The organism is Aquimarina sp. 2-A2 (genome assembly GCF_045505135.1).
In the GTDB taxonomy this organism is placed as follows: Bacteria; Bacteroidota; Bacteroidia; order Flavobacteriales; family Flavobacteriaceae; genus Aquimarina; species Aquimarina intermedia.
Map to the genome: position 1 here is coordinate 171794 of NZ_JBJKFI010000006.1, position 57671 is coordinate 229464.

Genomic DNA, 57671 nt, shown 5'->3' on the forward strand with positions numbered 1-57671 from the left:
TACGATTTAGATAATTTCCGTTTTTCTCTAGGATGGTTTTGGCATTCTGGAAAAGCTTATACGCAAGTTAAAGAGGTTGAGGATGAAAATGGCATGGTAACGTTGCAATATGGAACTATTAACAGTACTTCTTTACCAACCTATCATCGAATGGATTTTTCAGTGATTTATAATTTTCAATTAAAACAACAATCTAAATTAAAATACAGACTCGGTCTTTCGATTCTTAATATTTACGACAATAAAACCTTAATTAACAAAGAGGTACGATCCACCAATACCCTCGAAAATGAGTATATCTTTTCAGACAAGTATGGCATACGTTTTACCCCTAACGTTAGTTTAAGAGTTTTATGGTAAACTAAAAAAGTCCATTTTGAAGCTTCAAAATGGACTTTTCTTATAACTCCTTACTATATTAGAATTGCTCTCTACCAGAAAAATGAAAAGCACCTTCGATAGCAGCGTTCTCATCGCTATCACTACCGTGTACTGCATTCTCACTGATTGAAGTTGCAAACTTTTTACGGATTGTTCCCTCTGCAGCGTCTTCAGGATTTGTAGCTCCTATTAACGTTCTGAAATCCTCAACTGCATTCTCCTTTTCAAGAATTGCTGCCACGATAGGTCCACTTGTCATATACTCAACAAGCTCTCCATAAAAAGGACGTTCGCTATGAACAGCATAAAACGCTTTAGCGTCATCTGTAGTAAGTTGAGTTAATTTCATCGCTACGATTCTAAAACCTGAAGCTGCAATTTGCTCAAGGATTGCTCCGATATATCCTTTTCTTACCGCATCCGGCTTAAGCATTGTAAATGTTCTGTTTGTTGCCATTATTATTGTATTGATTATTTTCCTCAACGAGGCTTTAAATTAATTTGGACATACCTAGCATATCCTTTTTTTTTGCAAAAGTATATATAAAAGCTTCAAATACAATATAAAATCTTAGAAACAATCAGTACCGTATATAATTCTGCCTTCCAATTTAATAATCTCGTTGCACTCCTAGCCCATCGGTTGTTTCCTAGACCCATCTCTACAACAATTTAATAACATTTATTGTATATTCGCTGCTCTATGAAAACACAAGAAATTGAAGCTTTAAAAGCACTCTTACAAGAATCAAAAAAAATTGTTATCGTGCCTCATAAGAATCCTGATGGAGATGCAATTGGCTCTACATTAGCGCTTACCCATTATTTAACCTCATTACATCATCAGGTAAACATTATTTCACCTAATGATTATCCTGATTTTTTAAAATGGATCCCAGGTCAAGAAAATATCATAAATTATGATACTGATAAGGAGCTAGGAGAACAGTTAATAGCCGCAGCAGATCTTATTTTTACCTTAGATTTTAATCATCTTGGACGCTGTGGTGCCTTGGAGACTCCATTACGCAATGCAGAGGCTACCTTTGTAATGATTGATCATCATCAACAACCGGATGATTATGCTTTTTTTACGTATAGTGATGTCACCATGAGTTCTACTTGCCAAATGGTGTATCATTTTATAGAAATGATGGGAGATGAAAATAACATTACGCCAGAAATTGCTACATGCATTTACGTAGGTATAATGACAGATACGGGATCATTCAGATTTAGATCCACAACAAGCACCACACATAGGGTAATCGCTTCATTAATAGATCATGGTGCAGACAATACCGCAATTCATGAAAAAATTTATGACACAAACACCTACTCTCGACTTCAATTACAAGGTGTTGCGTTGAAAAACTTGAAAGTACTACCCGAATATCGTACTGCATACATTACCATTACGCAAGAAGAATTGGATAAGCATAATTTTCGCAAAGGAGATACCGAAGGGTTTGTAAATCTCGGTTTATCGCTGCATAATATCGTATTTGCTTTAATATTTATTGAGAATAAAAGTGAAGGGATTATTAAGATATCGCTTAGATCCAAAGGTGACTTTTCTGTCAATGAATTTTCCAGAGCTCATTTTGAAGGTGGCGGGCACCATAACGCAGCCGGAGGAAAAAGTAATCTTTCGATTGAAGAAACAGTTGCTAAATTAATTAGTATCTTACCCGACTATAAAAATGCCTTGAATTCATGAGAACGATATGTCTAATTTTTGGCTTACTAACCCTGATGGTTACAAGTTGCAAGACACCCGAAGCTAGAAAACCGGTAAATATAAAGACGGGTTCATTTTTGGATGAATCTATTACCAGAAATAAAAAATTATCTGCTAAGGAAGAATCCCGCATTCTCAAAATTATTGAACAAGATACAATCCACGACTATAAAGCATCCGATGGTGGTTTCTGGTATTACTATCATATAAGAGACACAACCTCAACGGTCGAATTTCCTAAATTTGGAGATCATGTTAGCTTCAGTTACCAACTTAATGACCTTAATGATAATGTTATCTATACTAAAAAGGAATTAGATACCGTTTCCTATACTATTGACAAAGAAGAATTATTTCTAGGTTTGAGAGAAGGACTTAAACTCATGAAACCGGGAGAAATTGTCACATTTTTGTTTCCATCATATCAGGCATATGGATATTATGGAGATGATAATAAAATAGGGACTAACATTCCGCTTAAAGCGAAAGTTACCTTACATACAATTGAACGAGAATCAACACTTAAAAATTAATATTTACTTAAAAAATGAAAAAACTCAATCTTTTATTCCTAGCCGTATTAACGCTAATTATAAGTAGCTGTGAAGAGAAATATCCAGATCTAAAGGATGGTATGTACGCAGAAATAATTACTAATAAAGGTACTGCGGTTGCCGAATTATTTTATAAAGAAACACCAATGACGGTTGCCAACTTTGTATCATTAGCCGAAGGTAACAACACTAAAGTTGACAGTGCTTACCAAGGTAAAAAATTCTATAACGGTATTATATTTCATCGTGTGATTAAGGATTTTATGATTCAAACGGGAGATCCGTTAGGAACAGGCTCGGGAGATCCGGGATATAAGTTTCCAGACGAAATCGTTGATAGCCTGACACATGATAATAAAGGAATTTTATCTATGGCCAACTCTGGACCAAATACCAACGGTAGCCAATTCTTTATCACCTTGAAGGCAACTCCATGGTTAGATGGTAAGCATACTGTTTTTGGTGAAATCGTAGAAGGTCAGGAAGTAGTGGACAGTATCGGATCAGTAACCACTAAAGTTGCTGATAAGCCTGAAACAGATGTAAAAATGCTTGAGGTTAATATTATCCGAAAAGGTAAGGATGCTAAATCTTTTGATAGTGAAGCTGTTTTTTCTGATAGAATTAAACAAATAGAAGAAGAAACTGCCGAAAAAGAGCGTATTCAAAAAGAAAAAGGTGAAAAAATCGCAGCACGTTACAGTGAATTAAAAACAAAGGCTGAAAAGTTAGAAAGCGGATTAGAAATTGTTTTTATTAACAAAGGTGAAGGTAAACAACCTAAAATTGGCGATGTTGTTTTAGTAAATTACGAAGGATATTTTGCTGATGGTACTGCTTTTGATACAAACATTGCTGATAAAGCCAAGGAGCTAGGTGTATTTAATGAGCGCAGAGCAGCCGATCCAAGAGGATACGCTCCAATGCCCGTACCCTACTCTCCAGATGCACAAATGATTGCCGGTTTTAAAGAAGGGATCCAACAAATGAAAGTTGGGGATAAAGCTGTGTTGTTTTTACCAGCCCATTTAGCCTATGGTGAGCGTGGTCAAGGTCCTATCCCTCCAAACACTGATTTGATCTTTGAATTAGAGATTACGGATATTCAAAATGACAAAAAATAAGAACGAATTTTCTTAGTATATAAAAATCCCGCTAACATCAGTTAGCGGGATTTTTTTTTATCTTTCTGAAACCTTCTATTTATTCGGAATACGCTTCAAGGTTTCCAATGTAAAATTCCAATATTTTTGTACCGAAGAAATGCTCGCACGCTCGTCCGGTGAATGAGCTCCTTTGATCGTCGGACCAAAAGAAATCATTTCCATCTTAGGATAATTTTGTCCTAAAATTCCACATTCCAAACCTGCATGACAGGCTGCTACATTTGCTTTTTCTCCATGCAGTTCAGTATACAAAGCGTCCATCACTTTTAAAATAGAAGAACTCATATCAGGAGCCCAGCCTGGATAATCGCCTCCCGTTGTCACATCGCATCCAATTAAATTAAAAGTTGCTGTTAATTTATTGACCAAGTCTTGTTTTGATGACTCAACACTACTTCGCGTAAGACATTTTATAATTATGGTAGTTGCGCCTACTTCGACTTTGGCTATATTATTTGAAGTCTCAACCAAATCAGGAATCGCTGCACTCATAGTATACACTCCATTATGAGCCGCATACAGTGATTGTATCAATTGGGTACTTAATTCGACGGACATTGCCATTTTTGGTGTTTCAATTGTTTGAGCCTTGATCGCTAAATTTTCTTCTACCAACTTAAGTTCCTCCTTAATTAACTGTAAAATTTCATTCACTTTGTTTTCAAAAGTTGCCTGATCCTTTTCAGCAATTACAACTGTAGCAAAACTCTCTCTTGGGATAGCATTGCGTAAACTACCTCCTTTAATTGATGCTATTTGGAGCGCTGTTACCTTAGAAGCTTCATATAATACGCGATTCATTATTTTGTTAGCGTTTCCTAATCCTTTATCTATATCCATCCCAGAATGCCCTCCATTGAGACCGTTAACGGTAAGTGAATAGGCCACACTATTAGAAGGAATGGTTTCTTCGGTATAAGAACAACTGGCGGTAACATCTACGCCTCCTGCGCAGCCTACACCAATTTCATCATCCTCTTCGGTATCGAGATTTAATAAAATATCTCCTGTCAGCCAGCCTCCTTGCAATCCCTTAGCACCCGTCATACCGGTTTCCTCATCAATAGTGAACAACGCTTCAATAGCAGGATGTTCAATCGTATCGGATTCTAAAATCGCCATAATAGTTGCAACTCCTAGTCCATTATCAGCACCTAAGGTCGTGCCCTTTGCTTTGACCCAGTCTCCATCAACAACCATCTCTATGCCCTGAGCATCAAAATCAAACTGCGTATCTGCATTTTTTTGATGCACCATATCCAAATGAGACTGCATCACTACTGTTTTTTTATTTTCAAATCCGGGGGTTGCCTTTTTCCGAATAAGCACATTTCCAACAGTATCAACTTCGGTTTGTAACCCCAGGGATGTTCCAAACTGCTTCATAAACTCTATAACACGTTCTTCCTTTTTTGAAGGTCTTGGTACTTCGTTTAAATCTGCAAATTTATTCCACAATGCCTTAGGTTCTAGATTTCGTATCTCTGAATTCATAGTAAACTTTTGTAACAATTTTTAAAATTAATCCTAGCACGCAATGTAAGGATTTTTTGATTTTACCTCCTATCTTTACCACATGCAATCGAGAACAAAAATACTACTTACCATTTTACTTCCCATACAAATCATAGGCATTCAATTGCTTTCTTTGTTTCCTGAGTTCATTGAAGAATATTACAGTACTGGTATCTATGTATATATCTCTCGTGGATTGCGGTATACTTTTGGATGGTTGCCTTTTTCTTTTGGGGATATTGCTTACATAATTTTGATCATATTTTTGCTGCGCTATAGCTATCTCAATATCATTAAAAGAAAACCAGCTTGGAAAACGATAGCTTGGGATACAGGTGCTACCTGCTCAATACTATATGCTTGTTTTCATCTTCTTTGGGGGATGAATTATTACAGAGTGCCCTTGTATAAAACCTTACATCTTGACGATCAGTATACGCAACAAGAATTAATCTCAGTGACTGAAGTACTTATTAAAAAAGCCAATGCTATTCATGAACAATTAGAACCGAACGATTCATTGCCAATTAATTCTCCTTATACGAAAGAGGATATCTTTGATATTACTAAAAAAACCTACGAACAGGCAAGTATAGATTTCCCCAGTCTGAAATTATATCCTCAAAGTATCAAAAATTCATTAATCAGTTTACCCTTAACGTATATGGGATTTAGCGGATATCTCAATCCGGTTACCAACGAGGCTCAAGTCAATAGCTACATTTTAAACTATAGAGCACCTACTACAAGTTGCCACGAACAAGCACATCAAGCAGGCTACGCCAAAGAGAATGAAGCCAATTTTATTGCAGCAATTATTACCATACACGATAAAAACCCGTATTTCAAGTATAGCGGACTTACCTTTGCACTTAAATTTTGCTTAAATGATCTCTATAAACGTGATGAACAAATAGCGATGTGCCTGGCAGATGAATTAAGACCTGGAATACGAGAAAATTATCGTGAAATCAACGCTTTTTGGGAATCGTATCAAAATCCTATTGAACCTTATTTTAAGAGCACCTATGACCAGTATCTAAAAATTAATAACCAACCTAACGGAATGGAATCTTATAATTATATGGTTGCCCTCCTGGTTAATTATTTGAAATAAGTATTTGTCAACTTTTCCATCAGCACACTTTTTGTAGTCTTTGTTAAAATTTTCTTAATAAAGCAACCCTTCTTTGATCAACTTTTATCTTTAGATCATCTTATTTCTTTAATAAAATTTCATGAAAAATTTAACAACTACACTACTCCTGTTTCTATGGGTTGTTTCTAGTTATAGCCAGGATTATTTTCCGGTTAATGACGGGGTAAAAACTAAAAATACGACCGTCACCGTATTCACTAATGCTACAATTCATACAGATGCCAAAAATATTGTAAAGAATGGGATGATTGCCATTCAAAACAATAAAATTCTTCAAGTGGGATCAAAATTTGCACTTCCGGAAAATAGCGTTATTATAGACTTGAAAGGAAAACACATCTATCCATCCTTTATCGACCTATATACTCATTTTGGTGTGACCCTGCCAAAATCGAAAGATAATGGAAATAGAAATCAAGAACCTCAATACGATGCATCTCGAGAAGGATATTACTGGAACGATCATATACGACCAGAAACTAATGTTTTAACTTCGTTTAATTATGATGCTACCAAAGCCAAGACCTACCTTGACCAAGGTTTTGGGGTCTTGCAAACCCATTTTGCAGACGGTATTGCAAGAGGTACGGGGATGCTCATTGCATTAAGTGCTACCAAGAAAAATAATGAACGTCTTTTAGATGATACCTCAGCTCAATTTTTTTCTTTCGAAAAAAGCAAGCTAAGCAAACAAGCGTATCCTACCTCCTTAATGGGAGCCATGGCGCTCCTTAGACAAATGTATCTGGATGCTGACTGGTATGCTAAAGGAATGGCTGATTCAAAAGATTTATCGCTAGAAGCGCTTCAAAAAAACAACAGCTTACCACAAATCTTTGAGGCCGGTAGCAGAATCAATAGTTTGAGAGCTGATAAAATCGGAGATCAGTTCAATATTCAATACACACTGCTAGGTGGAGGAGACGAATATGAACGAATTAATGAGGTGAAAAACACAAATGCTACTTACATAATACCGATCAATTTTCCAGAACCCTATGATGCCACAGATCCCTATCTAACTTCTTTGTTAAGTTTAGGAGATATGCGCTATTGGAACCAAGCTCCCTCCAACCCCGGTATTCTGGCAAAAAATAAGGTGCCATTTTCGATCACTACGTACAAATTGAAGAAAATTGCTTCGTTTAAAGATCAAATTCAAAAGGCTATCAGCAATGGTTTACAACCAACCGATGCGCTTGCTGCATTAACCACTGTGCCAGCCAAACTTCTAGGAAAAGAAAATGAATTAGGTATTCTTAAAAAAGATGCTTATGCCAATTTTTTGATAACTGATGGTGAACTGTTTTCTGACAAGACAGTTATCTATGAGAATTGGGTATTGGGAAAAAAACATGTGGTCAATCCTATGAATATTGTTGATCTTACAGGGAACTATACCTTAACAGTCGGAACTACGAAATACAATGTAGCACTCACAGGCAAGCCAAATGCACCAAAAGCTGCTGTCAAATTGGATACACTGAGTATAAAAAATACTGTATCTTATAAAGACAATTGGTTGACTCTTGTGTTGGCTGATACCGATACTACTTCGACTAACTTTACCAGACTTACAGCAAGAGTGTCCTCTGATGGTGTATTTGAAAACACAAAGGCCATTCAACCTACTGGTTCTATTTCTAAATTCAGTATGGTTAAAAATCAAGAAACTGCTAAAGAGTCTAAGAAAAAGGAAGAAGCATCAAAATCAATTGAGCGTTCTTTTACCTCACCGATTACCTATCCTAATATTGCGTTTGGAAATACTAGGCTTCCTCAACAGCAAACACTTCTTATCAAAAATGCAACGGTATGGACAAATGAAACCGATCGAATCCTGGAGGCTACAGATGTCTTGGTGAAAGATGGAAAAATTGCTGCCATAGGCAAAAACCTTAAAGCGAATAATGCTGTTTCTATCGACGGAACAGGAAAACATTTGACCGCAGGCATTATAGACGAACACAGCCATATTGCAGCGGCCGCAATCAATGAAGCCGGGCACAACTCATCTGCAGAAGTAACCATAGAAGATGTTGTTCAACCAGATGATATAGACATCTATCGCAATCTAGCCGGGGGTGTAACCTCTATTCAAATTTTACACGGATCTGCTAATCCTATTGGAGGGCGTTCTGCAATTATTAAATTAAAATGGGGAGAAACTGCCGAAAATATGATCTATGATGCCACTCCAAAGTTTATAAAATTTGCACTAGGAGAAAATGTAAAGCAAAGTAATTGGGGAAGTCGTAGTCGTTTTCCGCAATCACGAATGGGGGTTGAGCAATTATATATGGATTATTTTTCAAGAGCTAAAAACTATGACGCTAAGAAAAAAGCCGGCCTGCCCTATCGTAAAGATTTAGAAATGGAAACATTAGCAGAAATCCTTAATGGAGAACGTTTCATTAGTTGCCATTCCTACGTGCAAAGCGAGATTAATATGCTAATGAAGGTAGCTGAAAAATTTGATTTCAGAATTAACACTTTTACGCATATTCTTGAGGGCTATAAAGTTGCAGACAAGATGGCTAAACATGGTGTAGGTGGTTCAACGTTCTCTGACTGGTGGGCATATAAATTTGAAGTAAATGATGCAATTCCTTACAACGCAGCGATTATGCACAATGAAGGAGTTACCGTCGCTATCAATAGTGATGATGCAGAAATGTCAAGAAGATTAAATCAGGAAGCTGCAAAATCTGTTAAGTACGGAGGTATTAGCGAAGAAGATGCATGGAAATTTGTGACCCTAAATCCTGCCAAGTTACTGCACATAGATAATCGCGTGGGCAGTATAAAAGTAGGTAAAGATGCAGATCTTGTCCTTTGGACCGAACACCCCCTATCTGTGTATGCTAAAGCTGAAAAAACTATCATCGAAGGCGCAGTTTATTTCGACCTGGAACAAGATAAGAAGCAACGTGCCGCAATTGCCACTGAAAAAAACAGATTAGCCGCACTCATGATCGCAGAAAAAAACAAAGGATTAAAAACCCAGGTTGCTAAGAAAAAGGAAAAACAGCGACTGGAATGTGAAACGATTGAAACAATTCACTAGAACTAATTCTTATATATTAATTACCCTTTTTAGACATTGCGGGTAAGAATTTGCAAAGTGGGTTATTATAAGCGGTTCTAATATGTAGGTATAATTAGAATCGAGCGTAACTGACAAGTAAAAAACTACAACTAGTAACAAATGAAAAATATTAAAATTTACATAGTATGCTTCTTGCTGAGTTGTGCTGTCAAGGCGCAACAAACTCCGGCAAATAAGCAATCAGAATCAATATCTATTCAAGGAGCCACCGCGCACCTCGGTAATGGAAAAATTATAGAAAACAGTCTGATCGTCTTTGAAAATGGAAAAATCACCTATGTTGGTGAGAATGTTTCTGATAATATCAAAGGAACAACTATTGACGCTTCCAATAAGCATGTATATCCCGGCTTTATTGCTCCCAATACAACTTTGGGGTTAGTAGAGATTGGAGCGGTAAGAGCGACTAACGATATCAGTGAAATTGGTGAGTACAACCCCCATATTCGTAGTCTTATCGCCTATAATGCCGAAAGTAAAATAGTAGAAAGTATGCGACCAAATGGTGTACTGGTAGCTCAGGTAACCCCTCGCGGTGGACGCATATCCGGTACTTCATCCATCGTTCAACTTGACGCCTGGAATTGGGAGGATGCTGTCATAAAAGCAGATGATGGGATGCATATTAACTGGCCGGATTTATATTCAAGAGGACGATGGTGGCTTGGAGAGGAGCCTGGGTACAAACCCAACAAGAAATACGATGAACAAATGACCGAATTACAAGCATTTTTTGATCAGTCAAAAGCACTTGCAACTTCTGAAACTCCTTCAAAGCACCTGCCGTATCAATCCATGCAAGGTGTTCTCGAAGGATCTCAAAGAGTGTTTATTCACGTACACCATGAAAAGGCTATTCTTGAAGCAATCGCTTTTGCTAAAAAAAATAATATCAAATCGATGGTAATTGTAGGGGGTGATGAAGCCTACAAAGTTGGAACAACATTGAAAGACAACAATATCCCCGTATTGCTTACCAGAACCCATTCTATTCCCAAAAATGAGGATGATGATTATGATCTACCTTATAAAAATGCAAAAAACCTAGTGGAGATGGGCGTATTAGTCGGTTTACAGAACAGCGGACAAATGGAGCGTGCTAATGCCAGAAACTTACCTTTCCAGGCGGGAACTGTAGTAGCTCATGGATTGGATAAAGAAAAAGCACTGCAATTAATTACTGAAAATAATGCCAAAATACTTGGAATTGAAGATACCATGGGAACGATCGCTGTTGGAAAAGATGCTACGCTGTTCATCAGTAAAGGGGATGCTCTGGATATGAGGACCAATCAACTGGAAAAAGCTTACATTCAAGGAAGAGATATTAGTTTGGAAACTCATCAAACAACCCTTTATAAGCGTTATAGTAACAAATATGGACACTAGTTGTAAACTATAGAATAACTGAAAAATGCTCTTACGTTGTTGTAAGAGCATTTTTTTTATGTATTTATATGATAATTTTAATGTTTAAACTCTTTCATATCTTCTAATGCACCAACCAAAATATTAACATGATTAAGCGTGCAACTTTCACCCATAATACCGATTCGCCATATTTTTCCGGCAAAAGCGCCTAACCCTCCACCAACTTCAATGTTGTAAGTATCCAACAGCTTTTTACGTATAACACCTTCTTCATTTCCTTCCGGTAAAAAAACAGAATTCAAATTTGGCAATCGATACGATGGATCAACTAAAAATCTGAATCCCAGTCCTTCCAGTTTTGAGACTAATACTTTATGAACAATTTGATGCCTTTTATAGCGCTTTTCTAACCCTTCTTCCAAAACAAGCCTTAGTGCTTGGTGTAATGCAAATATTGAAGAAACGGGAGCTGTATGGTGATATGCTCGTTTAGATCCGCTCCAATAATCCTTTACAAGATTAAGATCCATAAACCAACTTTGCACCGGCGTTTTTCTGTTTTCTAATACGTTTACCGCTGCTTTAGAAAAACTAATTGGAGATAAACCGGGGGGTGCACTTAAACATTTTTGGGTACCTGTATACACAGCATCAATATTCCATTCATCTACTTTAAGCGGCATTCCGCAATACGAAGTTACAGCATCTACCACCAACAAAGCTCCTGCATTATGAACCAGCTTACTAATCTCTTGAAGCGGTTGTAAGACTCCGGTAGAGGTTTCAGCATGTACGAGCGCTAACAATTTAGGTTTCTTACATTTTTCTAAGGCATTTTTTACCTGATCCTCGGTAATTATAGATCCCCATGGAGATTCAACTTTATGGACTATTGCACCACACCGTTCAGCAATAGCAACCATTCTACCCCCAAAAACCCCATTAACACAAATAATTACCTCGTCTCCTGGTTCCAATAAGTTGACAAAACACGTTTCCATTCCCGCTGAGCCGGGAGCAGATACCACAAAAGACAACTCATTTTTAGTCATGAACGTCTGTTGCACCATCTGTTTCACCTCATCCATCAATTGCACAAATTGAGGATCGAGATGACCAATAAGTGGTGTAGCCATAGCTTGTAGTACTTTGGGATGTACATCTGACGGGCCGGGTCCCATTAAAATTCTCTTATTTGTCTTTAGTTCGGACATCATTTCACACTTATTTTTATAGCTACAGTAGACCTGTTTGTTAAGCCATTAAAATTATGAAATAATTATTTGGAAGCATACAGACAAATGTCTGTCTCAACAAAATTCTTCGTAATCTTCTGAGAATTTGATAAAAATAGAGTGAAGGAATTTATCAAATTTGTCAATTCACTAAAATACCCTATCATTTTTATGAAAAAAATAATAGGCACAGCGCGCACTCGTGGTTAAATAATTAAGTTTTTTGTTTTTTCTTCTTTGCAGCAGGGAATAATACATTATTGAGTATCAGTCGATACCCGGGAGAATTAGGATGTAATTCTAGCTCCGTCTTTGGATCGCCTACTCTATGCTGATAATCTTCCGGATCGTGTCCTCCATAAAACGTAAAAAAACCTTTTCCTTTAATTCCGTGGATATACCTAGCCTCTCCATTTGCTTTGTTCTCACCTAAAATCAAAACATTTGATTTAATCTCCTGTGGATCATACGCTGTGGTTTGTCCCATAAACCCTTTGACCAAAGCTGTATGATTTTGACATAACATCGTAGGAATAGGATCCCATTTTGCAGAAAAATCCATGAGTGTAAAATAATCAGTGGTCTTAGAAACTTGCCTCTTTCTTGTCATATCAATGGAGGAAAATTCATAAATATTGGGACTCCGCTCTAATGTAAAATTCTTAAAAGCAAACGTTTTAGAATAGTCTATTTTTGATTGATATCCGGGATCACTTGGATCACCGTCAAACATAGGTTCACAAATATCTACATGCTCTGCAGATAAGGCTATCTCAAAACTATCGGTTGCACTGCACATGGCAAACATAAATCCACCACCAACAACATAATCTCTTATTTTCAGCGCTACAGCGAGTTTTTCATCCGAAACTTTATCATAACCCAAGGATTTTGCCAAAGCTTCTGCTTGTTTCTTCTCTTTTATATACCAAGGTGTAGCCCGATATGTAGCATAAAACTTTCCGTACTGTCCTGTAAAATCTTCATGGTGCAAATGCAACCAATCATACAGAATCAAGTTATCCTCTAAAACTTCCTTATCATAAATCGTTTCATAAGGTATCTCTGCATATGTCAACACCATTGTTACAGCATCATCCCAAGGCTGATTTCCTTTTGGAGAATAAACCGCAATTTTTGGTGCTTTCTCTAATATAACGGCTTCCATGTTTTGCGAGGGGCTGCTAATGCTAGCCAAAATTGACGCTGTTTCTCCCTCATCCAGTATTTCAAAAGATATTCCTCGAATAACACATTCTTTTTTGATAAGTTCAGTGTTGGGCAATAAAAAAGATCCCCCTCTGTAATTAAGTAACCACTTCACCTTCAAATCCTTGCTCAATGTCCAATAGGTAATACCATAAGCTTTTAGATGATTTTGCTGACCTTCAGCATCCATCGGAATTAAAATATAGGAGGCATTAGAGAGTTGAAAACAAAAAAATAGTATAAAAAACAAAAAGCCATACTTTCCTTTAGAAAGAAAGGAAAGCACAGGCTCTTTATTACTTCTATTTATTTTAGAATGGAATATCGTCATCTTCATTAGCTTCATTTATGCTACTCCCGAAAGCTTCCTCTGCACTAGGTAAATGTCCTGTGCTAAAAGGATCTTCCTCTTCTTTACCATCATTCATTTTAGAATGAAATTCAAAAGGAGTGCCAAAGTCATCTAAGTTATCAAATTTACCCAGATGCCCGATAAATTTTAACCTTATGTTTTCCAGACCACCGTTACGGTGCTTAGCTACGATAAATTCACCCTGCCCTTGTGTCGGAGAACGTTCTTCATCATCCCATTCATCAATTTTATAATATTCGGGACGATAAATAAACGATACGATATCTGCATCCTGCTCAATTGCTCCGGACTCCCTCAAGTCACTTAAAAGAGGTCGTTTACTTCCTCCACGAGTTTCTACAGCACGCGATAACTGTGATAAAGCAATTACCGGTACATTTAATTCTTTTGCCAGCGCTTTTAAGTTTCTTGATATTGTAGAGATTTCCTGTTCACGGTTTCCGTTTTTACCAGTTCCTCCTGCAGTCATCAGTTGCAAATAATCGATAACGATCATACGAATACCATGCTGCGAGCTTAGACGTCTTGCTTTAGCACGTAGATCAAAAATTGAAAGCGAAGGTGTATCATCAATAAATAAAGGTGCTTTTTCTAAATCCTTTACTTTAACATTGAGCTGTTCCCATTCATGTTTCTCTAATTTACCAGTTCTGAGCTTTTCTGAAGAAAGTCCTGTTTCAGAAGAGATCAATCGCGTAATCAATTGTACTGATGACATCTCTAAAGAAAAGAAGGCCACAGGAATCCCTTGACCCACCGCCATATTACGCGCCATAGAGAGGGTCAACGCTGTTTTACCCATACCTGGACGCGCTGCTACAATAATTAAATCACTGGGCTGCCACCCTGAAGTTAACCGGTCGAGTTTATCAAACCCTGAGGGCACCCCACTAAGTCCTTCTTTATTTGAAATTTCCTGAATTTTTTTCTTGGCCTGAATAACAAGATTTTGCGCAGTTTCTGTAGAACGTTTAATATTACCTTGAGTAACTTCATATAAACGTGATTCGGCCATATCTAACAGATCAAAGACATCGGTTGATTCGTCATACGATTCCTCAATAATCTCATTAGAAATTTTAATTAAACTACGCTGAATATATTTTTGTAAAATAATTCGCGCATGAAACTCGATATGGGCAGAAGAAGATACTTTTTGGGTTAACTGAACTAAATAGTAGTCTCCACCGGCTATTTCTAATTTTCCATCTTTCTTTAATTGGCTCGAAACCGTTAATAAGTCAATAGGTTCGGAGTTTTCGAAGAGTTTAAATATAGCTTCAAAAATATATTGATGTGATTCCCGATAGAAAACATCCGGATTGAGAATATCGATAATTTCATCAACACCTTTTTTATCAATCATCATCGCCCCCAAAACAACTTCCTCTAAATCAATTGCTTGCGGAGGTATTTTTCCTTTTTCAAGCGAAATTACGTTTCCCCTTCCGTAATTTTTTTGTTGAGATTGTTGTACTTTTTCCATAGCTACGAATGTAAACAAATTGTAAAGAGACAAGCAAAATCCCTGGTTGGGATTGTTAACTGTTCATAAACAATTGAACTGTTGATAACTTGTTTTTATTGTTAATAAGCATAAAAAAATCTGAAGTTACAAACTTCAGATTTAGTTAGTAAGTGGTTTTTTAGTACTTACCCTTTGAAGACTCCCATATCAGCATATTTATCCATACGCTTTTTTACCAAATCTTCTGGTGATAAGTTTTTAAGCTCCATATAAGAGCTATATATTTTTTCTTGAACCGTTTCAAACATTTTTTCTCGATTACTATGCGCACCTCCAAGAGGCTCTTTGATAATCTCGTCGATCAGTTTTTGCTTTTTCATATCAGTAGCGGTAAGCTTAAGAGCTTCGGCTGCCTGTTCTTTGTATTCCCAACTACGCCAAAGAATAGATGAGCAAGATTCTGGTGAAATTACCGAATACCATGTATTCTCCAACATCATTACTTTATCACCTACCCCAATACCTAATGCTCCACCACTGGCACCTTCTCCTATTATGATAACAGAAATCGGTACTTTCAGACGTGTCATTTCAAGAATATTACGTGCAATCGCTTCTCCTTGACCACGCTCTTCTGCTTCTAATCCAGGGTATGCGCCGGGAGTATCGACAAAACAAACTACAGGGATATTAAATTTTTCTGCGCTTTTCATTAAACGAAGCGCTTTACGATACCCTTCTGGATTAGCCATTCCAAAATTACGGTACTGTCTGGTTTTTGTGTTATAGCCCTTTTGCTGACCGACAAACATGAAGGTTTGATCGCCTACCTTACCAAGTCCCCCGATCATAGCTTTATCATCTTTTACATTACGATCGCCGTGAAGTTCTAAAAAAGAATCCCCACATATCGCTTTAATATAATCTAACGTATAGGGTCTGGATGGGTGTCTTGACAGCTGAACTCGTTGCCAAGCTGTAAGATTTTTATATATCTCCTTTTTAGTTTCGTTGAGTTTTTTTTCAATCTGTTTACAGGTATCTGTAACATCAACCTCACTCTCCTGACCTATCGCGCAAGCTCTGTTAAACTGTTCTTCTAGCTCTTTAATAGGAAGCTCAAAATCTAAATATTCCATAATAAGAATATATTTTTATTTACTAGGGTTAGCCGACAAATATAAAACTTTACTTGAGAAAGTTATACGATGACCTTTGTCTTTTTATTTTTTTTGAAATTTTTGAAAATACCGTTCAAAATTACAGTACTTATTATAATTAATGCTCCATAATAAAACGATGGACTCATTTGTTCTGACTCTCCAAAAATCAAGAATGCCAAAAAAATTCCGTACACAGGTTCCATATTTATAGTTAACATCACCGTATAAGGACTTAGATATTGCATTACTTTAACCGAACCTATGAATGCATATGCAGTACACACAGATGCTAATAACAACATATACATCCAGTCTGAAAGGGATAAATTGAAAAACTGAATTGTAAAACCGTTCATACCGCCAGTATATAGTGTTACACCTAATAAATATACAGTAATAATTCCTACTCCGCTCAACAATTCATAGAAAGAAATCATAGAAGGATCGTATTTTTGAGCAATCTTTCCATTAATTAAAGAAAAAACGGATGATAAAAATGCCGAACATAATGCATAGACTATTCCTAAAAAATAATCTCCTTCTACATTAAAAATAATGTATAATCCAACAATCACCAACATCCCAAACAGTAGCTCATACCAGATTACCTTTCTTTTATAAAAAATCGGTTCTAATACAGAAGTAAAAAAAGCACCGGTAGATAATAGTGCGAGTGTTATAGAAACATTAGACACCTTGATAGCTGCAAAAAACGTGATCCAATGCAGTGCTATCACGCCACCGGCCGCTATCAAAAGTAAGAGTAATTTATTGGAAACTTTTAATTTGATTTTTCTGAAATAAATAAACACCAGAATAAATCCGGAAGCCAAAAGCATTCTATACCAAACTAATGGCAGTGCCTCAATTGAAATCAACTCTCCTAAAATAGCAGTAAACCCCCATACAAATACAATAAGATGTAAGTGTAAATAATTTTGAAGCTTAACGTTTGGCATTATATAAAAGATAAATTGCTAACAATCCAAAAGAAACATTGGGGAACCAGACTGCAACTAAGGGAGGGAAATCGGACTGATTTGCCATAGTTCCCAATACTTTATCAATAAAAATAAATAGGAAGGCTAAGGAAATTCCCACTGCTAGATTAACTCCCATCCCGCCTCTTCGTTTCATTGAAGAAACCGCTACCCCTATAATTGTGAGAATAAATGCGGAGATAGGTATACTCCACCTTTTATAAGCCACCACTTTATAGCGATTAATATCAGAAGAGCCTCGCTTGCTCTCTTTTTCTATAAATTTTCTTAGTTCTAAATAATCCAGTGTTTCTGCGACATAGGTTACGGGAGTAAACTCGTCAATATTAAAAGGTAAGATGGTGTCTTTGATAGGTAATTTTTCAATAATATCCTGGTTCTCTTTCACTTCTCTTTTTACATAATCACGAAGCTCATAAATACTATCAGTTACATTATATGTAATCTTACGTGCAGAAATTTTAGTTTTCAACTTATTACCATCAAAATATTCCAACGTAAAATTAGTTGCGGATTTATCCAAGGGTCTAAAATCATTAGCATATAAAAACACGCTATCATTTATTTGTCGATAGACATTACTGGTTTCCTGAACCTTTTTATTCTTTTTTAAATAGGAGTATTTAAATTCATTGAAACCTTGACTTGCATTAGGCGCCAGAAATAATCCCATCGCCAATGCTCCAATACAAATGATTATCGCACCAATCATATAAGGACGTAAAAATCGCCAAAAAGAAACACCTGAACTTAAAAATGCAATAATTTCGGTTTTATTAGCAAGTTTGGAGGTAAACCAAATTACTGATAGAAAAACGAACAATGGAAATAACAGATTCGCAAAATACACAGTAAAATCTAGGTAATAGGCTATTACAGCATCTAGCGGGACACTGTGTTCAAGCATATTATCAATCTTTTCGGATAAATCTACAATAATACCTATTGGAATAAACAATAGGATCATTGTGAAGAAGGTCCCCAAATAGCGTTTTAATATATACCAATCCAGTATTTTCACTTACAGTCTTTTATCCATTTGTTTAACCATTTGCTCTTTCCATGTTCTAAAGTCTCCGGCTAAGATATGTTTTCTTGCCTCACGAACCAACCACATATAAAAACCTAAATTATGAATTGTAGCAATCTGTTTCCCTAGCAATTCGTTAACAGTAAATAAATGCTTTAAATATGCTTTAGAATATTCTGTATCCACAAAGGTGATTCCCATCTCATCAATAGGAGAGAAATCATCTTCCCATTTTTTGTTTTTAATATTGATTGTTCCATGAGCAGTAAACAGCATTCCGTTACGTGCATTTCTTGTAGGCATAACACAATCAAACATATCCACTCCCAAGGCAATATTTTCTAAAATATTAATAGGTGTTCCCACTCCCATCAAATAACGAGGCTTATCCTCAGGTAAAATATCAGTAACCACTTCGGTCATAGCATACATTTCCTCTGCAGGTTCCCCTACGGACAGTCCGCCAATAGCATTCCCTTGTGCGCCGGCGTTTGCAATATATTCTGCAGATTGCATACGTAAATCTTTATACGTGCTTCCTTGCACTATTGGAAATAGTGTTTGATCATACCCATACTTAGTTGGCACTTTCTCTAAATGATTAATACAACGATCCAACCATCGATGTGTCATATGCATGCTACGCTTTGCATATCGATAATCGCAAGGATATGGTGTACACTCATCAAATGCCATGATAATATCAGCACCTATTGTACGCTGTATTTCCATAACGCTTTCCGGGCTAAAAAAATGAAAAGAGCCATCGATATGGGATTTAAACTTAACCCCTTCTTCTTTAATTTTTCTGTTTGCAGAAAGCGAATATACCTGATACCCTCCGCTATCTGTTAAGATACTTCGATCCCAATTCATAAACTTATGCAACCCTCCCGCCTGTTCCAGGATCTTGGTTTGAGGTCTCAAATATAGATGATAGGTATTACCTAAGATTATGTCCGGATTTATATCATTTTTTAATTCTCTTTGATGTACACCTTTCACTGTTCCTACAGTTCCTACAGGCATAAATATAGGAGTTTCAATTACTCCGTGATCTGTGGTTACTTTTCCTGCTCTGGCGCTACTTTGAGCGTCCTTTGATAAAAGTTCAAATTGCATAATTTCTTTTTCGTCGTCGGCAAAGATAAGTATTACCATTAAATAGCTGTACAATATATCAAGTTTAAGACTAAAGCAAAACTTAGTACATATTGGATAGCATCATTACACCCAGATTGTTATTAACAAGAATATCTTAATTAAAAGCTGCTTAGACATTTTGCCACCCTCTACAAATCAACTATTTTTGACCTTTCATTATTAAGATAATAAGCAGCATAATGCCAAAAACACAACAATTAGAAGATTTTGTAACTCAAGTACGCAGGGATATCTTGCGTCAAGTTCACAAGGTAAACTCAGGACATCCGGGAGGATCCTTGGGTTGCGCTGAATTTTTTGTAGCACTCTATCAGGAAATTCTTGATCGTAAAGACGGTTTTGATATGGACGGTATTGGAGAAGATTTATTTTTTCTTTCAAACGGTCATATTTCACCGGTATTTTATAGCGTGCTCGCACGCAGCGGTTATTTTCCTGTAGACGAACTTAACACCTTTAGATTAATCAATAGCAGACTACAGGGACACCCTACTACTCATGAAGGATTACCCGGCATTAGAATTGCTTCGGGATCCTTAGGTCAGGGAATGTCTGTTGCCATTGGTGCAGCGCTAGCTAAAAAACTTAATGATGACGATAAACTTGTGTATAGTCTTCACGGAGATGGTGAACTACAAGAAGGTCAAATTTGGGAAGCTGCAATGTATGCTGCAGGTAACAAAGTAGATAATCTAATTTCGACAGTTGATTTGAACGGGCAGCAAATTGATGGTGCTACTGACAACGTTTTACCCATGGGTGATTTAAAAGCTAAATTTGAAGCTTTTGGATGGGACGTGATGGAAATCAAAAAGGGAAATTCTATTGCTGATGTGCTCGAGGGCCTTAAAGAAGCTAAAAGTCTTACCGGTAAAGGGAAACCCGTTTGTATTTTACTACATACTGTAATGGGTAATGGAGTAGACTTTATGATGCACACCCATGCTTGGCACGGTAAAGCACCTAATGACGAGCAGTTAGCTTTAGGTCTCGCACAAAACCCTGAAACTTTAGGAGATTATTAAAACAAATTTTATATACCAACAGTAACTGTTGGTATTTTGAATAGACACAACATGAAAAAATATATAGATACCGGCAAAAAAGACACACGTTCTGGTTTTGGTGCTGGTTTAGAAGCACTTGGAAAAACTAATGAAAATGTAGTCGCACTATGTGCAGATTTGATTGGATCTCTCAAAATGGATGCTTTTATAGCAGACAATCCTGATCGTTTTTTTCAGATAGGAATAGCAGAAGCTAATATGATGGGAATAGCTGCAGGTCTGACCATAGGGGGCAAAATCCCATTTACCGGAACTTTTGCGAACTTCTCTACAGGTAGAGTGTATGATCAGATTCGTCAATCGATTGCTTACAGCAACAAGAATGTAAAAATTTGTGCATCACATGCCGGACTTACCTTAGGTGAAGATGGAGCAACCCATCAAATATTAGAGGATATCGGTTTGATGAAAATGCTCCCGGGCATGACAGTAATTAATACTTGTGACTATAATCAAACCAAGGCTGCTACCTTGGCTATTGCAGACCATGATGGTCCTGTTTATTTAAGATTTGGAAGACCAAAGGTTGCTAACTTCACGCCAGAGGATCAAACCTTTGAAATAGGAAAAGCAATACACCTTCAGGAAGGAAGTGATGTGACCATAGTTGCTACAGGACATTTGGTGTGGGAAGCTTTATTAGCGGCTGAAACCCTTGCTCAAGAAGGAGTAAGTGCAGAGGTTATAAACATTCATACAATCAAACCTTTGGATGCCGAAGCAATTATCAATTCTGTTGCAAAAACCGGTTGTGTGGTAACTGCAGAAGAACATAATTTTTTAGGCGGACTCGGAGAAAGTATTGCTCGTGTCTTGGCAGAAAAACATCCTACTCCGCAGGAATTTGTAGCAACCAAAGATACATTTGGTGAAAGCGGTACCCCGGAACAATTAATGGAAAAGTATGGACTAAATGCTGCCGCTATTGTTTCAGCTGTCAAAAAAGTAGTTAAGCGTAAATAAATTTTAGCTTTTACTTATAAATTCAGAGCCTTCGGAAAGTTTTTCCGAAGGCTTTTTTAATATTTTCTTTAGAATAAAATTCTTAGCTGGACGTTTATAATTTTGAACACATTTTCATTTTACTTATTTATTCTAAAACGTTTTATCTTATGAAAAAAGCAATCATTTTAGCAATGCTATCGCTCACAACGATAGGATTTGCGCAGGACAAGAAAATTAATTTAGGTATTAAAGCCGGGTTAAACTATGGGGATAATGGCGAGATTGAATTCTCAGATGTTACAAATGCTGGAGAAAACATAGCCACAGAAGATGCCGATGATCGAGTTGGGTATCATATAGGTGCCTACATCAGAGCAAATATTACCGATAACATCTATTTAAAACCAGAATTCTTATATACTCAAAACAACAGTTCTTACGAAACATCGTTTGGCAGATCGAACTATAAAGTAAAGAGAATTGATGCACCAATTCTAGCTGGAATTACGGTTCTTGGCCCCCTGCACGTATTCGCAGGACCTTCGTTACAATATATTGTTGATACAGATCTGGAAGACATTGATCTTGAAGATGTAGAAAACGAATTTACAGTAGGCCTTCAATTTGGCGCTGGAATTCAGTTAGGGCGCTTAAATGCAGATATTCGTTATGAGCGCGGTTTAAGTGAAAATCAAGCAGAAGGAATTCAAGAAAATACAGGAGCTACCATACGTGTTGACTCAAGACCCAATCAATTCATTTTAAGTCTTGGTTTGGACTTTTAACATCCTTGGTAAACAGCAGAATCAAACAAAAAACCTGATATAATTGAAAATATCGGGTTTTTTGTTTGCATTTAATTCTTTATGCTTCGATCATCCTTATCTAGATGATTTTGGATTCCGTCACCATCATCATCATAATAGGTAATTTCGTCGCTACTGATAAAACCATCATTATTGGCATCGATACTTGTAATTTCATCCTTAGTTAATGTCCCGTCTCCATCATCATCTCTATCCGCGTAATTAGCAAGAGTATCACCGTCTGTATTATCATCGTTATCTATAACTATCTGATCATTATCTAAATCCTCCATATACGATGGAATGCCATCTGCATCGTGATCAGATTCATTAATCTTGTATAATTGCATAGTGAAGATTAAAGGAGAATATGCTGGTATACTGGTCGTTCCCGAACTATAATATCCAAGTCCGGAAGGCATGATCGCCGTTAAATTACCATAATCGTCAGAAAAACTAACGGTTCCATCCGGATTCTCAGAAGCACTTGAAGCGCCAGAAAATTCTGTAAGTGCCTGTCTAAAGCCAGGTACAACTCTAACCAAATCCATCCAGATTGGAGTTACGGTACTATCGAATATCTTACCATCATTCTTATTATCATCATCCGGACTTAAATCGTACAATAATTCTCCACTGTATGTAACTAATGTAGAGTCCGCAAACGTAGGTTTTCTAGTACTTTCGGCTCCTTTATTAAAATTTATAAGATAAAGTGTATAATCCACCTCTTCGAATTTTACGATTTTACTTTGCAAAAGAGTTGATTCACTGATTGGTTGTCGGTCCTTATTGTCTCCGGCAATGGTATCAAAAATTACAATATTGTAATCCGGGTTTGCAGGATTAGGGATGGTATCAAAGAAGTGTGTTTCCAAATACGATTTCAATATAGCTGCTTCTGCAATTTGCTGCTCCGCTCGGTCTCTTGGCGGAGCAATTTCTTGTCCTCCATCATCATCATTATTACACGCCTGAAGAGCGATCAATAAAGTACCTACTAATATCGTATATTTTGTAATCCTCATATGTTCTTTGTTTTGATGGCGCAAGATACAATTTTCTCGTACTTTTGCTTAAAGATTTTTTATATTAAAAACGCATTATAATACACTTTTATGCGAGTTGACAAATATTTATGGTGTATTCGATATTTCAAAACCAGAAGTATTGCTACCAAGGCTTGTAAAGACGGAAAGGTTAAGGTTAATGGAGATTCCATAAAACCCTCTCGCGATGTCTATCCTAACGACAAAATTACTGTTAGAAAAAATCAAATTACCTACGAACTTCAAGTTTTGGATACACCAAAAAGTCGACTTGGCGCTAAGCTTGTTGATATGTATCGTAAAGACATAACTCCGGCAGAAACGTTGCAAAAAATGGATCTTTTAAAATACACAAAAGATTATTATCGTAAAAAAGGAAGTGGTAGACCCACTAAAAAAGATAGAAGAGATATTGATGACTGGTTCGATGAGCCTGATAAGGATATAGACGCTAATAAGGAAGAAGAATGAAGTTAACGCCTGCATATTGGAATGAACGTTACAAAAAGAGCCAAACAGGATGGGACATCGGGTATCCATCAACCCCTCTGGTTTCTTACATTGATCAACTTGATGATAAGAAAATAAAAATCTTAATTCCGGGATGTGGCAATTCCTATGAAGCAGAATATTTGGTAGAAAATGGTTTTACTAATGTGTTTGTTTTGGATTATTCAACCGCAGCCATCGCCCAGTTTAAAAAAAGAGTTCCGAAGTTTCCCGAGGATCAACTTCTCACCTTGGACTTTTTTAAACTTATCGATCAGTTTGATTTAATTTTGGAACAAACATTTTTTTGTGCCTTAGACCCAGCCCTTCGTAATTTGTATGTTTCAAAAATGAAGGAACTGATTGTTCCCGGAGGTAAAATTGCCGGAGTTCTATTCAATAAAATTTTTGATAAACCCGGCCCTCCCTTTGGTGGCACCCTAGAGGAATACAAAAATATATTCGCAAAGACAATGAGAATAAAAACGCTAGAGCCCTGCTATAATTCGATTCCAGAAAGAGCAGGTAACGAACTGTTCTTTATCTTTACTATCTAGTAGCAGCTTACTTATAATTTTAAATTAAATCTCAACATTGATGAGCACAGTCAACAACACTATTTTAAGTCATACTCAAATTCAGCATAAAGTTAAACGCATTGCGTATCAAATTTATGAATCGAATGTGGATGAAAAAGAGATTATAATTGCAGGGATTGCAGATAACGGATATGTACTTGCAGAACGTCTGGCAATCGTCTTAAAAACCATTTCGCCCCTACAAATAACTCTTTGTAAGGTAGTTGTGGATAAAAAAGATCCGCAACAACCAATACAAACCTCGTTAGCAGCTTCGACTTACCAAAATAAATCTTTGGTGCTTGTTGATGACGTACTCAATTCGGGAACAACCTTGATTTATGGTATAAAACATTTTCTTGAGGTGCCTCTAAAGCGTTTTAAAACTGCCGTTCTTGTGAATAGAAATCATAAAAAGTATCCGGTTAAAGCAGACTTTAAGGGTATTTCTTTATCCACCTCTCTGCATGAGCACGTAGCAGTTACTTTTGGATCACAGGACGTAGTGACTCTAGAATAGTAAACTTTCTATCTCTAACGAGATTTCATCGGCTGTTTTTTCATCGGTATGGATTTTATAATCCGCCTGATTGTAATAAAAGGAACGTTCAAATAAATGTTTTCTTATAAAATCGTGTAACAACGTTCTATCTTCTATATGAGCAATGACTGGCCTTTTTTCTCGCGCTTTAAAAAGGCGATTGGTTAACACTTCCAAAGAAGTTTGTAAGTAGAAGCTTTTACTCGTAGGATCTTCTTGAATATATTTCATGTTTTCACCAAAACATGGTGTACCTCCGCCTAAAGAAATAATAGCATTTTTTGACGTTTTCAAAAGTTGATTTAAATAGAAAGTTTCCTTTTTTCTAAAATAAATCTCCCCTTTTTCAGAAAAAATAGAAGAAATTGATTTTTTTTCGTTTTCCTCAATATAAACATCCAAATCCAATAAAGGACGCTCTGTTCGTTGCGATAATTTTTTACCTATCAGAGACTTACCGCTCCCCATATAACCGATTAATACTATGTTCATATTGTATTTTTAAGTATGCTTACTCCCTGTAAAAACAGGGAATTTTAATTATTTACAAATTTAAATGAATTTCTTCTTGAAAAATAAATTAATGATAGTATATTTGCACCCGCATTCGAGGATTAAGAGTGTATGACCGAGTAGCTCAGTTGGTAGAGCATCTCCCTTTTAAGGAGAGGGTCCTGGGTTCGAGCCCCAGCTCGGTCACTTTTTTAAACAAGGAAAAATTTGTTTAAATGTTCTTAAGAATCGAATGATAATTTTAATGACCTGGTAGCTCAGTTGGTAGAGCATCTCCCTTTTAAGGAGAGGGTCCTGGGTTCGAGCCCCAGCCCGGTCACTTTTAAAAAGTATATTGATACTTTTTAGGTTTATACAAGCCGTATAATTAAGTATCGCAATTGCGATACTTTTTTTTTACGTAGCTTTGTGAAGCATCTATTTTGCCCAGGTGCTGGAATTGGTAGACAGGCATGGTTGAGGGCCATGTGTCCATTAGGGCGTGTGGGTTCGACTCCCATCCTGGGCACTATATTATTTATTCTTCTTAGATGTATATCTTTCCTTTACAGTAGTTTCACAGTTCAAAAAGTACTTAAAACTCGAATTTTATTTTTTATTTAACAACTCTCACGTAAAACCTTCCATTCTTTTACTTAAGTTTGTTTAACGATTATTCTAAAAAAGTGAACAACATAAAACAAAATTTCAGCATTAAAGATCTCGAGAATCTTTGCGGGGTAAAAGCACACACCATTAGAATTTGGGAAAAAAGATACAATCTTCTTACCCCGGAGCGAACTGAGACTAATATACGAACTTACAGTTTAACAAATTTACAGAAACTACTAAACGTTACTTATCTTGTTAACAGTGGTTATAAAATATCCCGAATCTCAAAACTTCAAAAAAATGAGATTGATGAATATGCCAGACGTATAGTTACAGAAAACAGCACGAAGAGTCAAGCCATAAATGCTTTTAAAATTGCTATGCTCAATTTTGACGTAGCTCTTTTTCATTCCACTTTTAACGAACTGAAAGAGAAAAGAACTTTCAAATCTATTTTTAACGAAGTATTTATACCATTTCTCACCGAAATTGGATTTTTATGGCAAACCGGTACTATAACTCCTTCTCATGAACATTTTATAACGCATTTAATAAAACAGAAGCTAACTTTATCTATTGAACAATTACAGCACTCGGTTGCTACAACAAAAAAGCGCACCTTCGTTTTATTCTTACCACAAAATGAAATCCATGACTTGGGAATTCTGTATGTTAATTATGAGCTACTTTCTCATGGATACAAAACCATCTATCTAGGTGCTAGTATCCCTTTGGAGGATTTGAAGCACTTAATTACCATACATCCGGATGTTACGTTTCTATCGTATTTCACTGTTCAGCCAGAGAAAGATGCAGTACAGAGTTATATAGAGCAATTTGATACCATGATTAATTCTGAAAAACAACTAGAATTCTGGATGCTCGGAAAGCAGATACAACATATAACTAATCGTGAGTCTAAAACACATCGCTACTTTGAATCTATTGAAGCACTCGTAAAACAATTATAACAACTATTTATGTCCAAAAAAGTTCATATCATAGGTTCAGGCTTTTCTTCTTTATCTGCCGCTTGTTACCTTGCAAAAGCAGGGTACGATGTTACGATTTTTGAAAAAAATAACGGTATTGGGGGGAGGGCTAGACAATTCAAAAAAGAGGGTTTTACATTTGATATGGGGCCTTCGTGGTATTGGATGCCGGATGTTTTTGAGAGCTTTTTTAACGACTTCAATAAGCAGGTTGCTGATTTTTACCATGTATCAAAACTTGATCCCGCCTATCGTGTGTACTTCGGAAAAGAAGATAGCATCTCCATTGGTGACACCTTAGAAAAAATATACAATGCCTTTGAAAAAGAAGAACCCGGAAGTTCAAAGAAACTGGCAAAATTTATCGCATCTGCCAAAGAAAATTATAACATCGCAATAAAAAATTTAGTTTACCGCCCAGGAGTATCTCCTTTAGAACTTATTACTCCGGAAACTATCATACGCATCGGACAGTTTTTTAGCACAATCGCAAAGGATGTAAAAAAAGAATTTAAGAATGAGCGTTTAATAAAAATATTAGAATTCCCAGTGCTTTTTCTGGGTGCCAAACCTAGTGATACCCCCTCTTTTTACAATTTCATGAATTATGCGGATTTTGGTTTGGGAACCTGGCAGCCCAAAGGCGGAATGTTTTCTGTCATAAAGGGAATGTCTGTACTTGCCGAATCTCTGGGAGTAAAAATTAGAACAAATACCGATGTTGATAAAATAGTTGTGGAAAATGGAGTTTGTAAAGGCTTACTATCTCAAGGTGAATTCATCCCTTCGGATATGGTCTTATCCGGTGCAGATTATCATCACACCGAAACACTTTTGGACAAGAAATATCGTCAATATTCTGAGAATTACTGGGCGAAAAAAACTTTTGCCCCTTCCTCTTTACTATTTTATGTTGGATTCGATAAAAAGCTAAAAAATATAGATCATCATAACCTGTTTTTTGACACAGATTTTGATACCCATGCTCGTGAAATCTATGATCATCCAAAATGGCCGGACAAACCTTTGTTTTATGCCAATTTCACTTCAGTAACCGATCCCGAAACAGCACCTAAGAATTGTGAGAATGGATTTTTTTTGATTCCGATTGCTCCTGGAATTGAGGATAATGCTACTATACGAGAAGACTATTTTAACCGAATAATCGAGCGATTTGAAAAGATCACCAACCAAGTCGTAAAAAATAATATTATATTTAAAGAAAGCTTTTGTGTTAACGATTTTAAACAGCAATATAATTCTTACAAGGGTAACGCTTATGGTATGGCTAACACATTACTTCAAACTGCGTTTCTAAGACCTAAGTTGAAAAGTAAAAAAGTGGAGGGTTTATTTTTTACCGGACAGCTAACCGTTCCCGGACCAGGGGTTCCGCCAGCGCTTATATCTGGCAAGTTAGTTTCGGGGCTCATGCAAAAGTTTCTACCTATAGATACAAAAGAACCTGAAATGATTTAAGCCCACACAGCTTAAGAGTATAAGATTTTAATTAAAAATAAATGAAAACAATATTTGACAACGTATCTCATGGCTGTAGCAAATTAGTTACCAATTCCTACAGCACCTCTTTTTCACTAGCGTCAAAAATGCTTTCGGATACAATTCGTCAGGATATTTATAACATTTATGGCTTTGTAAGGTTTGCTGATGAGATTGTGGATACCTTCCATGCTTATGATAAAAATGAGCTCTTTGATGATTTCGAAAGACAGATGTATGATGCTATTGATAAAAAAATAAGTCTCAACCCTATCTTAAATGCATTTCAGGAGACAGTTCATAAATATTCGATTCCGGCCGAGCTTTACGAAGCATTTATGAAGAGCATGCGATTGGATCTGCACAAGAGTGATTATTTGACAAGAGAAGAGTTTAAGGAATATATCTATGGCTCTGCTGATGTAGTAGGTCTCATGTGTCTAAAAGTGTTTGTCAAAGGCGATATATTGATATATGATGAACTGAAGGAGAGTGCCATGCATCTAGGCTCAGCTTTTCAAAAGGTGAATTTTTTAAGAGATCTTAAAGCTGACTATGAAGGTCTCAACAGAAGTTATTTTCCTGACACTGATTTAAATCAATTAGATGAACACTCCAAACTTATGATAATAGAAGACATCGAAAACGATTTTGAGCTTGGCCTTAAAGGTATTTTGAGACTTCCTATAGAAGCTAAATTTGGAGTATACACAGCTTTTATATATTACAAAAAGTTGTTACAAAAATTAAAAACAACACCGTCCTTAGAACTTAAAAACAAAAGAATACGGGTTTCTAATTATCAAAAAATTGGTTTATTGGCCAAGTCCTATTTAGATTATAGATTAAGAATTATTTAATATTTTTTATGCAAGTTTTACTCTGGCTTCTTGTTTTCCTCGGCACCTTTTTGATCATGGAGTTTATGGCGTGGTTTACGCATAAGTACGTGATGCATGGATTCTTATGGGTATTGCATAAAGATCATCATCATAAGAAACATAAAAGTTGGTGGGAAAGAAACGACCTGTTTTTTGTCTTTTATGCAGTTGTAAGTATGTCATTCATTATGTTACACGACGATACTACCTTCTGGGTAGGACAACCAATTGGCTTCGGTATTTTAGCCTATGGCATAGCTTATTTCGCGGTTCATGACATTTTTATTCATCAACGATTTAAAATATTCAGAAATGTAAATCACTGGTACGCTAAGGGTGTGAGACGTGCACATAAAATGCATCATAAAAACATAGGAAAAAATAAAGGCGAATGCTTTGGGATGTTAGTAGTGCCTTTTAAATATTTTAAAACTAAATAAAACTATACCTTTAATTAAAGTGGCTTGTCTTGCCAGTCTCCAATCGTTTTATAGGGTTGAAATCTAGCAAATAACTCTTCTTTATACCAATCGATGGCTTTGGTCTTCTGTATAGCTTTTACATGCCCCCTGCTTTTATACGCAAATTCATGTAAAGCCTCTTCGCTTTTCCAAATACTAAAAGTTGACATTTGTAAAGCAGGTACTTCTCCTATACCTCGAGTAAATAAAAGCGACTTATTGTTCTGTATTCCCTTTTGAGATTTGGGTACAAATTTCCAAAATACAAATAGCTTACTTAATTTTATAGTTGCTCTCGTTATTACCGCTAATTCATCGATAGTTGGATCAATATTTAATGCAGGAACAAATGGAGATTTTCCTGACCACAATCCCTTAGATTTAACATTTTTTAAAAAAATAGTGTATTGATATATAGTATGTCGCTTATACGCCTTGAAACTTTTAGATTGTTGAAAATACGCTTCTGCATAATGCTCGTTGTCCCACACTTGTAGCACCGCATATTCACTCCAATCAGGCATAGGATTGAAGTTTTCTTTTCCCGTACCTAAAAGTTTATAGAAAGACTGACCGGAGGTCTTTCGTAAAGGAAGATGCATATACAACATCATACAAAACGCCCATACCTTACTGTAAACCCCTTTGTACTTGAAAAATGTGAGTGTTGTAATCTGATTTTCCATTTATTTCACTATTAATGAATCAAGTAAACGTCTTACACTCTTACTATTCCAATCTGCAGCTCCGACCTTTTGCATAATAATAGCACCTCCTTTATCGATCACGTAAGTGGTAGGCAACGAGGATCCATCTAACGGCTCAGGAAACTCTGAACGGCTTCTATATATTGGAAAATTATAACCCTTAGATTTCATGAATTTATTTAAAACTACATTCTCTTCATTCGACACAAAGAGGAAAGCTACTGTATCCTTATAATCTGTATGTAATTCCTGTAAAGATGGCATCTCTGCGATACAAGGCGGGCACCACGTAGCCCAGAAATTGATGAGGATCACCTCTCCTTTGAGTTTCTTGAGATCTACTCCACTAGTATTGATACCTTCTAGTTTCCAATCATAAGAAGCAACGTATTGCCGATCCTGCTGCTCGATCACAGAAGGACTAAAAGCAAAAAATCGTGTTATATACACTTGTATGACACCACGGGTATAAGGAATCAAAAATAAGACAAGAATGAAAACAAATACTAAATTGGATATATTTTTTTTATTAAATTTCATATAAATTTGATCTGAAAAAAACAACTACGAGCAATATACCTAATCAATCGCAATATTCTGAAAACATCAAGATTGCATGAATATGACCATATTTGATAGAACGTAAAAAAGCGCAATCAAAGATCGCGCTTTAAAATTAATGATTACAATTATCAATCCAGTTATTTCCTTGAAACAGAATTTTTCAACCAAAGAAAATGAACTAGATTATATACTATTTAACGATCAGTTCCTTATCACTTCAATCGCATTTGAAAGTGCATAGCAACCTTCCAAATCATTTGCATTGCTTCCAACTAAACATCCTTCCAAACCATTTTCAAATCTAAGGTACCAAATAAGGCAGGTTCCAGGACCCGCATCATCAAAATTGATCATTTTTACATCTGCCAAAGTAGGAGGTACTCCTAAGATTGTACCAGAAGTATCCGTAATTACCCATGTACTATTAGTTCCTGATGCAGAAGAAGTATCCAAAACTATATTGCTCACAAAATCAGCATTTCCATCCACTACAAAATTAAAAGGCCCGCCTGAAATTGTGCCGGCACTTGCTCCGCAAGTTCTAACAACTTCTAAAGCATTGGATAAGTCATATGTTCCTACCAGATCGTTGGCATTCAATCCTATTTCTGCGCCCTGTAAATCATCCTCAAATCTTATATACCAAATCAAGCAAACACCAGCTCCGGCCTCATCAAAATTCACTCCTTCGACATCGCTAAGTGTGGGCGGTAATCCAAGAATATTTCCTTGATCATCGGTAATTACCCATGAACTATTGGTTCCAAATACATTTGTATCATCCAAGACGATCCCTAAAGCATAGTCTGCTTGTCCGTCAATAGTGAAGTTAAAAGGACCTCCGGAAATTATTCCGGCATTTGTAACTTGATTACGAAGAACGGTTAACGAATTTGATAAATCAAAATCTCCCTCGAGATCATTTGCATTCATACCCACTTCGGCTCCTAGTAAACCATCTTCAAATCTAAGATACCATATCAAACATGTCCCCGGACCTGCTCCATCAAAATTTACAGCTTCTAATGCCTCTAACGTAGGTGGCAATCCTAGGATCTTCCCCTGGTCGTCGGTAACTACCCAGCTACTGTTCTTGCCGAAAGCATTACTGTCATCTAAGGTAATACCTGTGACAAAATCTGCTTCCCCATCAATATCAAATTCAAAAGGTCCTCCTGAGATAGTACCTGCATTGGTAACTTGATTGCGTAGCACACTAATAGAATTTGACAAATCAAAATTACCAATAAGGTCATTTGCATTTAAGCCAACCTCAGCACCTTGCAAACCATCCTCGAATCTTAAATACCAAATCAAACATGTCCCCGGTCCTGCTCCATCAAAGTCAACATTTTCTACCGCTTCTAACGTGGGCGGCAACCCCAAAATTTTACCGGATTCATCAGTAATTACCCACGAACTATTGGCCCCTGAGGCGTTCGTGTCATCTAGCGTAATTCCTGTTACAAAATCCGCTTCCCCGTCAATATCAAATTCAAAAGGTCCTCCTGCGATGGTACCTGCGTTTACAGTTACTGTATTGTCATCGTCATTACTACAGGAAACTGCAAAAAAACCGATTACTAAAGCCCAAAAAATTAATTTTTTCATCATGTCTGTGTGTTTTATAAGTGTATGTTATAAAGTTAAGAACAACGATGATCTTAGAATGTTAGCTAGCTAACACTATTAGTAATTTTTATCCTGATTTTTGATCTGTAAAAATCTATATATTTAGATTTTTTTAGTTCATTTAAAAGTATGTTCAAGGTGGGTCTTGAAGTTCCTATAAGATTTGCTATATCCTTTTGTGTGTAAGGATGCGAGATGACCATATCACCCGTTTTAGGGCAATAATATCCATAATCCTCTCTGAGGTCATTTAAAAACTCTAGTAATCTCGTTTTGGTATCTTTAAAAAGTAAAAGTTGTAGCCTGCGCTCCATGCGTTGAAAACGCAATCCAATAAATTTATAAATTTTGAGACTGAAAGATTTGTTTGCCCTCATCATCTCATGCATTGTATCTACTCCAATAGGACAAACTGAGGTAGTGTTATCCATTGCCTGTGCGAAGTCTGTCCTCTGCACTTCTCCTAAAATTGCTTTTTCACCAAAAATTTCTCCTTTTGAAAGAATTGCACTGATAATCTCACTACCGTCTTGGGTGTAGGCTCCTATTTTAACCTTTCCATGTGCTATCAAATAAATTTTGGTGGCTGCGTCAGACTCAAAATAAATATAATCATACTTGCGAAACGTTAGAAAGCTGTGGTTCTCTTTATGTTTTTTGAATTGATGAGGGCATAGAAGATTGAATAAATTAGTATTCTCAAAAAACCAGATAGCACCCATAATGATTACGTTTAGACCTTTGTAAATAAATCGGTCGAAAGAGGTCTACAAACCTTACTTTCAAATAATAGAAAACTGGGTGAATTCTTACTATATTTCACAATTTTATGAAATACAAAAGCAATCAGATAACCTATAAAAAAGAAAATAAGTTAGGAGCCTATATTGAAGTCAATCAAATGAATAGCTAAAGATTAACTTTGATAGTTAACTAAACGATCTTAAAAACCGGGAATCTTTCTATGAGCATTTACTTTCCATTTTCAAAAAATTGAAATAGTAGTGTTTTAGAGACTGAACACTTAAGATAAATAACAAAAAGCTCCTGACAACAGGAGCTTTTGTCATTGAAAGTAATGTACTTATTAATTTTGAACTACACGGAAAGAAGAAATAATATCATTCCACCCATATTGTTGAAGACATTCTACATCAAAAGTAGCACTCGCTGCACGACCACTAAAATCCTTATCTGAATAAATGATTATTTTATATCCTTGCGCTACTTTGAAGCTCGAAATATCATCATTACGTGTTCCTCTGGCTAACAGATCATTAATATTATAATTACCTAATCCATAGGTTTGCGCACTACCTCCGTAAGGACAATCTCTATAAACAGTTACTATGTTGTTGCTGCCACCTCCACCACTTCCAGGATAAAGCGTACGAATAGCGACAAGATCAAAATTAGTAAATCCTTGCCAAGGTAGTACAGAAGAATTCATTACTGAGTTAGGATCTGAAAGTGGTGTGCCCTGAATTAGTGAACCACTAGTTTGGTTGGTATGAAGTAAACCAAAATTATGACCCATTTCATGCACCATAGTAAATAGTTTTCTTCCTGATTCCATATTGTTAAACCTAGTATTGATTTCGATCCAGCTACCAACTCTTCTGGAAGAACTTGGCAATAATGCTCTGGCTACCCAATTTTCATTTGAAAAACCTATAAAAATACGAGCATCCGCAGTATTTCTATCGTTTGTAAGAGAAATACGTAATTGAGAATCGTTGATTGCATTATATTGAGCAACTGCTTCATTAATAGCCGTTTTCCATGATTGTGGTACATTTCCTTCTACAAAATAAGTAATGTTACGAGCATTATCTGCACTTATAATATAAGTCCCTCGACGTTGTTTTTGATTACTATTGGCTTCCAAACCATCTCTCTTAATATAGTTGGCTACCTCTTTTCTAAAAATCAAAAGATCCTCATCAATAATGAACATATCGTTTGCTTCATCAAACTTAATTTCATCCCTCTCAAACCCTGAATTAACAAGAAATAAATAATAATCATCCAAATCAGCACTAGGTTCTATCTGATCTGAAAGTTCATCATTAGAGCAAGACATGAAGAAAATAGTAGTGAGAATGGTCAAAGGTATGACAATATTGTCCTTAAGATGTTTCATAAATTGTGTTTTTATAAGTATTTGGTTAATAGTTAAATTGAATTGTTATTTCATAAATTTATGAGAATCAAATTTTTATGAAAAATAATTTAGCCATGTGACAGAAATGCATAGCTGAATGACTTCAAAAATTTGCTAAACAACAAATTGAACCAAATGATTTTGAATTCTGAAAAATGATAATTTCATGAATACTCTTTTCTGTACTCACCCATTGATCTGATGTAAATATCAAAATTTCATAAAAAACAAAACTCCCCAAGAAATATCTTGAGGAGCCCGTCATTTATATTATCAAATCTAGCTTAATTAAGCATTCTGCTTCTTAATAAGGTTTAAAGCCGAACCTTCTTTGAACCACTCAATTTGTGGAGCATTATAGGTGTGATTCAGTTTTATTTCATGTTTTGAACCATCTGCATGAACAATTTCTAACGTCAACTGCTTTTCTGGAGCAAATTGATCCAGATCCAAGAAGTTAAATGTATCATCTTCCTGTATTAAATCGTAATCATCCTCATTAGCAAAGGTAAGACCCAGCATTCCTTGTTTTTTCAAGTTTGTTTCATGAATACGCGCAAATGACTTCACAATAACTGCTCGTACACCCAAATGTCTAGGTTCCATAGCAGCATGTTCTCTAGAAGAACCTTCACCGTAGTTATGATCTCCAACTACAATTGTAGGTATTCCGGCAGCTTTGTACTCACGTTGCGTATCCGGTACTCCTCCATATTCTGAGTTTAATTGATTCTTAACAAAGTTTGTCTTCTTATTATAAGCATTTACTGCACCAATAAGACAGTTGTTAGAAATGTTATCTAGGTGACCTCTGTATCGCAACCATGGACCAGCCATAGAAATATGATCGGTAGTACATTTTCCAAAAGCTTTGATAAGCAATTTGGCTCCTGTTATATTTTTACCATCCCACGGCTCAAAAGGAGTTAATAACTCTAATCGTTCAGAATCAGGAGCTACTTTTATATCCACTCCAGAACCATCTGCCAACGGTGCCAAATATCCCGCATCTTCTACTTCAAAACCTTTTGGAGGTAATTCCCATCCAGTGGGTTCATCAAACATAACCTCTTGTCCATCTTCATTAATCAACGCATCTTTCAACGGATTAAAATCTAAACGTCCTGAAATTGCTATTGCAGCGGTTAATTCTGGAGATGCAACAAAGGCATGTGTATTAGGATTACCATCTGCACGCTTGGCAAAATTCCTATTAAAAGAATGGACTATACTGTTTTTTGGTGCATTTTTAGGGTCACTATATCTAGCCCACTGACCAATACATGGACCACACGCGTTTGTAAAGATTTTTGCATCTAATTTTTCAAAAATTTGAAGCAAACCATCTCTTTCTGCTGTATATCTCACTTGTTCTGACCCCGGATTAATACCCAGCTCAGATTTCATTTTCAACCCTTTGTCAATCGCTTGCTGTGCAATCGAAGATGCTCTTGATAAATCCTCATAAGATGAATTAGTACAAGAACCAATCAAGCCCCATTCAACTTTTAAAGGCCAATCATTCGCTTTTGCTTTTTCGGTCATTGCACTCCCAACAGTCGTTGATAAATCCGGAGTAAACGGCCCGTTTAACAACGGTCCTAATTCAGATAAATTGATTTCTATTACCTGATCAAAATATTGCTCTGGATTGGCGTAAACTTCATCATCTCCCGTAAGGTGTTCTTTTACCGCATTAGCAGCGTCAGCCACGTCAGCACGGTCTGTTGCACGTAAATAACGCTCCATAGATTCATCATAACCAAATGTAGAAGTAGTAGCTCCAATTTCTGCACCCATGTTACAGATAGTTCCTTTACCTGTACACGACATTGCTGTAGCTCCAGGACCAAAATATTCTACAATTGCACCGGTTCCTCCTTTTACAGTAAGGATTTCGGCTACCTTTAAAATAACGTCCTTAGGCGCCGTCCATCCGCTAAGTTTACCTGTTAATTTAACCCCAATAAGTTTAGGAAATTTTAATTCCCAAGGCATTCCTGCCATTACATCTACTGCATCAGCACCACCAACACCGATAGCGACCATTCCTAGTCCTCCGGCATTAACTGTATGAGAATCTGTACCAATCATCATTCCTCCAGGAAACGCATAATTTTCTAAAACTACTTGGTGAATAATTCCTGCACCAGGCTTCCAGAATCCTATACCATATTTATTAGATACCGATTCTAAGAAATCAAATACCTCGCTACTGCTACTCATAGCAGATTTTAAATCTTTCTCTGCTCCAACTTTAGCCTGTATCAAGTGATCACAATGCACTGTTGTAGGTACTGCAACTTTATCTTTACCTGCTTGCATAAACTGAAGCAATGCCATTTGAGCTGTAGCATCTTGACACGCAATACGATCAGGAGCAAAGTCTACATAATCCTTACCTCTGGTAAATACAGATGTTGCATTACCATCCCATAAATGAGAATATAAAATTTTCTCTGCTAACGTTAAGGGTGTACCAGTAAGCTCACGAGCTCCATTCACCCGCTCTGCCACTTGGTCATACACCTTTTTTATCATATCGATATCAAATGCCATATATTACAATTTTTAGTATTGAAAAGTCTTGCGAAAATACGAATTTTAAAGCATTTTATTAAATGATTAGCTACATTCCTTTCTTTTTGCATAATTGAAAAAATATCGCTTATGAATTACTCATATCCACAAAATTGAAATAAAAAATCTGGTAAATTACCAAAAAAAGTCAAAGTTGAGTATTCAATTTTATCAATTATTCACGAAAACGTTATCGTTAAAAACCCTAAAACCGGTCAAAATTGAAAAAAGGAGAAGCATCACACTTCTCCTTTTTCTATAACTCAAAAATTAAGTACTTAAGACTTGTTCTTCTTTCTATTCTTACTACGAAGCTTGTCATAAAGCTCTAATTGCTGTTCATTCAGTGTTTCTTCAAACTCCTCTTTTTCTAGACGCTGTTGCTCTTTATGAGTTTTTATCATGGCCTTTTGATCTTCGGTGTAAAGATTTTTTAATTCTTTTCTTTTACGTTTACGTACACCTCTACCGTCTTTTAAGATAGCTCGTTGTTCATCATTCAAAGTTTTTTCTAGCGCTGATCTGTGTGTCTGTCTTGACTCGCGCAATGCTTCCCACGCTGCTTTCTGGTTCTCATCAAGAGAGGCTACAAATTCTTTCCTGTTTTCGTTGCGCTGCTCACGATGTTGGGCGTGTTGCGCCATAACACCTCCAATTGAAAAAATACTTAGTATACCTATCAATAACCACTGTTTCATTTCTTTCTTCATATCATTAAAGTTTTAAATTTTAATAATTAGACAGTTTGAAATGGAAAAGGTTTATTAATAAAGAGAAATATACTAAAAAAGACTTTTTATTATTGATTCAATAGATACACCTTCTGCCTCTGCTTTGTAGTTTTTAATCATACGATGACGCAATATTCCAAAAGCCACTGCTTTAACATCTTCGTTATCAGGAGAAAATTTACCTCGAACAGCAGCATGGGCCTTTGCTGCTAAGATTAAGTTTTGTGAAGCTCTGGGTCCGGCTCCCCAATCGATATACTGCTTTACCAAATCGGATGCTAATTCACTTTTAGGACGTGAAGCGCCTACAATCCGAACCGCATACTCTACGACATTATCTGCTACCGGAATACGTCTCACTAATTCCTGAAACTCCACAATCTCCTCGGCAGTAAATAAAGCATTGATATGATTATTCGTAGTTCCCGTAGTACTTTTTACAACTTCCACTTCTTCTTCAAAACTTGGATATTGCAGTTCTATGGCAAACATAAATCGATCCAGCTGAGCTTCTGGCAAAGGATATGTTCCTTCTTGCTCTATAGGGTTTTGGGTTGCAAGCACAAAGTATGGTAAAGATAGCTGATAGTGATGTCCTGCTACAGTAACCGCACGCTCTTGCATCGCTTCTAAGAGTGCTGCCTGCGTTTTAGGTGGAGTTCTGTTTATCTCATCTGCAAGGATAATATTAGAAAAGATAGGACCTTTAAGAAACTTGAAATGTCTGGTTTCATCCAGAATTTCACTCCCCAAGATATCACTTGGCATCAAATCGGGAGTAAATTGAATTCTTTTAAAATCCAATCCTAACGCTTTGGCTATGGTATTTACCATTAAAGTTTTTGCCAAACCGGGTACTCCTACCAGTAAGGCATGCCCCCCTGAAAAGACAGCAATCAATATCTGGTCGATAACTGCATCTTGACCAATGATTACTTTGCTTATTTCTTGTTTAAGCGCTTTATGCTTTACAACCAGTTTTTCTACAGCAGCAACATCTGACATATATTATTCGTTCTTTAACCAATTACCACTATACTCACAATTTCTATATTCGCCATTTACTTTGATGTACGTGTCCATGATTTTCTCATCCTGCCACTCACGAATCGCATCAATCTGCTTTTTCTTTAGGGCTAGTTCTTGGATTTTAAGATAATCATTAGCGTAGTCTGCTATATGTTCATCGTATCGATTGAGAACAGTAATCAATTTAAACTTTTTTCTTCCTTGACGATCTTGATCTGGTATTACAAGCGAAATCTCGTTAGTCTTTAATTTTGAAACCTGATCGTATAAAATAGGATCTACTTTAGTTAATTCAAAACGGGTATCGCCTGTCGTTGGATTGATCAACTGACCTCCATCCTCACGGGTTTCTTTCTCATCGCTAAATTGTCGGGCAGCATCTTTAAATTTTATGGTTCCTGCCACCAACTCCTGACGGATCGAGTCCACAAGTTTTTTAGCTGTCTCTACCGTTTCTCTTGTCACATCAGGAATTAATAAGATATGACGAACATCAATCTCTTCACCTCTAATTTTATCTACCTTTAATAAATGCCAGCCAAAATCTGTTTTAAAAGGTTCGCTAACTTCTCCTTCTTGCGCACTAAAGGCAACATCCTTAAACTCTTTGGCAAATGGTGTTTGACGGTTTAATGTATATTTTCCTCCTGTAGACTTAGAACCCGGATCTTGAGAATACAATACCGCTTTGGTTGCAAAACTACTTCCATTCTCCACGATATCTTCTCTAAACTGATTAAGACGATCAATAACTTTTTGTTCTTCCGTTTCCGGAACTTTAGGTTCTATGATGATTTGAGCCAATTCAACTTCTGTTCCAAACAAAGGTCGTTCATCTTCAGGGATCTCATCAAAAAACTCTCTTACCTCCTCTGGCGTTACATCGATATCCGTAATAATTTTTGCTCGCATCTTTTCTGCCAGTTTGTTAGATCTGTTGATTTCGAATAGCTCTTTTCTAAACTCATCAACATCATCTTTCTTGTAAAATTTAAGCACTTTTTCAACAGAACCTAATTCTCTAGTCATATAATCTAACTGTTGATCTACCATGCTGTTTACTTCAGCCTCTGGCGCCAAAATACTATCCTGCACCGCGTGATGTGCGTATAATTTACTTTCAAAAAGGCTTCCTGCCAACTGACATTGACTTACATTTGCTGCAGATACACCCTCACTGATAAGTTGTTGATAGGCTATATTCACATCACTATCCAAAATAACATGTTGACCAATTACAGCTGCCACTCCGTCAATTTTAACACGTTGAAAAGGCTTAATTGAATCGGTCTCTGTTGCTTCTACTACTGCTAAGGAATCAAGCTTAGCTTCATTCGTTACCTCATCCTCAATAATTTCTTGTGCAGTAATTGTCATTCCGCTGAATATGGTGCATAATGCACCGCAAAGCGCTGTTTTAATTATATATTTCAAATTGTTTGTCTTTAATCGCATCTTTAGTAATATCCTTTTCTAAATTTTTTGTCAAATTAAGTTTTCGACGGTTTAAGATTAGCTGTTTTATCGTGGGAACCATATATTCCAATGGTGCTTGCTTACCCGCTTCCAAAACTTCTAAAATTTTAATCATATAAATTCCTGAAGAATCTCTAATCTGCACAAATTTACCATCTTTTATTAGCTTCTCCCTATTATTTTCTTTAAGTATTGGTAATAAATTCAAAACTCTATCCTTTGTTACCCAAACAGAGTCATTGAAAGAATATGTAACATATTCCATTTTATTATCTAAAAGATCTTGCTTATCTTCATCATTATAACGCTCAATTTTTCGCTGCGTTGCAACAATTTCATCATAGTTCGATGGTAAATGTAAGTAACGTAATTGTACTATGTCAGTATTGAGATTAAAATTCTCGATATTTGATGTATAATACTCTTTTACTTCAAAATCTGAAATTTCAAGATCTATAGCTTCATTCACCACTGCATTTTTATAAGCGTTAATGTATAATGAGCTACGATAATCTTCTATCAGTTCTTCAAATGAAGCTTGCTCTTCTTCAGTCAAATTGAGTTTCGCCTGATCAATAAATAGTTGTTTTTTTGCCCATTGATTGATGAAGTTATTGATGATGCTTATACTATCCTCTTTGCTTGCTCCAACAGGAACCAAATTTGCAACATCCTCTTCATATAAATAAGACTCATTGACTCTGGCAACCGCGTTCTGACGTAATTGCTTTTTAAAATTCTCACATGAGATCAAAGCTACCAGTACAGGTATAAAATATAAATAACGCATTAATTCTTCAGTTCTTTTTTAAGATTCTTTACTGTAGTAGTATCAATTGAAATCTGATACCTGTCCTTGAGACTTCGCAACCACATTTGCTCTATAAAATTTTGATAATCTCCTATCACTAGTCCTCTATGCTCTTCTAAGGCCAAAGTTGCAGCCGGCAGTAATTCTTCAATCCATATTAACGTTGAATAATCTTTATTGTCTTGTAGCATATGATCTCCAACCTTTAAAGATTGCTCTTTTCTAAAATTCAATTCACTGTTCGGTACTATCACTTCATCAAATATTACCAGTACCAGATCGCCTGTGTTAACTGTACTTTTAATTTGTTCCAAAGATATTCCTTTTTGAAGTAAAGCTTTAACCTTTTCTAAAGTCTTCTTATTTACTGAAGAGGCTTTTATTATTTTATAACGTTTTTCCTGTTCATACTGATCAATATTTTGAAGATAAAACGCTTTCAATCCAAGAGAATCAGTTTGTGCTCTATTCCAAACATTTAATTCCATTAAATCAAAAAGTAAAAGTCCATTACGATATTCGTTTAAAACATCCGCATAATCTGAGTTTTCTGATTCTAAATTTTCTAAATAATAATCTCTTGCAATTTTACTTTGAAAGGTAAAAAGATGTTTGTCAATAGATGTGGTATCCCGTTTCATCTTTGAAGGAGATGTGTTCATAAAAGTTAAAAAATCTAAATAACTAATACTTTTTGCCCCTATAGAAAATAACTCTTTTTTTTCATCTTCTTTACTAAGCGTTAACTCTGATACAGGAGTATTTGACAGAAGTGTTCTAAAAAATGTCTTGCTCTCTTCACTCAAGAAAAGGTTGTATTTTTCTATTAATTTTGTACTGAAAGAATCTGTAATACTTTTAGATCGATCGTCTCTTCTAATTTGATCTCTTAATTTATCTTCAATCTCCTTAAAAGATTCTAAAGGCTGTTTATCTATTAGTTTTATAATTTGCCAGCCTTTTTTAGTTTTGAACGGTTCTGATATAGCTCCTATAGTATCAAGTGCAAAGGCTGTATTTTCTAATATTTCGGAATTAGTTCCCCCTTTCTTAAAAGGTTTCATCTTACCACTTACTTTTTTTGTCACTTTATCCTCACTATGTGCCGCGACAAGAGATTCAAAAGAGACTCCTTGTTGAAGTTGATCATAAAGAAGGGTAATCTGCCTTTTTGCCTGTATCGCTGTGCGATCCGTATTCTCTCTAATAAGTAAGCTAGCAATAGTCACATATCCAGCAACTTTTTCTTTAGCAATGGGCATTACAATATGAAACCCGAATGGTGTGCGAAAAGGCATAGAGAGTTGTCCTACAGCTGTTTTATATGCCGCTGTTTCAAACGGATACACCATTGAAAACACTGTAAACCATCCTAAATCCCCTTTATTACTCCTGACTGAAGGGTCCTGACTGTTTTTAAGAGCTACGTCCTCAAATGACGCTCCATTTAAAATTGAAGTTCTAAGTTTTACCAGAGTTTGATAGGCTTGTAATGTATCTTTTGGCAGCGCGTGGTCACCAACCGTGCGAATAATATGTTTTGCACGTACGCGATACTTATAGCGATCATAAGCTTCCTGCAACAAAGTCTTAGAAACGGTGGTGTCGCTAACATAGTTCGATTTTAACTGATTCTGATATCCCGATAATTCAGTCAAATACGACTCTTTTTTATCCAGCCCTAAACGCTTAGCTTCTTTAATTTTAAGCTTATAGTGTATAAATAAATCTAAATATTGATCAAATTCAAGTGGATCTGACGTTAGGGTCACATCTTTGTTTTTGAAATATACTTTTTTGAACTCGTCAACAAACACAGGTTCATCATCAATAGTAAGCAAAACAGTGCGCTGATCTTGTCCCGAAAGCACTGTAACAACTAACATTGTCAGTAGTATAAAAAAGATGTTTTTGTTCATAATACACAGAAAATTTCCCGGGGATCGGACAAAAATAACAATATTACCATATTCTACAACTACCTTACTAACGAATCCTTCAATAGAATCGTATCTACCTCATTTTCTTTTGATCTTATTAAACGATTCTCTTTACCCCTATTTTCAACATAATTTTAAAACAGTTTATATATTTCAATAATTTGTAATACTTTGCTTCTTTCGTATAAAAATAGCAATGGAAAAGAAAATAAAACTAATTTGGGATTTTAGAGGACCTTCGGCTGAGTTAACAGCAAAACATCATGAAATCCATTTGAAAGAATATGCTACTATTGAGAAACTCACCTATTTTTTAACCGGACAAATTGATATCTCTGATATGCATAGCATCGCTTTTATGGTGGTAAATAATCAGGATATGAAAAAGGTACGAGATGCCCTGAAACCACATCGTGGTCAACTTTATAGCGAATAATTGAGTTACAACTCTAATCTTTAGCAAAGTACTTCTATATTTGCACTTTATTACTTTAACTTACATACCATAATGAAAAAAATAGCTTTATTAGTTTTGATCTTCTTAACTGGTTTTCAAATCAACGCACAAAGTAAGGTTGGAACCATTGACAGTGAATTTATCTTATCCAAAATGCCTGAACTTACAAAGGTTCAAGAAGACTTAAACGCTTATAACAAAAAACTAGAGGGGGATCTAAAAGTAAAAGTCGACGAGTATCAAGCAAAAATCGAAGCCTATAAAACACAAGCTGAAACTTATAGTGATCCAATGAAGAAAACGAAACAAGAAGAGATCATTACCCTTGAGAATGATATAGCCAAGTTTCGTCAAAATGGTTCTAAATTGTTTCAGATTAAGCAGAATCAATTGCTACAACCCTTATATCAAAAAATAGGTAAAACACTTGAAGATATCGCAAAGGCAGAAGGGTATTCACAAGTACTTACCATCACCAGTAGCGGACTTGCTTACATTGATCCTAAATTTGATTTAACCAAGTCAGTAATGACAAAATTGGGTATAAAAACAGAAGAATAATTACATTACTTCTTTCCAAAATAAAAAAATGCATGATCGGTGAACCGATCATGCATTTTTAGTATCCTGTTATACTTACGGCTTACCTACTGTAATTTGGCGACTCTTTAGTGATTGTCACATCATGTGGATGACTCTCATTAATTCCACTAGCTGTAATCTTCACGAATCTTCCTGTATCCTTTAAGGTAGCAACATCTGCAGCACCACAATACCCCATTCCTGCACGTAAGCCCCCTACAAATTGATGGATACTTTCGTATAAATCTCCTTTATAAGCAACACGACCTACAATACCTTCTGGCACCAGTTTTTTAATGTCGTCCTCTACATCTTGGAAATAACGATCTTTTGAGCCTTTTTTCATAGCCTCTACAGAACCCATTCCGCGATAAGTTTTATATTTTCTACCTTCGTAAATAATAGTTTCTCCAGGGGATTCTTTTGTGCCGGCCAATAGCGATCCTAACATTACACAGTCAGCACCAGCTGCTATAGCTTTTGGAATATCACCTGTATAGCGTATACCTCCATCCGCAATAACCGGAACTCCTGATCCTTTGATTGCCGCTGCTACTTCTAATACTGCGGAGAATTGAGGGAATCCTACTCCCGCAACTACACGTGTGGTACAGATAGAACCAGGCCCAATCCCTACTTTTACAGCATCGGCTCCCGCATCAACCAAATACTTTGCTGCCTCAGCCGTAGCAATATTTCCTACGATTACATCAAGCTCAGGAAATTTTTGTTTTATCTCTTTAAGTACACTAACCACACCTTTTGTATGTCCATGCGCTGTATCAATTACTACAGCATCTACTCCTGCATTGACTAGTGCTTCTGCCCTATCAACTGCATCCCCTGTTACACCAATAGCTGCCGCCACCCGAAGTCTCCCTAAGGAGTCCTTATTTGCGCTAGGCTTCAAAGTAAGTTTTGTTATATCTCTAAAGGTGATAAGACCAATTAAAGTGTTTTGATCATTAACGACAGGTAGTTTTTCTATCTTATTTTTTTGTAAAATAACCTCAGCCTCTTGTAATGAAGTTCCTTCTCCTACGGTCACAAGGTTATTGCTTGTCATTACCTCAGAAATAGGTCGTTGATCATTTTTTTCAAAACGCAAATCTCTATTCGTTACGATACCCAATAATTTTTTCTGGTCATCTACAATTGGAATTCCGCCGATACTATGCTCTCGCATATTGTTTTTAGCGTCTACCACCTTCGCATTAAGCGGTAAAGTTACAGGATCGATGATCATTCCACTTTCGGCACGCTTTACTTTACGAACCTTAATCGCTTGCTCATCGATTGTCATGTTTTTATGAAGCACGCCAATACCTCCCTCTTGTGCCATAGCAATAGCCATACTACTTTCGGTCACAGTGTCCATCGCCGCAGAGACAATTGGTACATTGATCGAAATGTTACGGGTAAATTTAGATTGAATATTTACATCCCTAGGCAATACTTCTGAAAAGGCGGGAACTAAAAGGACGTCATCATAGGTGAGACCTTCACCAACGATTTTGGATTCGTGTGCTGTCATGGCAATTAAGATTTAATTGCGAGCAAATATACGTTTTTTTATTTCTTAAAAATCGATATCCCCTTGTTAAAAACAAGAGGATATCATAAAATTATTTTCTATAGACTTTCCGTTTAGAATCCAAAACCAAATCCTACCTGAACCATATTCCTTTCATCAGAATTGAACACCCCTATATTAAATGCCAAAGCGTTGAGTCCACTAATCCACAAACCACCTCCTTGAGAAGTATGCAAGGTGTTGGAGTCATCATTATCAACCCACACTCGTCCGTAATCAAATCCGCCGTATACTCCAAAGGTAATTGGTGCCACTGCCGTGATAAAGCGTTTGACTCTAAGTTTTAAATCTGTGCTTTGATAGAAATATGCTTTTCCACTAAAACGCTCGTTTCTAAACCCTCTCAATCCGTTATTACCACCGATCGACGGAGCGTGATAAAATAAATAATCATCTCCGATATTTGTTTTCCCTTCTAAAGTGGTCCCTAATACCAAATGACCCGAGCGTATAAGTTTATGACTTGCACCTAGTTTTAACGACACATAACCAAATTGATTATTGCTTTCGGCAATATTAGTTTTATACCCTCCCTTGATTCCAAAATAGATGGCCTCGGTTGGAAAATCTTTGGCATCCTGATTATAATAATAGAGCCCGGCTTCCCCTCCAACATACTGTTGTTGCTCGAAGGCCAAAGGATTAATATTTTGCTCGGTAAAAAAGCGATCCTGCTCTTCTTTGACATTGAATGATTCATACAATGCTTTTACTGAAATAGATCTGTGTCTGATCCCTGCAGAAAATTTGATCTGTTGCATTCTTGCTCGGTTATACGATAAGCCATTTTCATCATCTGTATTTACAGACTCATTACCAAAACCAAAGAAGTTATTTGCAAATAACTCATTTGTGAAATAACCCTCCACCTCAAAGTTCCATTGCGGGAAAATATTTGCAAACTCACCTTTATACGACAACTCTATTCCTTTTAATAGAAAGTAATAATTTGCACCTATTTTATGTTGATATCTAAATGGATTCCCATTAAAACCATTATTTGTATACGTATTTACAGCGCCCAAGAAAAATCCATCGTCAGGATTATACCCTAGCGTAGGCAATAATACATTATGGTTTTCTTGAAAATATCTCCAATGAAAAGTATTGGTTTCATATAGATTAGATAAATATTTTGCCGGTGATTTTTCGTCAAAATCTGAGTCTTCAAATTTCCAGTCGTATACTTTTAGTCGTTTTTTATTCTTAGTTATGTACTTATCTTTCCCATAACCTCCTATGATACGAATAAAAATTTCATGGTCACCTTCCCCAACAATTTCAAAAGTATCGTCGTCATTTAATCCATAAATCCATAATTCTTTTGTTTGATCACGATCAAAGGTTCTACTATATATTTCCTTATTCTTTTCGTCAGATAATTTCCGCTTAATGGTCACCTTAGTCTTACCTTCTGTAAGTCGTTCTATCAAGAAATGATCATCTTTATGAGTTCCTCTTATCGACACAGTATTGTCAAGATATTCCCCGTATGCCTGAGCATATTCGTCTAATTTAGATAATCTCGTTTTGAGGTGTTGCTTAATCTTAGAAGCGGTGCTATCTTGAACCTCAGCCGGAATCCTATTAAAAGCCGCATCGATTGTCTCTGCGTTCAGCTGCTTTTGAATTTTTAGCGCTTCTTCTTTCCATACCTCTGCACCATATTTAGTTATTAACGCTCTATCCAGATCATTTGCTTGCGCATTATACCATTTTACATTATCAATTTTGGAATCATAGGTTTGCCAGAATCGAGTATTGGGCATAAACATTTGCACTACAGGAATTCCTACTCCATCAAATTTTGAAAAAGTATTATCACGATCTCTTGGAATTGGAATGAACATCTTATCATCCTCACCAGTCTTGTACTCCATCCATCTCCATTGATCCTGATGACGATCCCAGTCTCCTATCAACATGTCAAATATTCTTGCCCGAACATAGGCTCTTTGATCGATGGTATACGATTCATCTTCTTTTATTTTTTCAAGCATATCTGTAGTGCTCTCAAAATCAGAAATCTCTCCCGGCTCATTCGGATTGGCTCTATTATAGCCCTCAAAGTTCTTCTGCTCTTCAGAAGGTCTCTCTTCTACAAAATATAGTTCGTCTCCAAAATCAACATTGAATTCTCCTAATCGTTCTTGTTTAGGTATATAATAAAGTTCAGCCTTTGAATGGTTCACGTCCACCGATTTTGCGAGAGGATCAATCACCAACTGCATGAAAGGATGGGTAGTCGTAAAGAAATCTGAAATCAGATCCTCTGCCATAGTATTTTTATAATCTTCTGCCGTATAAGCAATTCCTCTCACCTTAAACTTCAAAAATTTCAAAGCATTTTTACGCAAAGAACGCATAGCATATTGCTTACCGTCTTTATCAATAAGTCTTAAAGAAAATGACTGATGTCCTCCTCCTTCTTTCTTCACGGTGAGTCCACCATGCAAAGTATCCAGATACGCAACTTTTGCTGTTACCGGAGTTCCAAAATAATCTCGGTAACGATCTCCCCATAAAAGCTTGTAAAATCCTGATTTCTCTAGCTTATCTTCGTCGGTTAGCACGGAGGCTTTCTCAGTTTTACCATATTGTTTTCTCTGATACTCGACAGTTAGATCCTTTTTAAAAGGTGGCATTACAGTAAAACTATAACCGCTTTCTTTTTCATCATTAGTTATAAAAGTAACTTGGGAAGATCCATCCCCATAGTAATCAACTTTAGCAAAACCTTTTTTTCCGTGTGTAAATATCCCTTCAAAATCCAAAGAGCCTCCCACTGTAGTTAATACTCCTTTAGATCTTTTGGTTGCTGATTTTGAACCTAATGACCCGCTTATGATCTGATGAAGATCCCCACCTTTTAAATATTGTAAATTTTCTTCGTGGCCCGAAACAATAGTAACACGATCAGAATTTTTGGCGATAGAACTTACCAGAATACGCAAATAGCGGTATCGTCTGGCATTGAGTTGCTCTGGAGAAAAACCAGCAATATCTTTAAAACCATCGTAGATATTTCCAACTAAGGGCAAAGGAAGTAATTGACTGGAGAAGGTGTCTTTTCCCGCATATTCTCCATTACTGTAAATAGGATGATGCATTGCGATGATCACGTTTTTATCCTGAGCATCATTTATATATCCTTCTAGTTCTTCAGCAAATCGTCTTCTCGTAAAAATATCTGTACACTTTTTGTTGATCTCCTCTACTTCACCCCAATTTGCAATAAACCAAGGAGAATTTACTACGATGATTGCTAACTGATCATTTACTTCAATATATTCTAGCGGACAACCATTTTTTTCTTGATATTCTACTTTCTTTTGTTCCTTTTCTTTGATATAATCTTCATACTCTTCAAGATCATCAATATCACCTGATTTCCACTCATTGTTTCCGGGTATAAAAAGTGTTCTTCCTTTATAACTGGCAACAAGTTGTAATTGCTGTTCGAGTAGTTTGAAATCTTTGTCTTTGTTTTTTCGTTTAGGAGTAACGTTGTCTCCTAAAAAAATCATCGTACTATTCTTATCTGCCTTCTGAAGCGTTTTTGCCAGTTTATCTACTACTTTACTATCGGCAGGGCTTTTAGCATTTCCCAATCCACTTGCCAAGTAAATTGTGTGAGTCGGGCGCTTGTCAGAAACCTTGGTAGTAGGCTCTGACAACCATTGGGGCTCGTAGGTCGCACAAGATATTATATAAAAAATTGAAAAGACTGATAGGGCTATTCTAGCACTTACGGCGGAATAATATTTCATTTGTCTGATATTAGGTTATAAACACCTTTTAAAAAGTCTCACGTATAAAAGAAAGAAACGCTGCATAACTCAGTAAATCTGGTGCCTGATATAATTGACTAAATTATTACCGGATCCCATGACTGCAATGAGCATTTAGGTAACTTTATGATTAAAAGAGTGGTTTTAGCATTTTCTTACCATTATAAGCCGGTTACGTTAATAAATTTTTAAGAGTTATCGCAGCATTTCTTTTTTCTTTGAAATAAATTTTTCGCCAAAAATGCAGGCTTTTTCCTTTATAAAGTGAGGTATTCACCTGAAGAAAAATAAACGACTAATAGTATCTTTGACTATATAGTTATTTAAATATGCTATATCATCTAAAAAAAATAAACGTCAAGATATCGTAACTACGCTCTTCTTTTGAAAGTGGGCCAGCCGGACGGAGCAATAATGATCATCAACTCAATAAACGTAGGGGATGACCGGCACAGTGGAAGCTTTCAGAAATCATCACATACGCATCTTGAGGTTTATTTTTTTATATCCTCGGTAGGGTGCAGACACTTTTAAACGTTTTACTTATATAGCGAATACTTTACATTGATAAAGTACGCCGAATACAATTTTAGTCATGCATTTGGGGTTGCATACTTGACAGAGACTCATCTAATTTTAAGATGAGTCTTTTCTTTTGAAGTCATTTTTTTTCACTTACAGGTAGGGTGGAATCATCCTTAAGCGTTTTACTTATATAGCGAATACTTTACATCCATAAAGTACGCCGAATACAATTTTAGTCATGCATTTGGGGTTGCATACTTGACAGAGACTCATCTAATTTTAAGATGAGTCTTTTCTTTTGAAGTTATTTTTTTTTACTTATAGGTAGGGTGGAATCATCCTTAAGCGTTTTATTTATATAGCGAATACTTTACATTGATAAAGTACGCCGAATACAATTTTAGTCATGCATTTGGGGTTGCATATTTGATCAGCGTCCAACTTTAAAAAAAGTTGGACGCTGCAGTTTTATATATTCATATGAACGATCATTCCAATACAAAACTAATCCCACCTGAAACTATCATTGCGTTGAGACCGCTATCGCGTTCATAGTAATGTGCAGAAATGTCAACTTTTTTCAAACCAAATGAAAAGACATGAATCTTTGTAAATATATCCGTATAGCTAATACCTAAGCCAAACTGATTAGCATTGAATTTTGAGAGATCATAATCTGATGTGTAAAACTCCTGAGTAGACAAATGTTCGTTGAACGGAGCAAAATAATCTGCTGCACGCTGGTTATAGAAACGATAACTAGGATACACCGTAAGATTATCTGTAATCTTGTACGGAATTTCTATAGACGCTGTATGTGATCGTATATTCCAATCATCGGCGTAATACCTATAGAAAGAGCGAAAAATGATTTTTTCGTTTAGATAATAATGCAAGCGACCACCGCCCGCTATTTTGAATCGTGAGTCTGGCAATCTTTCTACATCATCGGCATATGTGAAATTTTGAATAATCAAATCAGGTATATCAGAAAACTGGACACGTTGAAAAGGAGTTGACAATAAGCCTTCTTGATAAATCACATCAACGGACAAGGATCCTTGAAGTTTTTTAGATAGAATCTGAGACAAACCTAGCCCTAATGAATAGGAATTACGCGCTTCGTCCTCAAAAGGAACAAAAGAAGGTTGATCTCTCAATTCAGAAGGATAGATTGCATTCCAAGTATCTAAATATATATTTACATTAGCACTGAGCTCAGTGTTTTTTTGATTAAACAGTCTTGTAAAACTTCCTCCAAATCCAACCGAAAAGTAATCATACTCTGTTGCTATAGCAGTATTTATTGACCAGATCGTGTTGCGATCATTACTACTATGGCTATAGGCTAATTGCAAGGTGCTCAAGATATCACTCTTAGAAGCTCCCGAAGATGCAACATATGGATCAGCCTCTTGATCTCCGTCAAATGGGTTTACATTACTTGACGAAGCTGAAGTATATGCCGAGATCCCTGCATCTATCGACAACACTTCGTCGTCGCTTAAAGGAATGGTTACCACTATAGTGGGTGTAACATCTGTTAACTCTTCGGTTCCTATTCCGCCTGTTACTGCCGCATTCTCACCCTCTTGCGTATAATAACTCATTAAAAAATCCAATTCTGTAGCATCTAACACTCTTTTTTTATAACTCGTCTTAGTTGCTAAGGAATCTGTTTGTGCAAAACTGCCTATACACGCCAATAGACACCCAAGAAACGTAAAAACTCGTAAATTCATCGAGGTATCCAGTTTACCATTATCAGAATCGGTCATGCGGAATACTCTTTTAATTACAACCACAACCACCTCCAGTTTTACCTCCGTTGGCACCTGCCGCAGCTTCTCTGTACGCTTGAAAATTTATTTGAAATCGATCTGTTTTTTTTGTGTTTAGTTCCATATCCGGATCATTGATTGCAACTTTTTCGTATTCTTTTACTGTAGCACAAGACTGTATGATCGTTACAAATACTAGTGAGATAGTTATTCCTTTTAAACGCATAGTTAGTCATTATTAATTTGAATATGTTTTGAGGTGCTAATTGCTCCATTATCTTCGACAATAATACCATCAACATCAGGTAACTGATTGACTCTGTTAATTCCTTGAGAAACACCCATCACAAAAATTGAAGTTGCCAGTGCATCTGCCAGTTCTGCACTGGGAGCGAAAACAGTAGCACTTAAAATTCCTGAAGCCGGATAACCGCTTCTGGGATCGATTATATGGGAATATCTTTTATTATTAAAGGTAACAAACTTTTCATAATTGCCAGAAGTCACCACTGCTTTATTGTACAGTGGCAATAACGCATACGCCTCGGATTTATTTAATGGATTTGTTATCGCTACTTTCCAATCGGTCCCATTAGGCTGCTTACCCCATGCGTTCATATCTCCAGATGCATTGATTATGCCTGCTTTTACTCCTTTACTCTGTAGTACTTGCTTAGCTTTATCAGCGGCATAACCTTTACCGATAGCACCAAACCCTATCTTCATACCCTTTTTTGTCAAAAAAACTGCGGAATTTTCGGGATATAGGATCACATTTTTATAGCCAACTTTAGCCACAGAAGCTTTTATCTCTTCATCTGATGGCATGGTACGCATGCTTCCATCAAATCTCCAAATTCTATCCATCGACGCATAGGAAATATCAAATGCACCATCTGTAATCTTTGATATACCAATAGCGCGCTCAATTAAATCGTATAATTCCTTTTTTACAGCAACAGCTTGAATTCCGGCATTTTTATTGATTAATGAAGTTTGAGAATTGACGTTCCATGAAGAAATAAGCTGTTCAATCCTTTCAATCTCCTCTATAGCCAAATTTATAAAGTAAGTACCTTCGTTTTCTGTTTCAGCTACCACGGTGACTTCAAAATCACTTCCCATCTTAGTAAACGTTTTTTTGACAATCACTTGTGCTATAACAGGAGAAATGCTAAGAAATAAAAATAGAAATGTGTAAAAAAATAGTTTTAACGCGTTTCCCATGATTTTAAAATATTGATATACCCCTCTGGTGCTATTTTTTTATAACCCATCGCTCCCAATTTTACACCTTCTGAACTGATCATAACCAGCAAAGGGAAATAGCCGTTGGGATTATATCTCTCAGCTAACGCAGCATTTTGCTCACTAATATAAGCAGGTGGCTGATTCTTCTTTTTACGCGGAAAATCTGCTTTGACTAAGACATAATTTTTTGAAGCATACGTAACAAACGTCTCGGTATCTAATACAAAACGTTCTAATTTCATACAAGGTGCGCACCAGTCAGAACCGGCAAAAAGGAGTAACATTTTTTTACTCTCTTGTTGAGCGACTCGCTGTGCTTCTTTAAAATTGTTTGTCCAGTCTTGTGCAGTAAGCGAAGAGCATGTAAGCAGAAAAATAGCTGCAACTAAAACCTTATTTCTCATAAGCAGATTTTATCAAAAGAAACAAGATACTCAATAGATGTGAAAACTAGGTTTATAATATAAATTATTTACCTATCCTCTTTTGTAAATGAGTGCTGACCGACGCCCATTCCGATTGCAGTATACTTAAAATAATAGTATCTCTTCTGCCAGTAGGTGTAGTAAAGTGATTGCGAAGTATTCCTTCTTCTACGCAGCCAATACTCTTCATTGCAGCGATACTATGCGCATTATTCACATCAGCTCTAAATTCGACTCGCTCCATATTCATCTGATCAAAAGCATGGGAGAGCATTAAAAATTTACAGCTTTTGTTCACACCTGTTCCCTGAAAATTTTTACCATACCAGGTATATCCTATGGCGCAGCTTTTATGAATATGATTAATTTCATAAAACCTAGTCATTCCAGCGTATTCCTGCTTTAATTTATCATACACCATGAACGGATAGGAAGATCCTTTAGTCCGTAAATTGATTGCGGATTGTATATAGGCAACAGCATCCATCTCACTTCGCATTGACGCTAATGAATATTTCCACAATTCAGGTTCGTTTTTTACAAACGGTCTGATATACTTTATATCCTCCATTGCTAGAGGTCGTAATTGTACATACTCGTTTTCGAGAATATACTTTTTATCTATAAGATTTTGAGAATTTTTATTTTCCATTAAGCGCCTGGGAAATTAGTATGCCTTCTTATGCCGCTTTTTCAAAAGCCACATAATTAATTAGTTTTCCTTTGGCGTTGAGAATAGGGAATCCCTTTATAGCACATATGTATGTTGACTGATCCTTGCGATAATTAATTACAGATTCTTCAAAAATCTGTGTGGCATGTATGGCGCTTCGAATTTTTTTTGATGTTTTAGCACATGTTTCTTCTCCCTGAAACATTTTTGGTGTTCTGCCAATAACCTCCTCAGGTTGATAACCATTCATGCGTTCGAGGTTATGACTAGCATATACAATTTTAAGTGTAGAATCGGTAACTACTATTACGCTTTTATTTACAACCAATTCTTTATAAAAGTCCAGCTGATACTCCCAAGACGCACTCAATTGGTTAAGATTCTCGATATCTTGTTTAAACTCAGCTTTGGCGTCAAAATGCTCTCCATAAAACTCCCAACATGATAAGGGTAATATAGCATTAGTCAGGTTGCTATACTGTGTGGATACGCGCGTCTCATAAGTCAATAAATCATTCATTACCTCAGGCATTAAGCTTAGATTAATTTTTTATAATCTCAATAAAAGTTATTTATAGTTCCAAATGTATTGAATAATAGTTACATAACAGATTGAACAAAGGTTAATTCCAAAATAAAAAGAATAATTTATAACTTTATTTGAAGGGTTGTATACCAAGAGATCGGAGCTGCGGGAATTATACCCGGTCCTGGATAACCAGTTGCACGTTGCGTAAAGTAGCTTTTATTCAACAGATTATTAATCCCTGTTTCCAGTTTGAATTGCTTGTAAGTATAAGAGAATGATAAATCGACAATCGAATATGCAGGGATTTTACCTAAGGTTCCTTCTTCCTTGGAGCCTATCTCGCCTCTGTCAGCATTTGTTACTTCTGTGAATTGTTCTGAAAGATGAGTAAACTGAATATTTCCTAAAAAGTTTTTATATCCAAAACCGACACCCGCTTTCAGATTAATCAAGGGAATAAACTCTACTTTATTGCCCTCAATGACATCTTCTGAATTTAAATACTCAGAATCAGTGATAGCCAGATTAACAAAAGTGTTTAGCACGTAATTTTCAGCATCTGCAAATAAAGAGTTAGCAATATTCCAATTCGCATAACTTTCTAGTCCGTAAATCATAGCATCTCCGATATTGCCACGTACTCGTTGCGCTCTATCATTAAAGACCTCACCAATTCGATCATCATAATAGATAGCAAAGACTCCCGCATCATATGTAAAACTATTATTGATTCTCCCTCGCATGCCTATATCTGCCGTATATCCTTGTTCGTCGCTAATATCCGGTCTAATTGCAAACGACGGGTTTACAATTCTAATATCACTAAAGGTTACTGATCTGTAATTCTGAGATATATTAGCGTACAACTCTAGTCCCGGCTTAAATTTATAACTTGATCCAATACCTAGCAATAAAAATGAGCGCTCCAGAGTTTCATCATCTCTTTTAGTTATATTATCCAAGGGGTTACCCGCATTATCAAAGATCACATCATTATAAACACCATCAGACCCTGTCTTGATATATTCGTAACGAAAACCAGGAGTAATTGAAAACTTATCTGACAGATTGAATATGTTCTCTCCAAACACCGCGACGTTTAAATTTGGAAATTCAAATTTTGATTGATTTGCATAGTCAGGGAATCTATCAGTTTTAAATTCGAAATCGGCATCAGTTCCCAAGCTACCTGGTCCTTGTCTGGCTTCATTATTTGCTTGATAATATTTGGAACCGATTAAGAAAACAGATTCTTCTCCTAAGAATTTATAACGACTTAATAGTCTCGCTTCTGCTCCCCAGTTTTGAAAATCACCGACAATCAAATCCCTTGGGGTTACAAAATTACCTGCAGCATCAGTTTCATCGGGTGCTTTTATCGGGTTTGCATTAGGGTTGGTTGTAAGTCCCCTGAAACCTAAAGCACTCCTGGAAGCATCTAATCCAAATAAATTGAAACTAAAATCCGTTTTTTCTGAAAACTGATGCTCAAGTTTCAATGAAAATAACTTCCAGTCAACTTGAAACCAGTTTCTTGTTCGATTACTAAAATCAGGGTCCTTATCAAATTGTGTATCAGTTAACCCTCCCGGCTGTTTGGCCAAATAATTGAGATATGTAAATTCTCCGATGAGTTTAGTTTTTTGAGATAGCTGATACCCTAAATGTGCATATAAATTTTTGGATTCAAACTCAGAGTTAGGTCTAAATCCATCTCCCTGCTTATAATTATAATAGGTGTAGTAGCTAAACTTACCTACCGTTCCACTCAAACTATTGAAACTAGTAAATAAATTAAATGAACCCAAGGACTGACGAGAAACTAATTCAATCTTTTTATTAGTATTGGGCCGTTTCATTTTAAAGTTTATGAGTCCTCCAAACTGAGTACCATACTGTAGGGAGGCAGCTCCTCGAACTACTTGTATTTCACTTAATGCTTCTGCCGGCGGAGTGTAATAGCTTTCAGGATAGCCTAATACATCTGCACTTATATCATATCCGTTCTGACGCGTATTAAAATTGGCTGTCCTATTTGGATCGAGACCTCTCCCTCCAATATTAAGCTGTAATCCTCCTATACTGTTCTCATAAATATTCAATCCAACCACCTGAGCATAGATTTGTCGTGGATTGTTTGAGGCAAGATTCCCTATGGTATTTTCGAGCAACACTACCTCGCTTTTTTTTCCGGCATAAATTGCCGTACCTTCCACAGGTTTTAACTGTTTAAGTCCAAAAATACGTTCTCTTCTTTGGGTAATTAATACTTCAGAAAGTTCTTCGCCCAAAGGACTTAAGACAAAATCTACAGTCGTATCTCCATTTACCGTTACTTTTTTTTCGAGAATATCGAAGTCATAATTAAAAACTGTAA

At 36.3% G+C, this 57671-nt stretch carries 50 protein-coding genes and 3 tRNA genes (2 of these 53 running past the window's edge); 22 read left to right on the forward strand and 31 right to left on the reverse strand.

Annotation, left to right across the window (positions count from 1 at the left end; translation table 11 throughout):
* A protein-coding gene (locus ACJRPK_RS14380; RefSeq protein ID WP_407140972.1) for a FecR domain-containing protein crosses the window boundary here: on the forward strand, positions 1-360 show its end. 2190 nt of this gene lie to the left of the window's left edge; only the last 360 of its 2550 coding nucleotides appear in the window; its start codon lies off the left edge, out of view; its stop codon occupies positions 358-360.
* A 58-nt stretch (positions 361-418) separates the two neighbouring features.
* On the opposite strand, the gene ACJRPK_RS14385 is transcribed toward ACJRPK_RS14380, so the two are convergent.
* Positions 419-838, reverse strand: coding sequence for a nucleoside-diphosphate kinase (locus tag ACJRPK_RS14385; RefSeq protein ID WP_148782897.1), 420 nt, complete (start codon positions 836-838; stop codon positions 419-421).
* Between the two features lie 246 nt (positions 839-1084).
* Here ACJRPK_RS14385 and ACJRPK_RS14390 point away from each other — a divergent pair, with 246 nt between their 5' ends.
* Genes ACJRPK_RS14390 through ACJRPK_RS14400 form a run of 3 tightly spaced genes read left to right on the forward strand, consistent with a single transcriptional unit; the run spans position 1085 to position 3800 of the window.
* A complete protein-coding gene (locus ACJRPK_RS14390) occupies positions 1085-2101 on the forward strand; it encodes a DHH family phosphoesterase (protein WP_407140974.1) in 1017 nt (338 codons plus the stop codon).
* Complete coding sequence (gene gldI, locus ACJRPK_RS14395; RefSeq protein ID WP_407140976.1) at positions 2098-2655, forward strand: gliding motility-associated peptidyl-prolyl isomerase GldI; 558 nt, start codon at positions 2098-2100, stop codon at positions 2653-2655. Before ACJRPK_RS14390 ends, gldI begins: the two co-directional genes overlap by 4 nt.
* A 14-nt stretch (positions 2656-2669) precedes the next feature.
* A complete protein-coding gene (locus ACJRPK_RS14400; protein ID WP_407140978.1) occupies positions 2670-3800 on the forward strand; it encodes a peptidylprolyl isomerase in 1131 nt (376 codons plus the stop codon).
* 75 nt (positions 3801-3875) lie between these two features.
* On the opposite strand, the gene ACJRPK_RS14405 is transcribed toward ACJRPK_RS14400, so the two are convergent.
* Positions 3876-5336 carry an aminoacyl-histidine dipeptidase gene (locus tag ACJRPK_RS14405; RefSeq protein WP_407140981.1) on the reverse strand — a complete coding sequence of 487 codons (1461 nt, stop codon included), beginning with the start codon at positions 5334-5336 and terminating at the stop codon, positions 3876-3878.
* An 82-nt stretch (positions 5337-5418) separates the two neighbouring features.
* Between ACJRPK_RS14405 and ACJRPK_RS14410 the strand changes: the two genes are divergently transcribed.
* The 3 genes from ACJRPK_RS14410 to ACJRPK_RS14420 all read left to right on the forward strand — a co-directional run bounded on the left by ACJRPK_RS14410 (position 5419) and on the right by ACJRPK_RS14420 (position 11014).
* Positions 5419-6474, forward strand: coding sequence for a DUF3810 domain-containing protein (locus ACJRPK_RS14410; RefSeq protein WP_407140983.1), 1056 nt, complete (start codon positions 5419-5421; stop codon positions 6472-6474).
* Between the two features lie 121 nt (positions 6475-6595).
* Positions 6596-9583, forward strand: coding sequence for an amidohydrolase family protein (locus tag ACJRPK_RS14415; RefSeq protein ID WP_407140985.1), 2988 nt, complete (start codon positions 6596-6598; stop codon positions 9581-9583).
* A gap of 141 nt (positions 9584-9724) precedes the next feature.
* Complete coding sequence (locus ACJRPK_RS14420) at positions 9725-11014, forward strand: amidohydrolase family protein (RefSeq protein WP_407140986.1); 1290 nt, start codon at positions 9725-9727, stop codon at positions 11012-11014.
* Positions 11015-11091: 77 nt separating this feature from the next.
* On the opposite strand, the gene ACJRPK_RS14425 is transcribed toward ACJRPK_RS14420, so the two are convergent.
* From ACJRPK_RS14425 to tgt, 7 genes are all read right to left on the reverse strand, one after another.
* A complete protein-coding gene (locus tag ACJRPK_RS14425; RefSeq protein ID WP_407140987.1) occupies positions 11092-12213 on the reverse strand; it encodes a pyridoxal-phosphate-dependent aminotransferase family protein in 1122 nt (373 codons plus the stop codon).
* Positions 12214-12445: 232 nt separating this feature from the next.
* Positions 12446-13777, reverse strand: coding sequence for an asparagine synthetase B (locus ACJRPK_RS14430; protein ID WP_407140989.1), 1332 nt, complete (start codon positions 13775-13777; stop codon positions 12446-12448).
* Entirely contained in the window at positions 13752-15299 is a 1548-nt protein-coding gene (dnaB, locus tag ACJRPK_RS14435; RefSeq protein WP_407140990.1) for a replicative DNA helicase, read from the reverse strand. The genes ACJRPK_RS14430 and dnaB overlap by 26 nt, the downstream gene beginning before the upstream one ends.
* Before the next feature lie 167 nt (positions 15300-15466).
* Positions 15467-16420, reverse strand: a complete 954-nt coding sequence (locus ACJRPK_RS14440) for an acetyl-CoA carboxylase carboxyltransferase subunit alpha (protein WP_407140991.1) — start codon at positions 16418-16420, stop codon at positions 15467-15469.
* 62 nt (positions 16421-16482) lie between these two features.
* Complete coding sequence (locus ACJRPK_RS14445; RefSeq protein WP_407140992.1) at positions 16483-17403, reverse strand: DMT family transporter; 921 nt, start codon at positions 17401-17403, stop codon at positions 16483-16485.
* Positions 17390-18466 carry an LptF/LptG family permease gene (locus ACJRPK_RS14450; protein ID WP_407140993.1) on the reverse strand — a complete coding sequence of 359 codons (1077 nt, stop codon included), beginning with the start codon at positions 18464-18466 and terminating at the stop codon, positions 17390-17392. The genes ACJRPK_RS14445 and ACJRPK_RS14450 overlap by 14 nt, the downstream gene beginning before the upstream one ends.
* A complete protein-coding gene (gene tgt / locus ACJRPK_RS14455) occupies positions 18467-19597 on the reverse strand; it encodes a tRNA guanosine(34) transglycosylase Tgt (protein WP_148783002.1) in 1131 nt (376 codons plus the stop codon). It abuts the gene before it with no gap.
* Positions 19598-19818: 221 nt separating this feature from the next.
* Between tgt and ACJRPK_RS14460 the strand changes: the two genes are divergently transcribed.
* From ACJRPK_RS14460 to ACJRPK_RS14470, 3 genes are all read left to right on the forward strand, one after another.
* Entirely contained in the window at positions 19819-20664 is an 846-nt protein-coding gene (locus ACJRPK_RS14460) for a transketolase (RefSeq protein WP_407140994.1), read from the forward strand.
* Between the two features lie 51 nt (positions 20665-20715).
* Entirely contained in the window at positions 20716-21669 is a 954-nt protein-coding gene (locus ACJRPK_RS14465; protein WP_407140996.1) for a transketolase family protein, read from the forward strand.
* Positions 21670-21818: 149 nt separating this feature from the next.
* Positions 21819-22436, forward strand: a complete 618-nt coding sequence (locus ACJRPK_RS14470; RefSeq protein ID WP_407140997.1) for a porin family protein — start codon at positions 21819-21821, stop codon at positions 22434-22436.
* A gap of 71 nt (positions 22437-22507) precedes the next feature.
* Here ACJRPK_RS14470 and ACJRPK_RS14475 read toward each other — a convergent pair whose 3' ends face one another.
* A complete protein-coding gene (locus tag ACJRPK_RS14475; RefSeq protein ID WP_407140999.1) occupies positions 22508-23485 on the reverse strand; it encodes an FKBP-type peptidyl-prolyl cis-trans isomerase in 978 nt (325 codons plus the stop codon).
* Between the two features lie 90 nt (positions 23486-23575).
* Here ACJRPK_RS14475 and ACJRPK_RS14480 point away from each other — a divergent pair, with 90 nt between their 5' ends.
* From ACJRPK_RS14480 to ACJRPK_RS14490, 3 genes are read left to right on the forward strand one after another with little or no spacing between them, the layout of a single operon-like run.
* Complete coding sequence (locus ACJRPK_RS14480) at positions 23576-23977, forward strand: RNA-binding S4 domain-containing protein (RefSeq protein WP_407141001.1); 402 nt, start codon at positions 23576-23578, stop codon at positions 23975-23977.
* A complete protein-coding gene (locus tag ACJRPK_RS14485; protein WP_407141003.1) occupies positions 23974-24552 on the forward strand; it encodes a methyltransferase domain-containing protein in 579 nt (192 codons plus the stop codon). The genes ACJRPK_RS14480 and ACJRPK_RS14485 overlap by 4 nt, the downstream gene beginning before the upstream one ends.
* A gap of 40 nt (positions 24553-24592) precedes the next feature.
* Positions 24593-25093 carry a phosphoribosyltransferase domain-containing protein gene (locus ACJRPK_RS14490; protein WP_407141004.1) on the forward strand — a complete coding sequence of 167 codons (501 nt, stop codon included), beginning with the start codon at positions 24593-24595 and terminating at the stop codon, positions 25091-25093.
* Here ACJRPK_RS14490 and ACJRPK_RS14495 read toward each other — a convergent pair.
* Positions 25085-25606, reverse strand: a complete 522-nt coding sequence (locus tag ACJRPK_RS14495; protein ID WP_407141006.1) for a shikimate kinase — start codon at positions 25604-25606, stop codon at positions 25085-25087. The genes ACJRPK_RS14490 and ACJRPK_RS14495 overlap by 9 nt on opposite strands.
* A gap of 134 nt (positions 25607-25740) precedes the next feature.
* On the opposite strand from ACJRPK_RS14495, the gene ACJRPK_RS14500 reads away from it, so the two are divergent.
* The 7 genes from ACJRPK_RS14500 (at position 25741) to ACJRPK_RS14530 (ending at position 30031) form a co-directional block, all read left to right on the forward strand.
* Positions 25741-25813 (forward strand) — tRNA-Lys (locus ACJRPK_RS14500).
* 60 nt (positions 25814-25873) lie between these two features.
* Positions 25874-25946 (forward strand) — tRNA-Lys (locus ACJRPK_RS14505).
* 105 nt (positions 25947-26051) lie between these two features.
* Positions 26052-26135, forward strand: a tRNA-Leu gene (locus ACJRPK_RS14510).
* A 157-nt stretch (positions 26136-26292) separates the two neighbouring features.
* A complete protein-coding gene (locus ACJRPK_RS14515; protein WP_407141008.1) occupies positions 26293-27189 on the forward strand; it encodes a MerR family transcriptional regulator in 897 nt (298 codons plus the stop codon).
* Positions 27190-27198: 9 nt separating this feature from the next.
* A complete protein-coding gene (locus ACJRPK_RS14520) occupies positions 27199-28689 on the forward strand; it encodes a phytoene desaturase family protein (RefSeq protein ID WP_407141010.1) in 1491 nt (496 codons plus the stop codon).
* Between the two features lie 41 nt (positions 28690-28730).
* Positions 28731-29570, forward strand: a complete 840-nt coding sequence (locus ACJRPK_RS14525) for a phytoene/squalene synthase family protein (RefSeq protein ID WP_407141012.1) — start codon at positions 28731-28733, stop codon at positions 29568-29570.
* Positions 29571-29578: 8 nt separating this feature from the next.
* Positions 29579-30031 (forward strand): beta-carotene hydroxylase, encoded by a 453-nt coding sequence (locus tag ACJRPK_RS14530; RefSeq protein WP_407141014.1) that lies wholly within the window; start codon positions 29579-29581, stop codon positions 30029-30031.
* 14 nt (positions 30032-30045) lie between these two features.
* On the opposite strand, the gene ACJRPK_RS14535 is transcribed toward ACJRPK_RS14530, so the two are convergent.
* The 11 genes from ACJRPK_RS14535 to ACJRPK_RS14585 form a co-directional block, all read right to left on the reverse strand.
* Positions 30046-30738: a DUF3291 domain-containing protein gene (locus ACJRPK_RS14535; protein WP_407141016.1), complete on the reverse strand. Its 693-nt coding sequence runs from the start codon at positions 30736-30738 to the stop codon at positions 30046-30048.
* Positions 30739-31299 (reverse strand): TlpA family protein disulfide reductase, encoded by a 561-nt coding sequence (locus ACJRPK_RS14540; protein WP_407141018.1) that lies wholly within the window; start codon positions 31297-31299, stop codon positions 30739-30741.
* 225 nt (positions 31300-31524) lie between these two features.
* Positions 31525-32937, reverse strand: coding sequence for a hypothetical protein (locus tag ACJRPK_RS14545; RefSeq protein ID WP_407141020.1), 1413 nt, complete (start codon positions 32935-32937; stop codon positions 31525-31527).
* 62 nt (positions 32938-32999) lie between these two features.
* Positions 33000-33677: a Crp/Fnr family transcriptional regulator gene (locus tag ACJRPK_RS14550; RefSeq protein WP_407141022.1), complete on the reverse strand. Its 678-nt coding sequence runs from the start codon at positions 33675-33677 to the stop codon at positions 33000-33002.
* A 365-nt stretch (positions 33678-34042) separates the two neighbouring features.
* Entirely contained in the window at positions 34043-35098 is a 1056-nt protein-coding gene (locus tag ACJRPK_RS14555; RefSeq protein WP_407141023.1) for a M12 family metallo-peptidase, read from the reverse strand.
* Between the two features lie 309 nt (positions 35099-35407).
* Positions 35408-37678 carry an aconitate hydratase gene (locus ACJRPK_RS14560; RefSeq protein WP_407141024.1) on the reverse strand — a complete coding sequence of 757 codons (2271 nt, stop codon included), beginning with the start codon at positions 37676-37678 and terminating at the stop codon, positions 35408-35410.
* A gap of 299 nt (positions 37679-37977) precedes the next feature.
* Positions 37978-38409, reverse strand: a complete 432-nt coding sequence (locus tag ACJRPK_RS14565; protein ID WP_407141026.1) for a hypothetical protein — start codon at positions 38407-38409, stop codon at positions 37978-37980.
* 72 nt (positions 38410-38481) lie between these two features.
* Entirely contained in the window at positions 38482-39435 is a 954-nt protein-coding gene (locus tag ACJRPK_RS14570) for an AAA family ATPase (RefSeq protein WP_407141027.1), read from the reverse strand.
* A 3-nt stretch (positions 39436-39438) separates the two neighbouring features.
* A complete protein-coding gene (locus ACJRPK_RS14575; RefSeq protein WP_407141029.1) occupies positions 39439-40914 on the reverse strand; it encodes a peptidylprolyl isomerase in 1476 nt (491 codons plus the stop codon).
* Complete coding sequence (locus ACJRPK_RS14580) at positions 40877-41725, reverse strand: peptidyl-prolyl cis-trans isomerase (RefSeq protein WP_407141031.1); 849 nt, start codon at positions 41723-41725, stop codon at positions 40877-40879. The genes ACJRPK_RS14575 and ACJRPK_RS14580 overlap by 38 nt, the downstream gene beginning before the upstream one ends.
* Positions 41725-43665: a peptidylprolyl isomerase gene (locus ACJRPK_RS14585; RefSeq protein WP_407141033.1), complete on the reverse strand. Its 1941-nt coding sequence runs from the start codon at positions 43663-43665 to the stop codon at positions 41725-41727. Before ACJRPK_RS14585 ends, ACJRPK_RS14580 begins: the two co-directional genes overlap by 1 nt.
* Before the next feature lie 217 nt (positions 43666-43882).
* Here ACJRPK_RS14585 and ACJRPK_RS14590 point away from each other — a divergent pair, with 217 nt between their 5' ends.
* The gene (locus tag ACJRPK_RS14590) at positions 43883-44122 is read left to right on the forward strand and encodes a hypothetical protein (protein ID WP_148782932.1); all 240 of its coding nucleotides are present in this window, start codon (positions 43883-43885) and stop codon (positions 44120-44122) included.
* Between the two features lie 72 nt (positions 44123-44194).
* On the forward strand, positions 44195-44704 hold the full coding sequence (locus ACJRPK_RS14595) for an OmpH family outer membrane protein (protein WP_407141035.1): 510 nt from the start codon (positions 44195-44197) through the stop codon (positions 44702-44704).
* Between the two features lie 82 nt (positions 44705-44786).
* On the opposite strand, the gene guaB is transcribed toward ACJRPK_RS14595, so the two are convergent.
* From guaB to ACJRPK_RS14640, 9 genes are all read right to left on the reverse strand, one after another.
* Positions 44787-46259, reverse strand: coding sequence for an IMP dehydrogenase (gene guaB, locus ACJRPK_RS14600; RefSeq protein WP_407141037.1), 1473 nt, complete (start codon positions 46257-46259; stop codon positions 44787-44789).
* A 113-nt stretch (positions 46260-46372) separates the two neighbouring features.
* A complete protein-coding gene (locus tag ACJRPK_RS14605) occupies positions 46373-50089 on the reverse strand; it encodes a ShlB/FhaC/HecB family hemolysin secretion/activation protein (protein WP_407141039.1) in 3717 nt (1238 codons plus the stop codon).
* Positions 50090-51123: 1034 nt separating this feature from the next.
* On the reverse strand, positions 51124-52413 hold the full coding sequence (locus ACJRPK_RS14610) for a DUF3570 domain-containing protein (protein ID WP_407141041.1): 1290 nt from the start codon (positions 52411-52413) through the stop codon (positions 51124-51126).
* Between the two features lie 13 nt (positions 52414-52426).
* Complete coding sequence (locus ACJRPK_RS14615; protein ID WP_407141042.1) at positions 52427-52642, reverse strand: DUF4266 domain-containing protein; 216 nt, start codon at positions 52640-52642, stop codon at positions 52427-52429.
* A 2-nt stretch (positions 52643-52644) separates the two neighbouring features.
* A complete protein-coding gene (locus ACJRPK_RS14620; RefSeq protein WP_407141043.1) occupies positions 52645-53643 on the reverse strand; it encodes an FAD:protein FMN transferase in 999 nt (332 codons plus the stop codon).
* Complete coding sequence (locus ACJRPK_RS14625) at positions 53628-54071, reverse strand: thioredoxin family protein (RefSeq protein ID WP_407141045.1); 444 nt, start codon at positions 54069-54071, stop codon at positions 53628-53630. Before ACJRPK_RS14625 ends, ACJRPK_RS14620 begins: the two co-directional genes overlap by 16 nt.
* A 64-nt stretch (positions 54072-54135) precedes the next feature.
* Positions 54136-54744, reverse strand: a complete 609-nt coding sequence (locus ACJRPK_RS14630) for a GNAT family N-acetyltransferase (protein WP_407141046.1) — start codon at positions 54742-54744, stop codon at positions 54136-54138.
* A gap of 28 nt (positions 54745-54772) precedes the next feature.
* Entirely contained in the window at positions 54773-55297 is a 525-nt protein-coding gene (locus ACJRPK_RS14635; protein ID WP_407141048.1) for a PAS domain-containing protein, read from the reverse strand.
* A 116-nt stretch (positions 55298-55413) separates the two neighbouring features.
* Positions 55414-57671, reverse strand: the 3' portion of a protein-coding gene (locus ACJRPK_RS14640; RefSeq protein WP_407141050.1) for a TonB-dependent receptor domain-containing protein. The gene runs 211 nt beyond the window's last position; the window shows 2258 of its 2469 coding nt (coding positions 212-2469); its start codon lies off the right edge, out of view; it ends in the stop codon at positions 55414-55416.

Bases quoted from the DNA above. Each gene is read 5' to 3' on its own strand.
- ACJRPK_RS14385 (WP_148782897.1), bottom strand. From the start codon at position 838: ATGGCAACAAACAGAACATTTACAATGCTTAAGCCGGATGCGGTAAGA.
- ACJRPK_RS14390 (WP_407140974.1), top strand. From the start codon at position 1,085: ATGAAAACACAAGAAATTGAAGCTTTAAAAGCACTCTTACAAGAATCA.
- gldI (WP_407140976.1), top strand. From the start codon at position 2,098: ATGAGAACGATATGTCTAATTTTTGGCTTACTAACCCTGATGGTTACA.
- ACJRPK_RS14400 (WP_407140978.1), top strand. From the start codon at position 2,670: ATGAAAAAACTCAATCTTTTATTCCTAGCCGTATTAACGCTAATTATA.
- ACJRPK_RS14405 (WP_407140981.1), bottom strand. From the start codon at position 5,336: ATGAATTCAGAGATACGAAATCTAGAACCTAAGGCATTGTGGAATAAA.
- ACJRPK_RS14410 (WP_407140983.1), top strand. From the start codon at position 5,419: ATGCAATCGAGAACAAAAATACTACTTACCATTTTACTTCCCATACAA.
- ACJRPK_RS14415 (WP_407140985.1), top strand. From the start codon at position 6,596: ATGAAAAATTTAACAACTACACTACTCCTGTTTCTATGGGTTGTTTCT.
- ACJRPK_RS14420 (WP_407140986.1), top strand. From the start codon at position 9,725: ATGAAAAATATTAAAATTTACATAGTATGCTTCTTGCTGAGTTGTGCT.
- ACJRPK_RS14425 (WP_407140987.1), bottom strand. From the start codon at position 12,213: ATGATGTCCGAACTAAAGACAAATAAGAGAATTTTAATGGGACCCGGC.
- ACJRPK_RS14430 (WP_407140989.1), bottom strand. From the start codon at position 13,777: ATGAAGATGACGATATTCCATTCTAAAATAAATAGAAGTAATAAAGAG.
- dnaB (WP_407140990.1), bottom strand. From the start codon at position 15,299: ATGGAAAAAGTACAACAATCTCAACAAAAAAATTACGGAAGGGGAAAC.
- ACJRPK_RS14440 (WP_407140991.1), bottom strand. From the start codon at position 16,420: ATGGAATATTTAGATTTTGAGCTTCCTATTAAAGAGCTAGAAGAACAG.
- ACJRPK_RS14445 (WP_407140992.1), bottom strand. From the start codon at position 17,403: ATGCCAAACGTTAAGCTTCAAAATTATTTACACTTACATCTTATTGTA.
- tgt (WP_148783002.1), bottom strand. From the start codon at position 19,597: ATGCAATTTGAACTTTTATCAAAGGACGCTCAAAGTAGCGCCAGAGCA.
- ACJRPK_RS14460 (WP_407140994.1), top strand. From the start codon at position 19,819: ATGCCAAAAACACAACAATTAGAAGATTTTGTAACTCAAGTACGCAGG.
- ACJRPK_RS14465 (WP_407140996.1), top strand. From the start codon at position 20,716: ATGAAAAAATATATAGATACCGGCAAAAAAGACACACGTTCTGGTTTT.
- ACJRPK_RS14470 (WP_407140997.1), top strand. From the start codon at position 21,819: ATGAAAAAAGCAATCATTTTAGCAATGCTATCGCTCACAACGATAGGA.
- ACJRPK_RS14475 (WP_407140999.1), bottom strand. From the start codon at position 23,485: ATGAGGATTACAAAATATACGATATTAGTAGGTACTTTATTGATCGCT.
- ACJRPK_RS14480 (WP_407141001.1), top strand. From the start codon at position 23,576: ATGCGAGTTGACAAATATTTATGGTGTATTCGATATTTCAAAACCAGA.
- ACJRPK_RS14485 (WP_407141003.1), top strand. From the start codon at position 23,974: ATGAAGTTAACGCCTGCATATTGGAATGAACGTTACAAAAAGAGCCAA.
- ACJRPK_RS14490 (WP_407141004.1), top strand. From the start codon at position 24,593: ATGAGCACAGTCAACAACACTATTTTAAGTCATACTCAAATTCAGCAT.
- ACJRPK_RS14495 (WP_407141006.1), bottom strand. From the start codon at position 25,606: ATGAACATAGTATTAATCGGTTATATGGGGAGCGGTAAGTCTCTGATA.
- ACJRPK_RS14520 (WP_407141010.1), top strand. From the start codon at position 27,199: ATGTCCAAAAAAGTTCATATCATAGGTTCAGGCTTTTCTTCTTTATCT.
- ACJRPK_RS14525 (WP_407141012.1), top strand. From the start codon at position 28,731: ATGAAAACAATATTTGACAACGTATCTCATGGCTGTAGCAAATTAGTT.
- ACJRPK_RS14530 (WP_407141014.1), top strand. From the start codon at position 29,579: ATGCAAGTTTTACTCTGGCTTCTTGTTTTCCTCGGCACCTTTTTGATC.
- ACJRPK_RS14535 (WP_407141016.1), bottom strand. From the start codon at position 30,738: ATGGAAAATCAGATTACAACACTCACATTTTTCAAGTACAAAGGGGTT.
- ACJRPK_RS14540 (WP_407141018.1), bottom strand. From the start codon at position 31,299: ATGAAATTTAATAAAAAAAATATATCCAATTTAGTATTTGTTTTCATT.
- ACJRPK_RS14545 (WP_407141020.1), bottom strand. From the start codon at position 32,937: ATGATGAAAAAATTAATTTTTTGGGCTTTAGTAATCGGTTTTTTTGCA.
- ACJRPK_RS14550 (WP_407141022.1), bottom strand. From the start codon at position 33,677: ATGGGTGCTATCTGGTTTTTTGAGAATACTAATTTATTCAATCTTCTA.
- ACJRPK_RS14555 (WP_407141023.1), bottom strand. From the start codon at position 35,098: ATGAAACATCTTAAGGACAATATTGTCATACCTTTGACCATTCTCACT.
- ACJRPK_RS14560 (WP_407141024.1), bottom strand. From the start codon at position 37,678: ATGGCATTTGATATCGATATGATAAAAAAGGTGTATGACCAAGTGGCA.
- ACJRPK_RS14565 (WP_407141026.1), bottom strand. From the start codon at position 38,409: ATGAAGAAAGAAATGAAACAGTGGTTATTGATAGGTATACTAAGTATT.
- ACJRPK_RS14570 (WP_407141027.1), bottom strand. From the start codon at position 39,435: ATGTCAGATGTTGCTGCTGTAGAAAAACTGGTTGTAAAGCATAAAGCG.
- ACJRPK_RS14575 (WP_407141029.1), bottom strand. From the start codon at position 40,914: ATGCGATTAAAGACAAACAATTTGAAATATATAATTAAAACAGCGCTT.
- ACJRPK_RS14580 (WP_407141031.1), bottom strand. From the start codon at position 41,725: ATGCGTTATTTATATTTTATACCTGTACTGGTAGCTTTGATCTCATGT.
- ACJRPK_RS14585 (WP_407141033.1), bottom strand. From the start codon at position 43,665: ATGAACAAAAACATCTTTTTTATACTACTGACAATGTTAGTTGTTACA.
- ACJRPK_RS14590 (WP_148782932.1), top strand. From the start codon at position 43,883: ATGGAAAAGAAAATAAAACTAATTTGGGATTTTAGAGGACCTTCGGCT.
- ACJRPK_RS14595 (WP_407141035.1), top strand. From the start codon at position 44,195: ATGAAAAAAATAGCTTTATTAGTTTTGATCTTCTTAACTGGTTTTCAA.
- guaB (WP_407141037.1), bottom strand. From the start codon at position 46,259: ATGACAGCACACGAATCCAAAATCGTTGGTGAAGGTCTCACCTATGAT.
- ACJRPK_RS14605 (WP_407141039.1), bottom strand. From the start codon at position 50,089: ATGAAATATTATTCCGCCGTAAGTGCTAGAATAGCCCTATCAGTCTTT.
- ACJRPK_RS14610 (WP_407141041.1), bottom strand. From the start codon at position 52,413: ATGACCGATTCTGATAATGGTAAACTGGATACCTCGATGAATTTACGA.
- ACJRPK_RS14615 (WP_407141042.1), bottom strand. From the start codon at position 52,642: ATGCGTTTAAAAGGAATAACTATCTCACTAGTATTTGTAACGATCATA.
- ACJRPK_RS14620 (WP_407141043.1), bottom strand. From the start codon at position 53,643: ATGGGAAACGCGTTAAAACTATTTTTTTACACATTTCTATTTTTATTT.
- ACJRPK_RS14625 (WP_407141045.1), bottom strand. From the start codon at position 54,071: ATGAGAAATAAGGTTTTAGTTGCAGCTATTTTTCTGCTTACATGCTCT.
- ACJRPK_RS14630 (WP_407141046.1), bottom strand. From the start codon at position 54,744: ATGGAAAATAAAAATTCTCAAAATCTTATAGATAAAAAGTATATTCTC.
- ACJRPK_RS14635 (WP_407141048.1), bottom strand. From the start codon at position 55,297: ATGCCTGAGGTAATGAATGATTTATTGACTTATGAGACGCGCGTATCC.